This is a genomic window from Streptomyces sp. NPDC048664 (assembly GCF_040650555.1).
Taxonomy (GTDB): Bacteria; Actinomycetota; Actinomycetes; order Streptomycetales; family Streptomycetaceae; genus Streptomyces.
Genome location: NZ_JBEZHK010000018.1, coordinates 1 through 57,671, shown reverse-complemented (window position 1 = coordinate 57,671; position 57,671 = coordinate 1). Strand labels below are relative to the sequence as shown.

The 57,671-nt window shown below is 69.2% G+C and carries 42 protein-coding genes (1 of these 42 running past the window's edge); 17 read left to right on the top strand and 25 right to left on the bottom strand.

Annotated features, from left to right (window positions below):
* From AB0C59_RS20375 to AB0C59_RS20340, 8 genes are all read right to left on the bottom strand, one after another.
* On the bottom strand, positions 1 to 663 hold the 5' portion of the coding sequence (locus AB0C59_RS20375; RefSeq protein ID WP_363006458.1) for a hypothetical protein. The gene continues 33 nt to the left of window position 1, outside the view; the window shows 663 of its 696 coding nt (coding positions 1–663); it begins with the start codon at positions 661 to 663; its stop codon lies beyond the left edge, outside the window.
* A gap of 32 nt (positions 664 to 695) precedes the next feature.
* Complete coding sequence (locus AB0C59_RS20370; protein ID WP_363006456.1) at positions 696 to 2,201, bottom strand: ATP-binding protein; 1,506 nt, start codon at positions 2,199 to 2,201, stop codon at positions 696 to 698.
* 26 nt (positions 2,202 to 2,227) lie between these two features.
* Complete coding sequence (locus AB0C59_RS20365) at positions 2,228 to 2,680, bottom strand: DUF6238 family protein (protein ID WP_030804523.1); 453 nt, start codon at positions 2,678 to 2,680, stop codon at positions 2,228 to 2,230.
* A 25-nt stretch (positions 2,681 to 2,705) separates the two neighbouring features.
* Positions 2,706 to 4,172 carry an SCO6880 family protein gene (locus tag AB0C59_RS20360; RefSeq protein WP_363006454.1) on the bottom strand — a complete coding sequence of 489 codons (1,467 nt, stop codon included), beginning with the start codon at positions 4,170 to 4,172 and terminating at the stop codon, positions 2,706 to 2,708.
* Between the two features lie 131 nt (positions 4,173 to 4,303).
* Positions 4,304 to 5,713: an ATP-binding protein gene (locus AB0C59_RS20355; protein ID WP_363006452.1), complete on the bottom strand. Its 1,410-nt coding sequence runs from the start codon at positions 5,711 to 5,713 to the stop codon at positions 4,304 to 4,306.
* A gap of 28 nt (positions 5,714 to 5,741) precedes the next feature.
* On the bottom strand, positions 5,742 to 6,422 hold the full coding sequence (locus AB0C59_RS20350; RefSeq protein WP_363006450.1) for a hypothetical protein: 681 nt from the start codon (positions 6,420 to 6,422) through the stop codon (positions 5,742 to 5,744).
* Entirely contained in the window at positions 6,422 to 6,730 is a 309-nt protein-coding gene (locus AB0C59_RS20345) for a DUF6112 family protein (RefSeq protein ID WP_363006448.1), read from the bottom strand. The genes AB0C59_RS20350 and AB0C59_RS20345 overlap by 1 nt, the downstream gene beginning before the upstream one ends.
* An 89-nt stretch (positions 6,731 to 6,819) precedes the next feature.
* The gene (locus AB0C59_RS20340) at positions 6,820 to 7,965 is read right to left on the bottom strand and encodes a C40 family peptidase (RefSeq protein WP_363006446.1); all 1,146 of its coding nucleotides are present in this window, start codon (positions 7,963 to 7,965) and stop codon (positions 6,820 to 6,822) included.
* A gap of 580 nt (positions 7,966 to 8,545) precedes the next feature.
* On the opposite strand from AB0C59_RS20340, the gene AB0C59_RS20335 reads away from it, so the two are divergent.
* The gene (locus AB0C59_RS20335) at positions 8,546 to 9,292 is read left to right on the top strand and encodes a site-specific DNA-methyltransferase (RefSeq protein ID WP_104631201.1); all 747 of its coding nucleotides are present in this window, start codon (positions 8,546 to 8,548) and stop codon (positions 9,290 to 9,292) included.
* A 99-nt stretch (positions 9,293 to 9,391) separates the two neighbouring features.
* On the opposite strand, the gene AB0C59_RS20330 is transcribed toward AB0C59_RS20335, so the two are convergent.
* Positions 9,392 to 10,327, bottom strand: coding sequence for a DUF5655 domain-containing protein (locus tag AB0C59_RS20330; RefSeq protein WP_363006444.1), 936 nt, complete (start codon positions 10,325 to 10,327; stop codon positions 9,392 to 9,394).
* A gap of 390 nt (positions 10,328 to 10,717) precedes the next feature.
* Between AB0C59_RS20330 and dcm the strand changes: the two genes are divergently transcribed.
* A complete protein-coding gene (gene dcm, locus AB0C59_RS20325) occupies positions 10,718 to 12,700 on the top strand; it encodes a DNA (cytosine-5-)-methyltransferase (RefSeq protein WP_363006442.1) in 1,983 nt (660 codons plus the stop codon).
* Here the strand turns inward: dcm and AB0C59_RS20320 are convergent.
* On the bottom strand, positions 12,615 to 13,109 hold the full coding sequence (locus AB0C59_RS20320; protein ID WP_037876648.1) for a very short patch repair endonuclease: 495 nt from the start codon (positions 13,107 to 13,109) through the stop codon (positions 12,615 to 12,617). The genes dcm and AB0C59_RS20320 overlap by 86 nt on opposite strands.
* 55 nt (positions 13,110 to 13,164) lie before the next feature.
* Between AB0C59_RS20320 and AB0C59_RS20315 the strand changes: the two genes are divergently transcribed.
* The gene (locus AB0C59_RS20315; protein ID WP_363006440.1) at positions 13,165 to 13,353 is read left to right on the top strand and encodes an AbrB/MazE/SpoVT family DNA-binding domain-containing protein; all 189 of its coding nucleotides are present in this window, start codon (positions 13,165 to 13,167) and stop codon (positions 13,351 to 13,353) included.
* Positions 13,354 to 13,372: 19 nt separating this feature from the next.
* On the opposite strand, the gene AB0C59_RS20310 is transcribed toward AB0C59_RS20315, so the two are convergent.
* The 7 genes from AB0C59_RS20310 to AB0C59_RS20280 form a co-directional block, all read right to left on the bottom strand.
* A complete protein-coding gene (locus tag AB0C59_RS20310; RefSeq protein WP_363006438.1) occupies positions 13,373 to 15,382 on the bottom strand; it encodes an AIPR family protein in 2,010 nt (669 codons plus the stop codon).
* Complete coding sequence (locus AB0C59_RS20305; protein ID WP_161249682.1) at positions 15,375 to 16,385, bottom strand: PD-(D/E)XK motif protein; 1,011 nt, start codon at positions 16,383 to 16,385, stop codon at positions 15,375 to 15,377. Before AB0C59_RS20305 ends, AB0C59_RS20310 begins: the two co-directional genes overlap by 8 nt.
* Entirely contained in the window at positions 16,382 to 19,165 is a 2,784-nt protein-coding gene (locus AB0C59_RS20300; protein ID WP_363006435.1) for a Z1 domain-containing protein, read from the bottom strand. Before AB0C59_RS20300 ends, AB0C59_RS20305 begins: the two co-directional genes overlap by 4 nt.
* Before the next feature lie 62 nt (positions 19,166 to 19,227).
* Positions 19,228 to 20,703 carry an ATP-binding protein gene (locus tag AB0C59_RS20295; protein ID WP_363006433.1) on the bottom strand — a complete coding sequence of 492 codons (1,476 nt, stop codon included), beginning with the start codon at positions 20,701 to 20,703 and terminating at the stop codon, positions 19,228 to 19,230.
* Between the two features lie 176 nt (positions 20,704 to 20,879).
* Complete coding sequence (locus AB0C59_RS20290) at positions 20,880 to 22,424, bottom strand: hypothetical protein (RefSeq protein WP_363006431.1); 1,545 nt, start codon at positions 22,422 to 22,424, stop codon at positions 20,880 to 20,882.
* 93 nt (positions 22,425 to 22,517) lie between these two features.
* On the bottom strand, positions 22,518 to 24,416 hold the full coding sequence (locus tag AB0C59_RS20285) for a hypothetical protein (RefSeq protein ID WP_363006429.1): 1,899 nt from the start codon (positions 24,414 to 24,416) through the stop codon (positions 22,518 to 22,520).
* Complete coding sequence (locus AB0C59_RS20280; RefSeq protein WP_363006428.1) at positions 24,416 to 27,868, bottom strand: helicase-related protein; 3,453 nt, start codon at positions 27,866 to 27,868, stop codon at positions 24,416 to 24,418. Before AB0C59_RS20280 ends, AB0C59_RS20285 begins: the two co-directional genes overlap by 1 nt.
* Positions 27,869 to 28,524: 656 nt before the next feature.
* Here AB0C59_RS20280 and AB0C59_RS20275 point away from each other — a divergent pair.
* Positions 28,525 to 28,833: a hypothetical protein gene (locus AB0C59_RS20275; RefSeq protein WP_363006426.1), complete on the top strand. Its 309-nt coding sequence runs from the start codon at positions 28,525 to 28,527 to the stop codon at positions 28,831 to 28,833.
* Between the two features lie 8 nt (positions 28,834 to 28,841).
* Positions 28,842 to 29,486 (top strand): hypothetical protein, encoded by a 645-nt coding sequence (locus tag AB0C59_RS20270; protein ID WP_363006424.1) that lies wholly within the window; start codon positions 28,842 to 28,844, stop codon positions 29,484 to 29,486.
* A gap of 190 nt (positions 29,487 to 29,676) precedes the next feature.
* On the opposite strand, the gene AB0C59_RS20265 is transcribed toward AB0C59_RS20270, so the two are convergent.
* Both AB0C59_RS20265 and AB0C59_RS20260 read right to left on the bottom strand, forming a co-directional pair.
* On the bottom strand, positions 29,677 to 29,835 hold the full coding sequence (locus AB0C59_RS20265; RefSeq protein WP_363006632.1) for a hypothetical protein: 159 nt from the start codon (positions 29,833 to 29,835) through the stop codon (positions 29,677 to 29,679).
* A 453-nt stretch (positions 29,836 to 30,288) separates the two neighbouring features.
* Positions 30,289 to 31,818, bottom strand: coding sequence for a UDP-N-acetylglucosamine 1-carboxyvinyltransferase (locus AB0C59_RS20260; protein ID WP_363006422.1), 1,530 nt, complete (start codon positions 31,816 to 31,818; stop codon positions 30,289 to 30,291).
* A gap of 719 nt (positions 31,819 to 32,537) precedes the next feature.
* On the opposite strand from AB0C59_RS20260, the gene AB0C59_RS20255 reads away from it, so the two are divergent.
* Complete coding sequence (locus tag AB0C59_RS20255) at positions 32,538 to 33,311, top strand: hypothetical protein (protein ID WP_363006420.1); 774 nt, start codon at positions 32,538 to 32,540, stop codon at positions 33,309 to 33,311.
* A 225-nt stretch (positions 33,312 to 33,536) separates the two neighbouring features.
* Entirely contained in the window at positions 33,537 to 36,251 is a 2,715-nt protein-coding gene (gene acnA, locus AB0C59_RS20250) for an aconitate hydratase AcnA (protein WP_363006418.1), read from the top strand.
* Positions 36,252 to 36,318: 67 nt separating this feature from the next.
* Here the strand turns inward: acnA and AB0C59_RS20245 are convergent, their stop codons facing one another.
* Positions 36,319 to 36,576 (bottom strand): hypothetical protein, encoded by a 258-nt coding sequence (locus AB0C59_RS20245; protein ID WP_363006416.1) that lies wholly within the window; start codon positions 36,574 to 36,576, stop codon positions 36,319 to 36,321.
* Between the two features lie 466 nt (positions 36,577 to 37,042).
* On the opposite strand from AB0C59_RS20245, the gene ngcE reads away from it, so the two are divergent.
* The 9 genes from ngcE (at position 37,043) to AB0C59_RS20200 (ending at position 49,213) form a co-directional block, all read left to right on the top strand.
* Positions 37,043 to 38,494, top strand: a complete 1,452-nt coding sequence (gene ngcE, locus AB0C59_RS20240) for an N-acetylglucosamine/diacetylchitobiose ABC transporter substrate-binding protein (protein ID WP_363006414.1) — start codon at positions 37,043 to 37,045, stop codon at positions 38,492 to 38,494.
* Positions 38,495 to 38,586: 92 nt separating this feature from the next.
* Positions 38,587 to 39,513, top strand: a complete 927-nt coding sequence (locus tag AB0C59_RS20235) for a sugar ABC transporter permease (RefSeq protein ID WP_363006412.1) — start codon at positions 38,587 to 38,589, stop codon at positions 39,511 to 39,513.
* A gap of 70 nt (positions 39,514 to 39,583) precedes the next feature.
* Complete coding sequence (locus AB0C59_RS20230; RefSeq protein ID WP_363006410.1) at positions 39,584 to 40,513, top strand: carbohydrate ABC transporter permease; 930 nt, start codon at positions 39,584 to 39,586, stop codon at positions 40,511 to 40,513.
* 234 nt (positions 40,514 to 40,747) lie between these two features.
* A complete protein-coding gene (locus AB0C59_RS20225) occupies positions 40,748 to 41,947 on the top strand; it encodes an ROK family transcriptional regulator (RefSeq protein WP_363006408.1) in 1,200 nt (399 codons plus the stop codon).
* 133 nt (positions 41,948 to 42,080) lie between these two features.
* Positions 42,081 to 43,181, top strand: a complete 1,101-nt coding sequence (locus tag AB0C59_RS20220) for a substrate-binding domain-containing protein (protein WP_363006621.1) — start codon at positions 42,081 to 42,083, stop codon at positions 43,179 to 43,181.
* Positions 43,182 to 43,359: 178 nt separating this feature from the next.
* The gene (locus tag AB0C59_RS20215) at positions 43,360 to 44,151 is read left to right on the top strand and encodes an ATP-binding cassette domain-containing protein (RefSeq protein WP_363006406.1); all 792 of its coding nucleotides are present in this window, start codon (positions 43,360 to 43,362) and stop codon (positions 44,149 to 44,151) included.
* The gene (locus AB0C59_RS20210; RefSeq protein ID WP_363006404.1) at positions 44,148 to 45,443 is read left to right on the top strand and encodes a sugar ABC transporter permease; all 1,296 of its coding nucleotides are present in this window, start codon (positions 44,148 to 44,150) and stop codon (positions 45,441 to 45,443) included. Before AB0C59_RS20215 ends, AB0C59_RS20210 begins: the two co-directional genes overlap by 4 nt.
* A gap of 209 nt (positions 45,444 to 45,652) precedes the next feature.
* Positions 45,653 to 47,587 carry a 1-deoxy-D-xylulose-5-phosphate synthase gene (gene dxs / locus AB0C59_RS20205; protein ID WP_363006402.1) on the top strand — a complete coding sequence of 645 codons (1,935 nt, stop codon included), beginning with the start codon at positions 45,653 to 45,655 and terminating at the stop codon, positions 47,585 to 47,587.
* A 144-nt stretch (positions 47,588 to 47,731) separates the two neighbouring features.
* Complete coding sequence (locus tag AB0C59_RS20200) at positions 47,732 to 49,213, top strand: amino acid permease (RefSeq protein WP_363006400.1); 1,482 nt, start codon at positions 47,732 to 47,734, stop codon at positions 49,211 to 49,213.
* A 240-nt stretch (positions 49,214 to 49,453) separates the two neighbouring features.
* Here AB0C59_RS20200 and AB0C59_RS20195 read toward each other — a convergent pair whose 3' ends face one another.
* The gene (locus AB0C59_RS20195) at positions 49,454 to 49,837 is read right to left on the bottom strand and encodes an NTP pyrophosphohydrolase (RefSeq protein WP_363006398.1); all 384 of its coding nucleotides are present in this window, start codon (positions 49,835 to 49,837) and stop codon (positions 49,454 to 49,456) included.
* 39 nt (positions 49,838 to 49,876) lie between these two features.
* On the opposite strand from AB0C59_RS20195, the gene AB0C59_RS20190 reads away from it, so the two are divergent.
* Positions 49,877 to 50,890 carry a hypothetical protein gene (locus AB0C59_RS20190; RefSeq protein WP_363006396.1) on the top strand — a complete coding sequence of 338 codons (1,014 nt, stop codon included), beginning with the start codon at positions 49,877 to 49,879 and terminating at the stop codon, positions 50,888 to 50,890.
* 85 nt (positions 50,891 to 50,975) lie between these two features.
* Here AB0C59_RS20190 and AB0C59_RS20185 read toward each other — a convergent pair whose 3' ends face one another.
* The 4 genes from AB0C59_RS20185 to AB0C59_RS20170 all read right to left on the bottom strand — a co-directional run bounded on the left by AB0C59_RS20185 (position 50,976) and on the right by AB0C59_RS20170 (position 57,287).
* The gene (locus tag AB0C59_RS20185) at positions 50,976 to 53,105 is read right to left on the bottom strand and encodes a 3-hydroxyacyl-CoA dehydrogenase NAD-binding domain-containing protein (RefSeq protein WP_363006394.1); all 2,130 of its coding nucleotides are present in this window, start codon (positions 53,103 to 53,105) and stop codon (positions 50,976 to 50,978) included.
* On the bottom strand, positions 53,102 to 54,319 hold the full coding sequence (locus tag AB0C59_RS20180; RefSeq protein WP_363006392.1) for an acetyl-CoA C-acyltransferase: 1,218 nt from the start codon (positions 54,317 to 54,319) through the stop codon (positions 53,102 to 53,104). The genes AB0C59_RS20185 and AB0C59_RS20180 overlap by 4 nt, the downstream gene beginning before the upstream one ends.
* 801 nt (positions 54,320 to 55,120) lie before the next feature.
* On the bottom strand, positions 55,121 to 56,395 hold the full coding sequence (locus tag AB0C59_RS20175) for a ribonuclease D (RefSeq protein WP_363006390.1): 1,275 nt from the start codon (positions 56,393 to 56,395) through the stop codon (positions 55,121 to 55,123).
* Positions 56,396 to 56,624: 229 nt separating this feature from the next.
* A complete protein-coding gene (locus tag AB0C59_RS20170; protein WP_067229335.1) occupies positions 56,625 to 57,287 on the bottom strand; it encodes a response regulator transcription factor in 663 nt (220 codons plus the stop codon).
* Positions 57,288 to 57,671 lie beyond the last annotated feature (384 nt).

Here is a 57,671-nt window from a genome sequence, read left to right as displayed (position 1 = left end):
TGCCGGCGGGACCTGGGGCGAAGCAGGTGATACGGCAGGGGCGTTGTGCGTCGAGCGGGTCAGGGCGACGCGAGCCCGCTCGGTCTGCGCCGGCCGTTCGGTGTCCGCCCGATGAGCTAGATACTCGCCGACACGCACCAACGCCGGTCCCTTGGAACCTAGTTCGTGTGAGTAGTGCCAGCCCTCGGTGTTGCGGTGCTCCTCGGCACGCTCCTTGTAGAGGTGGAGCACGCTCGGCTGCGAACCGTCCATAAGCGCCATGACGCCGTCCCATTCGTGCCGCAGTTCCTCCGCCCGGAACAGGATGGTGTCGATCCCGCGTATCCGACGGAGGTCGTCACTGATCGGCCCCTCGACGTAGTCGGGGTCGTCGGCGGCGGCGCGGACCCCGGCCAGCACCTCGGGTCCGTGGTCGAGGAACACTTCGGCGTGCTTCCACGCTTCGGCGTCCCGCTGGACCTTCCCGTCCCCGTAGACCTTGTCGTCCAGCGGCCAGCCGTCCGCGTCGCAGAGGGAGTCCGAAACCGCGTCCCAGGCGTCGCACGCCTCGTTGATCCCGGCGGCGGCCGAGGCCAGTGCCGGGAGGTGCCGTCGCCACGCCAAAGGGTCGGTGGCCTGCGACGGCTGGTTGTCACCGGAGGAAGGAGTGGAAGAAGCAGACATGATCGATTCCCTTTGCTGTGCTGGTCGTTGGGCTAGGCGGCCATGCGGGCGTCTGTGTCGAACAGCTCCCGCTCGGCCGGGTGGAGGATGTGCTGGGTGATGAACGAGCGGCCGGCGACCTTCCACAGACCTCGGCCCTTGGTCAGGGCGGACACGGCCTGGGTCTCGACGCCGGTCAGGCCGAGCAGAGAGGCAGCGGCGGCGAGCTGGTCAGGTTCCTGGCGGTAGATGATGCGCGTGCTGCAGTCCGCGAGGAGCCCCTCGGCCAGGACTCGGCCGCGTGAACCGGCGTCGCCCGCCGAGAGCAAGTCGCTGAGGCGGTGGATCACCATGAGGTTCGCGATGCCCAGCCCTCGGGAGAGCTTCCACTGGCTCTGCATCCGCTCCAGCAGCCCGACGTGCCGCATCAGCCGCCACGCCTCGTCGTAGATCACCCAGCGCCGACCGCCATCGGGATCACTGAGGGCTGACTCCATCCACGCGCTCGCGCACGTCATCGCGAGCACCAGTGCCGTGTCGTCACCGGAGCCGCCGAGACGGGAGAGGTCGATGGACAGCATCGGTGTGGTCGGGTCGAACGACACGGTGCTCGGCGCGTCGAACATGCCGCTCAAGTCGCCGTGCACGAGACGTCGCAGGGCGTGGGCGAGGTCCTGGGCGGCTGAACCGAGGTGTCCCGCCTGGTGGCCGAGGGCGTGGTCGAGGCGTTCGGGGGAGCCGAGTGCGTGCGCGATCTCGCCGAGCAGCGGCACCGTGCCCCGGGCGGCGGCGTCGGCGACAACCAGATCCAGGGCCAGGTCGAGGGCGGTGTGCTCCATCGGCAGCAGGTCGCGCTTCAGCACGGTGCGGGCGAGGCTGGCCAGCAGCAGCAGACGGCGCTTGCGAACCTCCGTGAACCAGTCCTCCTCGCTCACGGAGGCAGGGCGAGCCGGGGCGTCCAGCGGGTTCAACCGGCCGGGGAGCCCCGGGCCCAGGGCGATGGTGTATCCGCCGAGGGCCTGCGAGACACCGGTCCACTCCCCCTTGGGATCGCAGGGGATGTAGATCCGGTAGCCGTGGGCGATCGACCGGGTGGCGATCGACTTCGCCAGCGCCGACTTGCCCATGCCGATGATCCCGGCCAGGACCGCGTTGGGGTTGGTGAAGCCCTCCACCCTGCCGCTGTTGTAGAGCGAGAAGGGGTCGAAGCAGAAGGCCGCCTCCGCGTGCACATCGCGGCCGATGAACACTCCTTCGGCGCCCAGGCCGCCCTCGGCGACGAACGGGTACGCGCCGCTGGCTGTGGCGGTGGTCATCCGGTGGGCGGGCAGGGCGAGCTTGCCGCCGCGGGCGGAGGCCGGACCGGGGCGACCGGCGGGCGGGTAGGTAGGCCGCAGACTCGGATCGAGGGTCTGCTCGGCGCGGTGCTTGGGCCGATTTCCGGCGAGGCGCGCCTGGCGGCGGGCTTCGGTGAAACCGGCTCGGGCGGCCCGCTGCTCGGCGCGCGTCGTCTTGCGGGGCACGAACAGAGGGGAGGCGCTGGCGCGGGTACGGGGCATGAGCGTTTCTCCAGATGAGGGGTGGGTCAGCGGCGGACGAGGCCGGTGAACGGGGCGTGCAGGTCGGCCGGGGTGGTGCGCCGCCGGACGAGATGAGCGGTGCGCTGGTGGCGCTGGCAGATGGTCAGTTCCGGTGCTCCCTCCGGAAGGCCGGCCTGGCACGCCTCCGGTGCGGGGATCTCGCCGGAGTCCGGCCGGGGCGCCGCGTGGTAGGCGGCGTGGAGGTGCTCGGCGGCCTGCCAGATGCGGGTGCGGGCGGTACGGAGCTGGTCGCCCTCGACCGCGACGAGCTGCCCGGTGCGACCGGTGTGGGCGTCGAGCAGCCCGTACAGCGAAACGAGGTGCGCGTGCAGGGCGTCCAGCTCGGCCCGGGTGGTGACCAGCGGGCCGCCCGGGATGTTGAGCGCCCGGTGGAAGTCGAGCGCGGCGGTGGCGAAGGGCACGAAGTCCTGCGCGGTCGGGCTGGCGGTGCGGGACATGAGGGTGCTCTTTCGAAGGGAAGGGTCAGGCAGCGAGCGCGAGCGGCAGGGCGGCGGCGGTGAACGCCTCGGCCTGCTGCCAGGTCAGCGGCCGGAGATCGAGCTGGGCGCCGACAGCGGCGGTCTCCACGACGGCGCAGGCGGTGCGCAGCTCGTCCTCGGTGTCGGCCGAGACGGTCAGCAGACCGGTCAGGGCGACGTCGGCGTGCCCGGCGATGAGCTGGCGTTCGCGGGACTTGATGTCCTGGTACTCGATCGAGTCCGCCTCGGAGTCGACCTGGCCGCGCCGGGCCCGTTCGGCGGCGTCGGCGATCACGCTGGACTTCTTGCGCTGCACGTCGCGCAGGGCGGCGTCGAGGTTCTTCGGCTCGTAGGAGAGCGACAGCGTGCGCCGCACCCCGCCGGTGAACAGGAGCTGGTGCAGGAAGCCGGCGCTGGTCTCGGTGCGCGGCCAGTTCTCCACCCAGTAGGTGGCGTGCACGGCGGAGTCGGTGGCGATGTGGTCCGCCTTCTCGACGACCACGACGGGTCCGGCGGCGGCGGGCTCGGCCTCGGGGCGACCGGCCGTGGACCAGCGGTCGAGTGTCGCCAGCGCCTTCGGGTCATAGGAAGTGCGCACCACGGCGGCGATCTCGCGGGCGGTGAGCCAGCCCGTCGGGGTGAGACCGGCGGTCCGCGCCGCCTGGTCGAACGTGGAGGTGAGCTGGGCGAGGACGCTGAACGCGCCGGTGAGACCGCCGCAAGCTTGGTTGATCAGCCGACGGGCCGCCTTGGTGTCCAGGGACACCGCGACGTACGCCTCGTGCGGGGCGGCTGCGGGACCGGCGCTCTGGATCAGCTCGTTGTAGATCGCGCCGGCCATCGGGGTGTCGGGGCGGCCGTGCTCTTCCCAGTATCGGCGCAGCGCGTCGCCGGAGTCGGGGATGGTGCGCTCGATCACCTGGATGCGGGCGATCTGCCCGGTACGGGCGAGAGCTGCCAGCGCGCGTCCCCAGCCGCCGACGTTGGCCTGCTGGGTGCCGGGGTCGAGCAGGGCGTAGGCGCGGGAGGAGACCTTGACCACCGCGGTCAGCGTCCCGGTGTGCGGGTTGTGGACGGCGCCGTACTTGCCGTCGGGAGCAGTGGTCACGCGCAGGCTGGCAGCGGTGCCGGGAAGGTGGAGCAGTCCCTCGCGGGTCGGCCGGCGAGAGGGCCGGGTGAGCCAGACGAGCTGGCCTCGCATCCGGCGCAGCGCGTACCGGACGACGATCGGGGCCCAGTCCGCCAGAGCACGGCCTCGGTGGCGGACGAAGACGAGCAGGGCGATCACGGCCCACAGCGGGATGAGCTGGAGGGCGCCGACCACACCGCGGGCGAGGATCACGGCGAGAAGGAGAAGGCCGGTGAGCCCAGCGACGACCAACTGCGGGACGGACAGGCCGAGCAGGACGCCGCGCCTGCTGCGGTGCGGGAACTTCACGGTGGGCGTGGAGGACTGGTGCTTGCCGGACATGGTGGTTCCAGACGGTGGGAGCGGGCTGAGGACGGGGCGCGCGGCGATCTTCTGGACGTCATGGCGAAACCTTCCTGCTGGTGGGGGGCGGGGGCGGGCCGTGGAGTGCGGCCCGCCCCCGGGGATGTGGGTCAGGAACCCGACGGCGGCTGGGTGGGATACACCCAGTTCGTCGGCGTCGCGGAGCCGGTGGCCGACGGACCGGACCCGGACGCCGGAGTGCCCGAGGCCGAAGGTCCGGGGTCGGCCGGCGGCATGGAGGTCATGTCGCCGCCCGGAGCCGATGCGGCTGCGAGGTGACCGGAGCCGCCCGCAACGCCTTGGGCAGTCGATTCGGACCCTTCCGGTTCGTCCTCGCCAGGACGTGTGATCAGCGGCGGGATCCCGGGGCGCTGGATCAGAGCCCGGCCCTTGTCGCCGCTCGCGTCCGGGTCTTCGCCGTACCGGAAGCGGGTCTGCTGCTTGGGCGGCCCGGCGTCGATGCCCTCCTGGCTGAGGTTGCCGCCGGAGGGGTTGATGCCGGAGGCGACGCCATCGGTGCCCGCGCCGGGGACCTGGTTCGGACCCTGCGGGGCGGGGGCGCCGGTACCGGCCCGCAGCGCGAGGCTGCCTGCGGTCTTCGCGGCGCCTGCGGCGACCGCCATGCCGGCGACACCGGTGCGGTGCATGTCGTCGTGGCCGCCGCCGTCGCTGGCCCAGTGGACGAACTTGTACGTCGCGTAGGGGCAGAGCAACACCAGGACCATCACGACGATGCCGGCCATCGCGTCGGACAGGGCCGCCATTCCGTCGCTGGCGTCGGTCTTGCCCATGGCGGAGACGCCGATCAGGAAGACGACGGTCATCAACAGCTTGGAGACGATCAGGGTGCCGGTGGCCTCGATCCAGCCGCGCCGCCACCGTTTGGCGACTTCCCAGCCGCCGCCCGCCCCGGCGAACACCGCGAGCGCGACCATGATCAGGACGCCGACCTTGCGGGCCACCATCACGCCCCAGTAGAGGAAGGCACCGATCGCGCACCCGAACGCCACCAGCGCGGGCACACCCCAGCCGAGGCCGTACATGGCCCCCATCTGATCAACCTTGATCACACGACGGATCGCGTCGTCGATCGAGGTGTTGGCGGCTTTGAAGAGGCCGTCGGACAGTGCGTCCACCACGGTGATGGCGACGGTCGTGAAGGCGATGGCGGAGAAGCTGAACAGGACTCCGGTCATGGTGCCGAACGCCGCCTTGGCGAGGGCACGTTCGTCACGGCGCCAGGCCGCGGTCATGAGCTGGATGCAGAAGATGCCGACGGTCAGGGCGAGGCCGATGGGCAGCAGCAGCTCGTAGTTGTCGCGGAACCACCCGGCGTTGAGGTCGATGGCCGTCGTCTTGTTGACGGCCTTGGCGGCAAGGTCGGCCGCGCTGGACGCCAGCTCGCCCGCCGACTTCGCGATCCACGCGCCGAGACCGTCGGTGACGGTGCCGGCGGGGTTGGTGGCGAAGTCGACAGCGCCGCACACCTTGTCCATCAGCGGGAAGTCGCAGACTCCCATGGGTCTTACCTCCGTTCTGGGGCGAGGGTCAGGGCGCGACGGACGGCATGACGCCGACCAAGGCGCAGGAGTGGTTGGGCCGGCACTGGACCGCGAGGGTGGTGGACCGGCTCTCCGCGCCGCCGGCGGCCGAGCCCTTCCAGCGAATCGACTGCTTGCCGGAGACCGTGACGGCGTAGACGTACGCCTGGGTGATCGCCCCGGGGTCGTCATGGAGGGCCTGCGTAAAGGCATGCGGGAAGTGCCCCTCGTTGATCTTGGCGGTGGCGACCTGCTTGTTGGCCGCCATCTCCTTCCACAGCACGGCCGAGGGGACCGCCTGGTCGACGGAGGCCGGGTCGGCGTACTTCGACTCCGTGGTCAGCCAGCCGCGCAGCGCCTTGCGCAGCTCGGGCTGCGAGTACGCGCGGGTGTCGTACGACCACAGCGCTGCGGCGGCGGCCTTCCCGTACGTGATCGGGTCGTGGGTCTTCGGCGGAACGGGCAGAGCGCGGGGCCGGGTGTGCGGCCCGGACGGTGCCGCGGGCGACGAGGACGCCGTGGGCGAACTCGGCGGTGGGGAAGCAGGATCGGAGGGGCTTCGGCCCTCGCGGGTGAGGTAGGCGGCCAGGCCGGCGACGGCGACGAGCACCGCCAGGACGGCAGTGCCGAGCAGCGCCCGGCGGCGCACGCGAGATGCGCCGCCGGGGTGGGTGGAGTGCTGAGCCATCAGTGGACCTGCGTCCCGAGCGTCGAGAAGAACGCCACCACACCGTTGGCCGCACCGAGAAGAAGGGCCGCGCTCGCGCTTACCAGCACGCCCTTCTTCCCGTTCGCCTCGGCCTGGTGACCACCGGAGTGGTGACCCCAGGCCCACACGCCCGCACTGACGGCGAGGGCTCCGACCACGGCAATGAGTCCGAACAAGTTGATCGAGCCCATCACCTGCTTGAGGACGTTGAGGCCAGGGAGCCCGCCCTCGTTGGGCTTGATTCCCGGGTCGTAGGCGAGCTGTATGACCTGTTCAGCGAGATACACGGGAACTCCAGTTCGAATGAGCGCACGCCAAAGCCCGGTGGGGCGAACCAGCGGTGCGAGGGGAGGTGAGGAGGGGGGAGGAGCGCCGGTCAGACGACTCGGCGGGCCGCGAGAATCCGCGATTTCCAGGACGCGACGGTGGTGATCCGTACGACGTCACCGGTGTGCGGGGCGTGGACGATCAGGCCCTGCCCGATCGCCATCCCGACGTGTTCCGGTACGGCGGCCGTCCCCTCGGTGAAGAGGAGGTCGCCCGGCTTGAGGGCATCGACCGAGACGGCCTTGCCGTCCTTGACCTGCGTGTACGTGGTCCGCGTCAGGGTCACCCCGGCGGCCTTGTACGCGCCCTGTATCAGGGAGGAGCAGTCGCAGCGGCCCATCGGGTTCTTGCCGTGGGAGTCGGTGCACGTGCCGCCCCACTGATACGGGGTGCCGAGCTGGCCGAGCGCCCACCGGATCGCCGTCTGTACCTTCGGCGGCGCGGAGGCGGGAATCTTGTACTCCTCCGGCAGTGCGCCCGCCGGGATGGTGCCGAAGTCCGTCCCGTCGCCGTCCGCCGAACAACCCCCCGCGGAAATGGGAGAGGGGCTGCCGGTGTCGGCAGAGCCGGACGGCGACGGGCTCGGCGATGCGCCGCCGGCCTTCTGCAGCAGGGGCTCGATGGCCTTCTGCAGGGCGGTGGCCAGCGGCTCCCATTTGGCGTACGCCTCCGGGAAGCCCGACTTCTGTACCGCCTGGGCGGCCTGGGTGACAGAGAGGGACTGCCAGCCGGAGACCTTCTTGAGCCCCTCGTAGAACTTCGTCGAGGCGTGCACCGGGTCAAGGATCTGGCTGGCCGTACCCCAGCCCATCGACGGCCGCTGCTGGAAGAGACCCAGCGAATCGCGGTCGCCGTAGGTCAGGTTCCGCAGGCCGCTCTCCTGCAGCGCGGTCGCCAGGGCGACGACCTGCCCTCGGGCGGGGATGTTCATCGCGACGCCCGTGGCCTGGATCGTCTTGGCGTTGGGCACCTGGTCGGCAGGCGCGTCCAGGCCCGGCACGGAGACCGAGCCCTTGTCGCCGCCGTCCAGGATGGCCTTCACCTGCTTGGCGACGGCGGAGGCGTCCACACCCTGTGCACCGTCGGTCGAACACGAAGCCGAGGCGGTCCCGGCCCCGATGCCAAGGATCGGCAGTGCCAGCAGGAGTGGTCCGGTGGCGCACAGACCGACGAGGGCTCCCGTCGTCTTCTTCACGGCCGCCGCCGTTGAGCGCGACGGCGGTGCGGACGGGGCGAGGGAGGTGGGTCGGGGCGCGGGTGTGTCAGGGCATGCTGCATCGCAGCGGCTCCTCGGTGTTCGCAGGAGACGCGGTGCCGACTTCTCGTGCAAAGCCGTCGGCACCGCGCCGATGTGCATCCGCCTCTCGGCGGGCCCGGGTCAGAGGAGTTGGTAGCTCCAGGACGCCGGTTTCAGGTCATACGCGGCAGCCAGCCGCGCTCGTAATCTCAGGCAGTGCACAGGGGCCTCCTCACGGCGCTCGCGGGCAGATGGGCAACGTGCCTACGACGCTGCTCGATTGGACGAGACGGCACGGATAAGCACAGCTCAACGGGGGTGAAGCCAGGCTCCTTCCCGGTGGCACGGCGAGACAGTAGACCGGGATTCCGGCCGCGCCAAACGACTGCCGTCCAGGGGTCCGAAGCAGGGAGCCACCTCGTTAGGCGCGGCCGGAATTCGCCGTTAACCTCCGCTGCAACCTCGCACCGGATGCACGACGTTGAGCGCTGTCCGGAGCAGGTCCAGACTCCGCCGTGCCCGAAAAGAGGCCCTTCCCATGAGCTACACGCTGCACCGAGGCGACGCCCTGACCGTCCTGAAGTCCCTCCCGGACGAGAGCGTCCAGGCGGTGATCACCGATCCGCCGTACAACTCCGGGGGCCGCACCAGCTCCGACCGGACCGGCCGTACCGCACGTGCCAAGTACGTCACGAGCAACTCGGCGCACGACCTCGCCAACTTCCCCGGCGAGAACCGCGACCAGCGCTCCTACCGCTCCTGGCTCACCGAACTGCTCACCGAGGCGTACCGGGCCTCGACCGAGCACGCGGTCGCGATGGTCTTCACCGACTGGCGACAGGAGCCGACCACCTCCGACGCCCTGCAGATGGCGGGATGGACCTGGAGCGGCACGATTCCGTGGATCAAGCCGTCCAGCCGGCCCCGCAAGGGCGGGCCGAAGCAGGACTCGGAGTTCATCGTCTGGGGCGTCAAGGGCTCCCTCGACAACACCCGCGATCTCTACCTGCCGGGGCACTACATCGCCTCCCAGCCCCGCAAGGGCCGGGTTCACATCACCCAGAAGCCCGTCGAGGTCATGCAGCAGCTCGTCCAGGTCTGCCCCGAGGGCGGCACCGTCCTCGACCCGTTCACCGGCAGCGGCTCCACCGGGGTCGCGGCCCTGCGCGAGGGACGCCGCTTCGTGGGCGTCGAGCTGTCCGCGCACTACGCCGACGTCGCCGAGGAGCGGCTGCGGGCCGAACTGACGAAGGATGACTTCGAGCTTGCCGGACCGGAGGCATGAACGTGAGAGCGAAGAGAGGCCAGGGCCGGCGGCCCACAGACGCAAAAGGGGCGGCTGGAGCATCGACTAACCGATGCACCAGCCGCCCGTCCTGTTACGTCAGGCCGGCTCGAACGCCCGCCGGATCAGCGGCGCCGCCTTCTCCAAGTCGGCTGCCGAGACGACACGGACCTCCAGGTCGCCGGTCCCGAGGTGTCCGATGCCGCGCATGTCCCGGGTGAAGCCCTCCTCCAACTCGACCGTTCCCGGGTCGAGTCTGAGATACACCAGGATCGCCTCGTGCTTCGGACGGAAGATCACCGACGCCACGTTCACCAACCGCCGGTAGGCGATGTAGTGCCGCAGGGACGCCACCTCCACCTCGCCCCATGCCGTGAGCGCCTCGTCCAGTTCCGCGTACAGGTCCTGCAGGCACTCGGGCACCGCTCCTCCACCCGCAGGCGGAGAGACCGCCGAAGCCGTCGGCACGCTGTCCGCCACGGGTGCCCGCTCCAGACCCCGGCGAGACGAGGCAGCGCTCGGGAAGCCGGTCGCGGAGTCCACGAGCAGCAGCCCCAGCAGGCCCCCTTCAAAGATCCGGTAGCGCACCAGGTCGATCCGCTCGGGCAACCTCTGCACCGCCACCCGGTCGTGGTGCGAGAAGCCCGCCGCGATGCAGATCATCCGCGGACGACGCCAGTCGACGGACTGGGCGGCCTCCGCCCCCAGCACCTTCCGCACAAGCGCCTCGAACTCGTGGTGCGCCGACTCCAGCCAGGACAGGTAGGAGACCGCCTGGGACATCACCCTGCTGTCCGAGCCCTTCTTGAACTCGATCACCACCGGACTGCCGTTCTCATCGAGTCCCAGGGTGTCGATCCGCCCCCGGTGCCAAGGCCCGGTCGGATACTCCGAGGCCAGGAAACGGACGCCCAGCATCTGCTCCAAGCCGGCCTCGACCCGCCGCTGCAGCTCCACCTCCAGCGCCACCGTAGAGCTTGACAGCTCGACATCCCGTCCGTCCGCGTCCCGTCGGAACATCATCAGCTCGGCCACCAGCGCCCCTCCCGCGATCTCTACAGAGGGCAATCAAGGGGACGCCGCGGGTATTCCGCATCGGGTAGCGGGAAGGGCAGGCAGCTCGACCATGGGATTGGCCGAATGCAGGACACCGACATTGCTTCGGGGCGGGAGCCGAGCCCGCAGGGTAGCTCGAATGGCGAGAGCTCCGATGGTCTTGTCAGTGTTTGTCCGTATGGTTGACCCTCTCCAGTGTTACTGGGGGGTTGCTTTCCGATACAGGGGTGGGTGCCGCGTAATATTCTCGGGGCGCCTGTGGCGTCCTAATCGATCCAGCCATCCGAGGTGGACGCCGGATTCTTGATCTTGCCAGAGGTTGTGTGATCTCCTGGTGCTCGTTCTTCTCGTCCGATGGAGGTTGGCGCAGTGCGCAGGCAGCACTATGGGGTGCCTCTGGAGCGGAGCGACTGTCTGGAGCTCAGGCGTCACAGGAACAGTTGCAAGCCCGAGAACTTCGGCAAGTGGCTCGGTGGCTTCGGTGCTGGCAAGCGTCTGGCCGTCGACCTCTTCTCCGGAGCGGGTGGACTGAGCCTCGGACTGGAGCGAGCCGGGTGGACGGTCGCAGCCGCGGTCGACTTCGACGAGCGCGCGCTCCAGACGCACGCTGCGAACTTCCCCGGCATGAGTCTCCACATGGATCTGGGTAATCCTGACGAGCGTGACAGGCTCGTCGAGATGCTGGCGCCCGCCAAGATCGATCTGGTGGCCGGAGGCCCGCCATGCCAGCCGTTCAGCAGGGCTGGCCGGAGCAAGATCCGCAGCCTCGTGGAGCATCACGGTCGTGATCCCCATGATCGCCGCAAGGAGCTGTGGAGCGCCTACCTCGACGTCGTGAAGCGCCTCCGGCCGCGTGCGGTCCTCATGGAGAACGTGCCGGACATGGGTCTCGGCGACGACTTCTTCGTGGTACGCACCATCGAGGAGCAGCTGGAGGACCTCGGATACGCGACGCAGGTCCGTCTCGTCGATGCGTGGAAGTACGGCGTTCCGCAGCACAGGAAGCGACTGATCCTGCTCGCGAGGAACGACGTGGAGCGCTTCTCGTGGCGGCAGGAGCTGGAGCACGATCAGCGGACCACGCTGCGTGACGCCATCGGTGACCTGCCGGTGCTGCCTGTCGTGCCCACCGAGCGTGTCGGGCAGCGCGAACTCCCGTACGAGGAACCGTCCGAGCTTTCCAAGTTCGCTCAGGACATGCGTAAGTGGGCGCGCAAGGACCGGGTGTGGGACCACATGACCCGACGGGTCCGGAAGGACGACGCGGAGATCTTCTCCAGCATGGACTCCAAGACCCTGTACTCGCAGATCACCCCGGAACTGCAGCGCTACAAGGCCGACCACTTCACGGACAAGTACAAGAAGCTCGACTGGGCGGACCTCAGCAGGTCGATCACCGCACACATCGCCAAGGACGGCTACTGGTACATCCACCCGGACCAGGACCAGCCGCGCACCCTCACCGTGCGGGAGGCCGCGCGAGTGCAGACGTTCCCGGACAGGTTCCGCTTCGCCGGGACGCGCAGTGACGCCTTCCGCCAGATCGGTAACGCTGTGCCGCCCCTTCTTGGCGAGGCTGCCGCGGAGGCCCTGCTGCCCGTAGTTGACGAGCAGCCGACCGAGGGGGGACTCCAGCCGCACTGGCGCACGGTGCGAAGGGATCTGACCGCCTGGGCCGAAGCACGGCGTGAGTCGGAGGACTGGTACCAGCTTCCGGGCAAGCAGATGTCCGGCTTGCAGGCCGCCGTCGTAGCCATACTGTCCGGGACCCGGATCCAGCCCGCGCAGCTGGCGGAGATGGTTGAGGCCGTGCGGGGACAGACGTCCCTTGGCAAGGCCGCACTCGAGACGCTTACTGCGGCGGCGCCCTCCGAGGCTGCGAAGGCCCGGGTCGCCCGGCTCACCGCGGTGATCGATCAGTCGAGCGTCTGGGCCGACGAGGAGAAGGTCCGCGAGCGGTTGAAGCTGAAGCCGGCTGAGGCGACGGTGTACCGGCTGCTGGTCGGCGAGGACCTCCTGTGGGTCGGGCAGGGGGCGCTGCGCGTCGCCGCCCGTCTGCACGGCAGTGATTCGGATCGCACGAACAGGCTGAGCGACGGTCGAGTGGATCTGGTTAAGCTCGTCGGAGCCGGCGAGGACGCGCCTCTGCGTATGGCGGCGCTCCGGCTCATCGGAAGCAGCTTCTGCCGGGCCAAGGAGCCGCTCTGCGAGGTGTGCCCCCTGAGTAAGTACTGCGTCGCCAGGGAGAGGGTCTCGGGCGACCTGTTCACGGACGCGTTGACCGGTACCCACGGACGGGAGACGGTGCCGACCCAGGCTCGGAAGCCTGTTCGCACAACTGGGCGACGCTGAGCGCGGCGCGCTCGACGTCCGCCCGGATCTCGCACTCCCAGACACGGACTACAGTCCACCCAGCGGCCTCGGCTGCCGCGGTGTTCCGGCGGTCGCGCTCCTTGTTGGTCTCGATCTTCGCCTCCCACAAGGCGGCGTTCGGGCCGCGGAAGGTCTTCGGCCCGTGCACAGGACATCCGTGCCAGAAGCACCCGTCGACGAACACCGCCACGTCGTACCTGGGCAGGACGAAGTCCGCCGTGCAACGGGCAGCCACCTTGCGCTGTAGACGGAACCGGAGGCCGAGCCGGTGCACGGCACGCCGGAGGGCCACCTCCGGCTTCGTGTCGCGGGCGCGCCGACCGCGCAGATGGCCGCTCAGTTCCGTGCTGACCCACTGCGTGCTCGTGGTGTCCTCACGTGCTGCCATACCTCAGCCCCAGCCCGTCGTCGGCCTACGAGTGTGAGGGTGCCACACTCGTCCCATGCTTCGTGAACCTGCGGAACTTCGTGTCGACGATCAGGGGCGCGTCGAGCTCCCCATTGGCCTGCTCGCGGAGGCTGGCATCGCACCCGGGGCAGACCTCCTGGCCTTCAGCGACGGAGACGGACGGATCGTGCTCAGCCGCGCCGAGGACGCCATGAGGGACCTGCTCGAGCGCGGGGAGCTCTGAGGGCCGGGACGCGTCGGACCTACGGGCCAGGCACGAACCCGAGCGAAAACGCCTCGTTGCGCGCGTGCAGCGCCTGCACCGCCTGCGGCTCGGGAACCTCCTGCCCGAGCTCGAGTCGCCGACCGACGTACTGCGCGAGCTGCCGCTGTGAGGGATCCAGGTTGTGCGTTTCCTTCGCCCATCGCTCGATGGCGTACCACTCGTCCGCCGGGACCGACGTCACCTCGTCGCTCGCCCCGCGGTCGCCTTCCGCTCCGCCCGCGAGGGCCTCGTCGTCCAGCGGATGATCACGGAGCTCGGCCTTCAGAGCGTCAGGCACGGACCAGGGCACGCGGGAGACGGCGTCCCAGCAGGCGGGCTTCTTGGCCCACTCGCCCACGTGGTTGCCCTCACGTGGCTTGGTGACGACCCGCATGACTCGGGGGCACAGATCGTCGATCGCGGCTTCGAGGGCTGACGAGACCCTCTGTTCACGCCAGATCCTGTCGAGATCGATGCGCTGTTCCGTGGCGAGCGCCAGACGGGCCATGGTGTAGGTCGTGATCACGCTCTTGTAGCTGCCCGCCTCGTGGTTCGCCGCGACGCGGTCGACTGCCTTGAAGAGGACCGCCATCGCGATCACGCGCTGGCAGTAGCGGACGTCGACCCGTGGGGGCGCCTCGCCGATCCGGTCCATGAACGCGACGAAGTTCTTCTGCGCGCCGCGGCTGACGCTGAACGGGAGGAGGCTCCAGGAGTTGACGTACTTCGCGAGGTCCGCCTTCGTGAACTTCCGACTGGTCGGGTTGAGCTTCTTGAAGGTGCGCTGCTTCGCCGGTGTCCGGGCCTTGGCCACCTCGTCGGTGTACTGGCCGCGCGCCCTCTCGTAGAACCAGTGGGTCTCCTGGCCACTGCCGTCCGTCGCCGGCGCCCACAGAGATCGGGTGATCCGCTGGACGGCCACGTGGTACGCGTGGTTCGAGCTGAAGTCGACAAGCGTGACGCGATTCTGGGTGTTGGAGTACTCGGAGATCATCGGGACGATCTCCGAGAGCCGCTCGGGAGAGACCTCCGTCAGCTTCATCTGGACAGCCACGTGAGACAGGTCGGCCTTGTCCCGGCTCGAGGAGTAGTGCAACGAGGCCGTGGTCTGACCACCGTTCACCACTTGGAGCCCGTGCACCCGGGCGATGCCCGTGGGGGTGCCGTCCGGGCCGTGCACGAAGTCGACCTGGGAAGCGGTCGCCGTGATGCCGTTGTTGTACGCCAGGAACCTGCCCGGTGAGTTCAGCAGGGTCTCCCTGATTCCCCGGTTGACCGATCCTCGGGCCTGCAGGAAGGACCGGACGTTCAACTCGAGAAGTCTGGTCCCGTACTCCCCGTACAGTTCGGCCAGTCTCTGGCCAGGGATCACGGCCATGGTCACCGAGTGGTCCGGCTCGCTGCTGGGTGCCGAGACACAGGGCAGCGGAGGGTCGAACGAGACCACGATGGGCTCGCTGATGCTGCCGGACGTCTCGTGGCGGTGCAGCCGCGCCAGGTCCCATACCTCGTGGGTCACGGGAAGGCCGTCGAACTCGGTGGGCGGGAAGGAGGTACTCGTGCCGACGCGGTTGCTGAGCAGGAAGAGCCGGATCCTCTGTACCTCGGTGAGCGCCTTCTCCACTGCCGCGCACATGTCGTACACGTCGAAGGACTCGTCGATGTGCTGACGCAGGCCCTCCCGACACCGGCGGACGAACGTCAGCAGGCGCCTGAAGGCGGTCTCAGCCTGTCCCTTCGTGAGTTTGGACTCCAGCGGGTCGAGGTCGAAGTCGGTCACGAAGAGGTCTAGGCACTCCCCGGAGTCCCCGATGCCGTATCCGTGCACGAGATGACCGTGGGCCGAGTGGTAGGCGGTGAACGTGTTGGACACGATGCCGGCCCGTTCCAGGTCCTCGAACACGCGCCGCGTGAACGCCTCCGGGGTGGTGGTCCCCTCAGCGTCGGCAGTGGCCTGGATGTCCGCGACGACGTCGTGGGCGTACTGGGACAGGTCGAGTTCAGGCATGGGGTCCCCCGATCAGTGCGGCCACTTCGTCGGTCGTGGCGCGGTGGTGGTCAAGCCCCGAGGTGCTCACGTGGTACGAGCACTCACCGACCCCCTCGGGAAGATCTGCCTCGACGAGTCTCGGGAAATTCTCTCCCACGTGCCAGAAGCGCAGGTCGCGAACGGTGTAGCGAGGCTCCTCGTACACGTCTCGCTGGCCGGGGAGATAGCCGGCCTGCACGAGACGACCGTCGAAGGCGGCTCGGACGCCAGGACTCGTGAGTTGCTCGCGTATGCGGTCCACCAGGCGGTTCAGACTCTCTCCTGATCCACCCCGCCGTTCGTCGAGCATCGCCAGCGCCAACAGAAGCGCAGGCGTCCCGGTGTCGTCGAGCTGGCGCTCGCTGGCGATTCGGATGCTGCGGGGTCGCTTGGCGGCGCTGGCCTTCACCTCGACGGCGACTCCGGGCAGATGGAAGTCCTGGTTGGCTCCGCTCGGCCCCGTCCATGCGTCGACGGCCTCGGCCGGCCCGACGACGGGCAGGATGTGGTCGCGCAGCACCAGGAGCTCGCCGACGAGTCCACGACGGGCCTCAGGGCCAAGACCGTCTCTGCCGACGGCGCGAAGGAGGTCCTGCCACCGCTCGAACCTCTCCACCGCTGCAGTCAGGGCTGCTGCGGCCCCAGGGGCCTCTCGGACCGTGTCAGCCACGTCCGTGACGAGCGGGTTGAACACCTCTCGCAGCTCGTCTGCGGTGAGGACCACTTGGAGCTCGTACTCGAGACGCGAGACGGCGCTCACGTTCATCTCCAGCCCGGCAGCGCGAGGCAACTGGCGTACGGAGCGCACGATGTGGTCGGCGGAGCGGGCGTCGGCCCTGAGCACGAGCATGCGCTGCTGCGCCGGGTGGGAGACGGAGAGAAAGACGTCCAAGGGGGCGTCCGGGTGCAGGCGGATCCGGGAACGACCCGGGGCCCCCTGCGGTGCTTCCAGGTCACGCCACTCGGACTCGGTGACGGTCACTCGTCGTCCTCCTCGTCGTCGAGGGCGTCGAGGCCCTCCTTCTGCCAGATGGCGTTGACCACGTACTCGGTGTCGGACTGGTGCTCGGAGCGTGGGAAGCTCGCCTTGAAGCCCACCAGAGGCAGCCGTGCCTCACCGTCCTCTGTCGCCGGCCGCTCGACCAGGTAGACGAGCAGCAGCGCTTGGTCGGCTCGGCGCTGCCAGCGGACGTGGTCCCCCGAAGGCGACTGGGGCACCTTCTCCCGCTTCTTGATGGCTGCGGCCTTCTGCGTCGCTTCCAGGGCGGCTTTCACCTGGTCGGGATGGAGGTCGAAAAGGTACTCGTCCGGAGGGCTGAGCAGGCGACGGATCGTGTACCGACCGTCGCTTTCGACGTCGTTGAGTGGCGACCGCTTCACGGGCCCCAGGCTGTAACCGGCGATGTCCTGCGGGTCTTCGGCTGCCTGCTTGCCGACCAGGACCACAGTCCACTTCGGGAGCTCACCTACGGCCATGCACTGTTCGATGTACTTCGCGATGAAGCGGGGGCGAACCCTCTGGGCCATGCGGTCGGTCTCGTAGCGGGTGAGGAAGTCCACGACGGCTTCGGAGGGCACCTGCTTCCACGTCACGTTGGCACCCGCCGTCTTCTGGTCGGCGGTGGCCAGGCCGTCGAGCCTGCGTACGAAGTCCCCGAGCACCTTGAGGTTGTGTTCCGGGACCCCGTCGGTGAGGTCGAAGATCACCGTCTCCGGTCCCTCCCCGGAATAACTGAGCATGACTTTCGTGCCCTGGCGCATCTTGTTGGCAGCCGTGACGGCGAGGCCCAGAGAGGAGGCGCGGACCTTGAGACCGAAGTACCTCGGACTGAGGTTCAACGCCGCCATCTCCTCGACCTCACGACGCAGTTCGTCGGTCGCGGCGGTGACCTCGATGTACTTCGCCTGCAGATCGGGAGTGGTGTACAGGCGGCAGAGGTCCTCGTGCCCCGGCCGGTATCCGAACCAGCGTCCCATCTGGAGCAGGGTGTCGTACGTGCTGGACGTGCGCAGGTAGTAGCTGACCGTAAGACCCTCCAGGGTGAGGCCCCGGGAGAGCTTCTGGCCTCCGATCGCGATCACCGAGAGACCGGTCCTGCGGTGCTCGTAGTAGTCGAGTGCGTCGCGGGAGGCGCCGTTGACAGTCTTGACCACGATCTTGCGCAGCGCGGGCATGAGCTGGCTCGACACGTCCTCCCAGGTGATGCGTCGGGCCTCGTCCGCCGGGAAATGGTCCGTGGTGGGGACGAAGTCCCGCTCCCACAGGGCCCGGAACTCGGCCATGCGCTGCGGTGCCTGCCCGTACCGGTCGCGGAGCGAGTCCACGAGGAGCCGCAGGTAGTCGTCCACCTGGTCGCGGACGATCCCCTGGACCGCCGTAAAGCGCGTGACGTGCACAAGCATGGAGTTGTGCACCTTCGTCTGTCCACGCACCCGCCGCGCAGCGCTGGCGAGGACGAACGAGGAGATCGCCTCCCGGAGGGACCGCGGAAGGTCGTCGGAGGGCACGAAGGAGGACTTGTGCTTGCTCGGGATCCAGCTCTCGGCGTCGTCCACGGGGCGTACGAGCGGAAGCGGGGGCACGTCCTCCTCGTCGTCGTTGTCGACCTGGAGACCGAACACCCTCTCCGGGCCCAGGTAGTTGGTCGGCGAGGGCAGGGTGCGGATGAAGCTGTCGGGAAAGAGGTCGGCGCCGAGTTCGGCGTGGTCAACGTCGGGATCGATGTAGATGTTGGCGAACGGGGTGGCGGTGTACCCGACGTACGCCGACTTCTCGAAGCTCTTCATGAGCTCGCGGATCGCGCCGTTGGTCTTGGTCGGATCCGCGTCGGGATCGCGCTCGGTGTTGATGGAGGCGTTGTCCGCCTCGTCGTCGATGACGAACAGCGGGATGTCGCGTACGACCTTGTTCCCGCTCTCGTCCTCCGTGCCCTGAACCTCGGTCACCCACGTCCGCAGGTATTCGAGGATCTTCCAGTGCTTCTTGACGACGAGGACGACCGGAAAACGGCCGAGCGGGAAGTTGACGGCGTTGGCCGCCTGCCGACCGAAGTCGCCCTTCTCGGAGCTGTTGGTGGGGGACGCGATGTCGAGCTTCCTGGCACCCGGCATCCTGCCGGCACCCATGAGACGGGACTTACCGTTCTGGTTGGACCGTTGCTGGTGCTGGGTGTCGAAACCCAGGAGTCCCTCGTCGACACGCAACTGGGTCTGGCTCCGGAGGTCGTTGTGGATGCCAGCGAGGATCACCACGAACTGGTACCCCGCGTCCACGGCCTTCGCGGCGAGCCCGATGTACTGGCCGGTCTTGCCCGACTGGACCTGTCCGATCACCAGGCCCGTCCGGCGCCACGAGCCGACACGGCGCGGGTCCTCGAGCTGGCTCAGGACCTCGTCCGTGCTCTGGTCCAGCCGGCGCACGACGACCGGAGGGAGGTTCCGGACGTCCTCCAGGTAACGGCGGTAGCGTTCCCAGAAGTCCCAGGCTCGGTCGTTCTTGGCTTCGGGCAGCCAGGGCTCGTGTCCGCTGTCGCTCTCCAGCCCGGAGGAGCCCTCCTGGAAGACCGCCGTCAGGACCTCGATCTCCTTGGCCAGCTGGTCACGGTCGAGGACCTCTCCCTGGCCGGCCAGCATCCCGAAGATGACGGTGACCGCGTTCTGCACCTCGTCCGGCGTCGGCTGACGGTCCTGCGACAGTAGTGCGAGAACCAGGCGACGGGCCTTGGCAAGGGACTCGAGAGAGTCCTCGGGGGTGGAACTCACAGCAGACCTCCGGCTGGGCGGGAACGGCATGGGGCAGGCTAGGGGCGGCGCTGACAACGGGTTCACCCGTTCCAGAAGCCCTGCATCTGGTCGAAGGGGGGCATCGTCCGGAGGCGTTCGCGAGCGGCCGCAGGCGAGCGACCGTCTGAGACCAGTGCCTCGTAGATGCGCTGTGCGACCTCCGTGGCCTCGGCGTCGGCAGGCCCGGGGCCCCCGAAGGGCTCGGGGTCGTCGCTGGTGTCCGTCTCGTGCATCACACGGAGGGCAGTGACCGGCACCGTCTCCTCGAGCAGACGGATCAGGGCACGTACGTCATCCGAACCGGCACCACCAGAGCGCAGAGCTGCCTTCACCAGGGGGTGGCCCCGGTTGATCCGGCAGGTGACCTGGTCGTCGACACGGCGGACGTTCCACGCGTACACGAGCGGATCCCCGTGTGTGCGCGCAGCGATCTGCCCGCGGTGCCGAAGCACGTCGGCGGCCCTTCTCCTGGCCTGCAGGGCGATGCGCCGTAGATGAGAACGCAGTGCGACGGGCGGGACGACACTGGACTTCCGGACGTCGACCCCCCATTCGACATCCGTCTCGGCGGGGATGTCCACGGCGATCCGTGCCAGGTTGTACTTCTCCTCGCGGCGCAACCCGCGCTGTCCCAGCCAGTCACCGGCAAGGATCAGACGGTCCCGGCGGTACACGTAGAACCCCTGTTGGTCGAGCCACCCACGCGGGCCGCCGGCCTTCTCGAACTCGTCCGGGGCGAGCCTCTGGGCACTGGGAAGGACGAACGCCTCCACCCGTACGGAACCCGCCCCCAACCGCAGACGCTCGACCGGAAGCGGTTGTACGGACGGGTGACGGGACAGGAACGGATCCCAGGGCTCGACGGGGCTGCCCGACACACGCATGTTGCGACGTCGGCTTCCGGTGAGGAACCTGCCGAAGACCATGCCCAGGTGGGACTCCGTGCGGGCTGCCTCCGCGTAGAACTGCTTCTGTGTCCGCTCGTCCTCCACCGTCACCGCGTCGACGTGGTAGCCGTTGAGGCGCCGCCACAACACGACGGTGCCGTGGTCCGCCCCACCCCGGATCCGGTCGAGCAACTCGCTGGTCGTCTCGTCCGCGCCGCGTAGCAGTCGCCACTCGCCCGACCTCTCGACGACGTCGAGGTCCCATGTGCGTACGTGCCATTCGCCGGTGGTGGCGGTGGCGACGGTGAGCTGCCGGGCCTGGGAGAACGAGGCCGACTTGAGGCCGACGCCGAAGCGGCCCAGGTCCGTTGCACTTCGGGGCGTCGCAGGGCCTCGCGCGGCTACGGTCATGGCGGTCACGAGCTCGCCGGCGGTCATCCCGGCACCGTCGTCGGCGACGGCGATCCAGGAGTCCTGCCCGGCCCAGGTGAACTCGACGTCGACCGTGGACGCACCTGCGGAGATGCTGTTGTCCACGAGATCCGCGATGGCGGCAGGCAGGGAGTACCCGAGCGAACTGAGAGAGGCGACCATGCCCGCCGGCTCCGGAGCTGCTATGTCGTACATCATGCCGAGTTTCCAGCCTGCTTCCGGTTTCTGACACTGGTTGGGATTATCCACCCACGCCGTTCGGCCAAGGGCCGGGCTGTCCTGCCGACGCGAGGCGATGGTGGCCATCCAATACGCCTCGTCGCCCCCCTGGTCCGGGTCTGCCCCTCGTGAGGAGCAGACCGATAGTGCTCTGGCTATCCCAGGCGTGGGTGCCAATCGGTGGTGCGTACCTGGATTGCATCCAGATGTATTTGGTGTCGCCCCACAGGAAACGATCTTCTCCGTACGTTGAAATGCACCCCGTCAACGGGGAGGTCTGGATTGGTCAGGGCTGTCACCAAGGCTTCGAGGTCGGGTGGGGCACCCAGCGCCTGTACGTACCGTAGTGACGTGGCGTGCATGTCCGGCACGGGAAGGGGGCGCGTACTGAGTTGCTGAGGGGTGCCGACACACCAGGTCCAGTCGACGGAATCGAACGCAGGCCACTCGGACGGCATCTGGGCGGTGGCGGTGCCTGTCCGGAGTTCTTCCCACAGGCGGTCGAGCTGCTGGGCCGCGGACGTGATCCAGTTCTCGACCTTCATGACCTCGTGGAGAGAAAGTGCTTCGATCGGCCACTTGATCTCGAGGCACAGGCCCAGGCGCCTGACCGGATCCACGATGATCACGTCCAGATCGCCAGCAGGGTTGCCGTCGGTTCTGGCCGCCGGAACTCGTTCTGCGACCAGGGTGCCTGGGATGGTACGCATCCAGGTGGCCCAAGCCTTCGCGCGCTCACCCTGCTCCCTTCCTACCGGGCCGAACCGCCTGTAGTCACGAGCAGCCGAACGCAGCATGATCGGATCCACGGCTCTCGGGGTCACGAGGGGCGGACAGATGATCACGACGTCGCCATGCTGGATCAACGGCGAGGTCCTGCAAGAGCGACCGGGACGGTAGGTGAGTCTTTCCACCACCAAGGCGTGGTGCGCCTCCGAGATATTCAGGCAAATCGTCGCGATAGCGGCCATCAACCCGGAGGTCGGCATGTGGACGAGGGTGGCCTCCAACCGGGACAGTCTGTGCGCTGTGTGCTCACTCAGGGAGGCAATTCCCATGATCACGGCCAGAACGCTGATCATGTCGCCGGCGGTCAATCCGTCGCCCAAGGGGAAGTCGTCCGGTATCTGCCCCTCGGGCACCGACCGGCGGTACGCATCGATCGTCTCGGTGGCACGTTCTACGGACGCACGAAGAACCTCCGATGGTGGGCCGCTCCGGGAACCGACGGGCCGGGTTGCGATCCACTGACGTTCCACCGCCGACAACTCCGGTACGCGTGTGGGGCGCGCGTCGTGCTCGAGGAGCATGTCGGCCGCTTCCGCCGACACGTCCCAGCTGTGACGCACTCGGAAGCCGCCCCCGGTCTTGCGGACTCGGTAGGCGCCACTCCGCACGCCTGTCTCCAGAAGGTCCAACCGATGGGCCGCCGCGGCGGCAAGGACGATCTCGGCTGCGTCCTCTTCCCGGCACGTACCCGTGCCGACGGGATAGTCGTGGTGCCAGACGACGAGTTGGGCGAGGACGCTTTCCCAGGGTAGTTCGCTCGTCATTCCTGAGCTGATCTCCATCGCGCGCACTTTCGTCGCGGTCCGGAGCAGATCGTAGATCCGATCCGGACCTGAGCTCCAGCCCGGCAGCGTACGGACCTTGTCGCGAGCGCTAGCGATGGTGTCCAGCAGGTCCAGTTCGGGTTCCACGCATGCTCCAGTCGTGCACGGTCAGCGGGCCCTATGGCAGAGGGCAGAAGGGTGGTGGGGAAGGACTGAGAAAAGGCCCTCCCCACCGGGCGCTCACAGAGACGGGTCCCAGTACCCGACTCTCGAACCATCCGGAGAACCGAACAGGTGCCAGCGGGAGAGGTTCCTGTTCCAGGACTGGCAGGCCGTCTCGGGTAGCTGCAGGCAGCCGTGGTCGGCACCCTCGTTCGTGATCATGCAGTTGGGGTCGTACAGGCACGAGTCGTTGTCGACGGCGCGACTCACGACCGCGTCGAGGTTCTGCTCCAGGACGGTCCGCATCGCACCCAGGCTGAAGTCGCTCCCTCCGTTGGGGTAGACGGCGAAGGCCAGGTCGTACGGGAACAGATACTCGGACAGGCTCGTCTCGCTGTACCCGCTGTCGACCGCCAGCGCCCGCAGGATCTGGTGCGACAGGGAGTGCAGCAGGCCGAACAGCTCGTGGACCGGGAGGTCGGGGTGCCCCGGAGCGGGTCGTACCTCGTGGGAGAGAGCCTGGCCGTTACTCGGACCGAGCTGGTGAACAAGCCACTGGGCGACACCGCCGGCGTCGTCGAGGGCGCCTTGGCTGACGAGCTCGTTCCGGACCATCCACCGGCTCACCCGGTCCCGGTCCACCGGGAAAAGCAGCGCCTCCGCCTGGGTGGGGTGCGCGTAGAGCAGTGTCTTCTCGGGAGCACCCCGTGAGACGCGCCCCCGGTAGGGGACCAGGTCCGCCTCCTCGGGGCTGAAGCCGGTCCGGCTGTAGCCGATCGCGAGGTAGGTGATCGGGAGGTCACTCACCAGGCAGGTGTCACGGCTGAGACCGGCGGCTGCCAGGACCTCGGGGTAGCGTTCGTAGAGGGCGCGCCGCTCCGGGTTGCGCGCTTCCCGCTGCAGTCGTGGGACCCCGAGGCGTTCCAGGTTGAGGACGCGACGGTAGGTGTGCAGCTCGGCCGCGAGCCCGCGGGCGTCGTCACTCCCCGCGTCGAGCCCGAGAGCCTTGCCCACCCGGTCCCGCAGATGGTCGACTTCGACCGGCATGAAGCGTGCCCGCAGGGCCCGCGCCTGGTCGTGCAGACCGGCCTCCTCCATCACCCGGATGCTCTCGACTACCTCGTCGGGCACGTCGACCGTGTGTCCGTCCGTGAGCCGACGGAACTCGTCCTCGGTGATCTCCCCGAGCCACCAGCCGAGCACGGCCGCGGTGTACAGGGGATTGCTCTGCCGGGTCGCCTCCTCCGTCGTCGTCACGTTCACGAGGGTCAGCCCGTGGCCGACGTGCGCGGTTCCCGCAGAGTGAAGCAGGGGGTTCATGAACTTGTCCGGGTAGCTGCACGAGGAGTTGCTGCAACTCCACTGCACACCCAGAGGGAAGCCACAGGTCATACACTCCCACCGGAAGTCGCGGAACCGGCTGGCGCGGTCGTCGAGCCTGAACCGGGTGTGGCCCCTCGGACACTTGCTCGGCGGGTACATCGGTGACGTCTCGCCGCACTTGTGCGCGAAGACGAACTGGAGCTGCCGGTTGCCGACGACGCCGCCGCAGGCCGGGCACGCTGGCGGCCAGTCGTCGGTCCCCGGCCGAGGGTCGCCGGCCGTCCAGACGTGCCCGCACCCTGCCCTGGAACAGCGCACCACCCTGGGCCAGACGCGACAGAAGACCTTGCCCGGGACCACGACCTCGTAGTGGCGATCGCCGAGTCGGTCCTGGTCGCCGGGGAACTCGGGTGCCCGGTCGGACCCGGCGACGAAGGCGCGTCCGGCGGCCCGCCATCTGCGAACGAACCGCATCGCCTCCTGGACGAGGTGGTCACGATCCAGGGAGGGGCCGTCGAACTCCTCGTCACGCCCGAGCTGGATCACCTGTGTGGTGTAGCCGCCACGGTGGTCGAAGGTCTGGCCGGGCCTGAACCGGAAGAGGACCTGGCCGCGGTCGCGGGACATCTCGTCGTTCCTGGGGTTGAACGCCATCACGACCTCCGGTTGTCGGACACGACGTGGAAGGGGATGCCCTCGGAGACGTCGCGGAGACTCGTCATCGGTCGGCACTCGAGTCCCAGGTAGTCGCCCGTCGCGCGGTACCCCCGGTTGTTCCCGCCAGCGAGGGTGGCGGAGGCACCCGCGGAGCGCAGGCTGGCGACCGCGTGCTCCACCATGTCCTCCAAGTCGCTCCGGAGCTCCTGTCCCTCAGGTCGGTGGGACTGGAAGACCGCGTGGAGTGCCTCGAGCAGCTCGGTCAGCTGGACTCCCTCCAGGCCGCCCAGGGAGGGATCACGGAGAGCAGCCTGCATCTTGGAGAGGTCGTGCAGATGCCCCGGGGCGTTGCCCGCCTGCCACCAGTCGCGGTTGGCGATCTGGAGCAGGTGACCCATGAGGATTCCGGGAAGGGTCCTGCGCACCGCGAACCGGCTCCAGCGGTTGATCGCCACCGGTTCGACCATGCGGTCCAGGTACTCGTGGAACTTGCCGTGGTACCGGTAGTGCGAGCGGTCCCGCTCCCGTACCGGGTTGAAGAGCATGAACACGAGTCCGTGGTACGCGCGGCCGACGCGTGAGGACGCCTGGATGTACTCTGCCATCGACCTGGGCATGCCGTTGAACAGCATGAAGTTCAGCCGGTCCACGTCGACCCCGTGGCTCACCATGCTCGTGGCCACGACCATGCCCGTCTCGCCGTCGGTGCTGCTCAGGTCGTCCAGGACGCCACGCACCTCGTCCAGGCGCGTCTCGCTCTTCAGCTCGGCCACGCGGAGGTCCGGATAACCTTCCCTGCGCAGCGCTTCGTTGACCTGCGTGTCCAGCGAGCGGCGGATACGGCCGAAGTCGACGAGCGTGGTGGCGTACGTGAGGCTCGTGCGGTACAGGTCGACGACCGCCCGAAGCTCCTCCTCCGGCCACGCCTCGAAAGCCGGCGGAAGTTCGCGGCGCTGCTCGAGCTTCCACAGGGCTCGGTGTGCGGAGGTCAGGATCCTGACCAGCGTCATCTCCGCGGTCCCTCGGGTCGGCATGACCCCGACGAAACGGCGGAGGGGGAGCCCTCGGTCTAGGCGCCAGTAGAAGCTCTCGTCGAGGTTGGGCCCCGGGAGTGGCACCACGACGGACCTGAGGCCGAAGAGGTGCTCGCTCTGGCGGTCCTCGCCCCGGATGGTCGCGGTCGTCGCCACCACCTTCATGCGGACCCCTCGTCCGTCGGCCCGGTGCCTTGAGGTCAGGGTGCGCTGCACCTCCGCCAAGAGCCCCTCGTAGTGCCCCGAGAAGGCCCCGAGCTCCTCGTTGACCATGTGCAGTTCGTCGATGATCTCCAGGGAGGGGGAGGGGTCGTAGAGAGGTGCCTTCAGGGGCCCGGGAGCCGCCTTCGGATGACCGGGCGCGTGGCGCTCGTGGCACTTCCCGCCCCGACCGAACCCGTGCGGCGTGCACCAGCAGTCGACGTCCCCCAGGAGCGCACCGAACTTGTCCGACAGCCCGGCGTTGGCCAGCTTGTCCAAGGTGCCGACCACGACCGTGGGGAGGTAGCGGTAGATCTCGGTGTCCACCACGACGATGGGCAGGACCTTCCCGCACTGCTCGTTGCCGCAGACGTGCTTGAGCCTGAGCTCCTGAGGATCGGGGGGCGGGATGTGTACCGACCGTTCACCGCAGTAGGGGCAGTCGTGCACGAGTCGGTACGCATGCCGCTCTGCCTCGCTCGATCGAAGGCGGTCGAGCGTGCGATCGGACGTGAGCGAGTTTGGGGTGTTGCCTCCGCCGGCGTAGAAGCCGATGAAGAAGGGCCACCCGGGATTGCCGCCGACCTCCTTGATGCGGTCGGCGTTGCGGCCTCGGACGATGTCAGCGGCAGCAATGACGTCGAGTTGCCGTTGTGTCTGCTGGAGGGTGAGGAGCCGGAGGGGGAAGCGGCACCAGGCCGAGACCCCGACCTCCTTTCCTCTGGTCCGGTCGTAGAACATGCACACGAGGACCAGGCCGAGATAGGCCTCCGTCTTGCCGCCTCCAGTCGGGTACCAGACGACGGTCGCCGCTTCGGTGGGATCCACGTCTTGGTCGTCACCCCAGAGTCCCGGAGTGAAGAGCTCCTGGGGGTGCTCCCGCCAGGCCAGGGCGCCGAGCTGGCTCACGATGGCCACGAGCTGGAAGAGGCGCCACCCTCGGTTCGGTTGTTTCCTCCGCGTGTTGAGCTCCGTCATGGACTCGTTCGCCAGCTGGAACGCGGTCAGCAGACGGTCGTCCCGCCGCAGCCACGCGATGCCGTCGCGGAAGCGGGCGACCTCCAACGCGGCGGCCTGGCGGTCGGACTCCTTCCGGCGGGCCAGGTCCGGCCTGTCCTGGAGGTCCTCCGTGCTCCAAGCGGGGGCGTCGAGATACGCCTCCATCTCGTCGGCAAGGTCCTCCAGAACCGGCAGCGGGTCCGCAGCGAGCGCCGAGTAGCCCCAGCGTTCGTCCGCGCGGGCCACCGCGCGATGGGTGTCGTGCTGCGGCACGGGCACGCTGCGGACGGAGACGAGCCGGCCGTCGTGCCACCGCGGCTCGACACCGCAGTTGTTCGCGTACGCCCCCAGGTCTCCCGAGTAGCGGTAGGCGTCGGCGCCGAGATCCATCACGATGGGCAGGAGACGGTCACCGTCGATCTCCAGCCCCGCGCGGAACAGGGCGTTGTCCCTCGCCTCGTCGCGGCGGCTGCGGCCCGCGTTCCTGCCCTTTCCCTGGACGGTCACGACCGGGTCCGCAGCGAGGTTCTGCAGGGTCGCGGTCACCCGGAGCCGTCCCGGGGCCACCGGCCTCGACGTGATGACGACGTGTGCGGCGGGGGTCGGCACCACAGGATCCCCGGCCACCTCCCGGGCCAGCCACTGCTCGAATGACCTGTCGTCCTCCATCGCTGCGGGAGGCACCAGACGCTCCCGCCGGTCGTTGCCCACGCGACGATCGATCCGCGGATCACGGAGCGCCAGCTCGACGGCTCCCGCGAAGGCGTGCCGGAACTCACCCTCCAGAGTCTGACGGAGGCCAGCCTGATCGAGGACGATCTCCACCGGGCCGACCGTCACGTCAAGTCGCCTGAACAACGGCGCCAGCCGGTACGGCTCCTCGCGGTCGCCGGCCCACTCCAGCTGCTCCGCTCGGGTCGGCAGGGCCGAGTAGTAGAAGGACGCCTTCGCCCTGACCATGACGGAGCTGGCGTTCTCGGCCTCGAACTCGAACCCGAGGCTGTCCGGAGTCATCCGACCGTATCTGGGGGCGGCACCACCTGGCTCGACGGCGTGGGGGCCGAGGCTCTCCATGAAGTAGCGCGCGCTGGGGGGTTCGCCGAGGCAGACGTTGCCCTGTGCCTCGCCTGTCGCGTCGGTGACCACCGCGCTCACGAGGTGCTCGACGAGGGCCGTTTGCTGGGTGACGCTCGGCTTGAACGGGGGTGTGGTCACGGCGTCTCCCCTCCAGCCTCGGCGTAGGTCGCCGGCAGGAAGGAGGCGCTGCAGGAGGGCCTGAGCAGCAAACAGGCGCCGCCGCTCACGGGCGAGCGACGGGGGAGCCGAAGCGGCTCCGAGGTACGTGCCGGTGGCGACGAGCATGCACAACCGGCCCGCAGGACGGGGGTGTCCACGGGGTTCTCCAGGGTTCGCGAGTCAGAAGCCGCCGTGGCACGACGCCACGGCCGGACATCTTCTGCTTCTCCGAACCCGATCAGGATGAGCTCAGGCGGAAGCAAGTTACAAGCCGATAAACCAAGTTGATCAAATCTGACCGGAACGAACCGATCCCTTGACTGAATCGATCGGCTACCGAAGGAGTGCGGGGTGGCGCCCCGTCTCCTCTCCGCGCGCTACCAGGCGGCGGTTGCGAACATCCGGACTGAGAGATCGCAGTCGAGAGGTGGACGGAGAGGGCGGCAGAATCCTTCGGCCCGCGTCGGAGGCACGCGATGGCTGCCGTTGTGCGTGTCAACGGATGCAAGGACAGACGCCGTCCGTGCATCTGCGGGCGGAAGGCTTAGAACGATCGGGTCGACCTACATGACTTCGGCGTAGCCGAACGCCGAGACGCGGCTCGGCGATCTCAATTAGGCTCCTGCAAAAAGCACATGGGGGGCAACGTGATAATCGACGTAGTCGACGCCGTAGGGCTCGTCCGCAAGAACCGGAAGACGCGCAAGCGTTTGCAAAAGGCGGCTCAGGAGTTCGATCGGCAGGCCACGGAGGACTCCGTCGCCCTGAGTAAGGCACGGCAGATGCTCTACGACGTGGCCGTTCTTCCCTCCCGTGATGTTTACGGGCGTATGAAGAACGTAGATCACTTCGAACTGGCGATGATCGAGAGCCCACCGCGAGCAATGAGAGGGGCGAGCCACGGCGAACGGGTGGTGTCGCTGTGTTGCCGGCCGCCCGCATAGTGGGCGGCGTGGTTCTGGTCGTCGCGCTCCCACTCGTCGTCGGTCCCGCTGTCAAATCGGGGTCCTATCGCGCGGTGCAGAGCCTCGGATCCGCCTCCACGGGCAGGGCGATCAAGACGCTGCGTGGGGTCGCAGCCCGTAACGCCGCAGAAGCATGGTTTGGTCGTGGGGCTGTTGCGGTCGGCGGCGGCGGGCGAGCGGCCGGTAGGAAGATGCTGGACCAGATCGAGGCCAAGTCGGGCAAGGTCACGTACGAACTGGCAGCGACATGGCGGATCCAAGCGCTCGAAGCCAGCAAGCAGGAGGAGGCGCAAGTACTGGAGCGGCGCGAGGCCGGCGTAAAGCAGAGGCAGGACGATGCGCTCGCGCTGCACGAGTGCGTCGAGGGCATGCAGCGCGTCATTCAGGATCTCCGGTCCGGGCTGATGACGAGGTTGCCGTCACTTATCGCTCTGGTCGATAAGTGTGACGATTTCGCCCGATACGACTCCCGTCGGCGCGCAGAGGTCACGACGATGGTCGATCTCGACGGTCTCGCGGTGAAGGTCATGAAGTGCCCGCTGGTTGACCCAGCGGGACGCCCGACCGAGGAATCGAAGCTCGTCGTTGCCGAAGTCGAGGCGCGGCTCCAGGCGATGCAACCGCACGCGTGAGCTCCACAACTGGAGTGCTGATCTGCATGGACTCGGCGCGCGCTGGTGTTCGACCGGGTCTCGGAGCCGGGACATCCCAGGGACTTTCACGTCTGTCCCAGGGAGGTTCCAGGGACTTTCTGCCGCGTAATGAGGGAAGGCCCTGACAGCGCCGAAAGACACGAACGCGCTGCTCAGGGCCCCCATCCCCTCAGCACTCGATGATGTTCACCGCGAGCCCGCCCCGCGCGGTCTCCTTGTACTTCACGGACATGTCCGCGCTGGTGTCCTTCATGGACTGCCAGCCTTGCCGTAGGCGTCCGCCCTCCCGTCCCGCCGGCGGGCTCGACGACGGCAGCGCGCATTTCACTGCTCGTTTCGACGTGCTCCCGGGCAGGATCGTCGCGGATGCAGTCGGCGGGCGCCTCGGTCAGCAGGTCGCCGACCCGGATGTAGGAGTCAGCCGGATGATCGAAGGAGCGCCGGTGCGCGTGGAGGTCCGGGCTGGAACTGGCCGTAGCGGTGTAGTGCGCTTGATGCGCGTGCACGGAGAGGACTGAACTCCGAATCTCAGGAACGCCAGTGGCACCGTCGGTGCGGACATGCGAGGCCCCTGTGGCGAGCACTCTCCGTGAAGGCTGACGGCCAGTCAGATATGTATGACCCCTCGTCACCAATTTAAGATCATCTTGCACGCACGTTGCACAAGGTGATGAAAAACAGCGTTGATCAATGGAGGGTCCCGCAAGTGTGTAACAGCAGGTCAGCAGGCATTTAGGAGTGTCGTGCCCCTCATCTCCTAGGGGCACGACACTCCTACCGATCAGATGTTGCGGAACGTCTCGATCTGCGCGCCCACCGAGTTCAGGCGCTCAGCCAGATCCTCGTAACCGCGGTTGATGACGTACACGTTCCGCAGCACGGAGGTGCCCTCGGCCGCCATCATCGCCAGCAGCACGACCACCGCGGGCCGCAGCGCGGGCGGGCACATCATCTCGGCGGCGCGCCAGCGGGTCGGGCCCTCGACCAGGACGCGGTGGGGGTCCAGCAACTGAAGGCGCCCACCGAGGCGGTTGAGGTCCGTCAGGTAGATGGCCCGGTTGTCGTACACCCAGTCGTGGATCAGCGTCTTGCCCTGCGCGGCGGCGGCGATGGCCGCGAAGAACGGGACGTTGTCGATGTTCAGGCCGGGGAACGGCATGGGGTGGATCTTGTCGATCGGCGCCTCCAGCTTGGAGGGCCGCACCGTGAGGTCCACCAGCCGGGTGCGGCAGTTGTCGGCCACGTACTCGGGGCTGCGGTCGTGGTCGAGGCCCATCTCCTCCAGTACCGCCAGCTCGATCTCCAGGAACTCGATCGGCACCCGGCGCACCGTCAGCTCCGACTCGGTGACGACCGCGGCGGCCAGCAGGCTCATCGCCTCGACCGGGTCCTCGGAGGGGGAGTAGTCCACGTCGACGTCGATGTCCGGCACGCCGTGCACGGTCAGCGTGGTGCTCCCGATGCCGTCGACCTGGACGCCGACCGCCTCCAGGAAGAAGCACAGGTCCTGCACCATGTAGTTGGAGGAGGCGTTGCGGATGACGGTGACCCCGTCGTGGCGGGCGGCGGCGAGCAGCGCGTTCTCGGTCACGGTGTCGCCGCGCTCGGTCAGCACGATCGCCCGGTTCGGAGTGACGGACCGGTCCACCACCGCGTGGTACTGCCCCTCGGTGGCCGTGACGTCCAGGCCGAACCGGCGCAGCGCGATCATGTGCGGCTCGATGGTGCGCGTGCCGAGGTCGCAGCCGCCCGCGTAGGGCAGCATGAAGCGGTCCATGCGGTGCAGCAGCGGGCCGAGGAACATGATGATGGAGCGCGTACGGCGGGCCGCCGTGGCGTCGATGGCGCCCATCTCCAGATCGACGGGCGGCATGATCTCCAGATCCACGCCGTCGTTGATCCAACGGGTCCGCACCCCGATCGAGTTGAGCACCTCCAGGATGCGGTAGACCTCCTCGATACGGGCGACCCGGCGCAGCACCGTGCGCCCCTTGTTCAGCAGTGAGGCGCACAGCAGTGCCACGCAGGCGTTCTTGCTCGTCTTCACGTCGATCGAGCCGGACAGCCGACGTCCGCCGACCACACGCAAGTGCATGGGACCCGCGTAGCCCAGCGACACGATTTCGCTGTCGAGAGCTTCACCGATTCGGGCGATCATCTCAAGGCTGAGGTTCTGGTTGCCGCGCTCGATGCGGTTGACGGCGCTCTGGCTGGTGCCGAGCGCCTCCGCGAGTTGGGCCTGCGTCCAGCCGCGGTGCTGGCGGGCGTCACGGATGAGCTTGCCGATGCGTACGAGGTAGTCGTCTGACATGAGGCCGAGGTTATCTCAGATATGAGATGGCGCCTCTTGGGGGGTCTGTTCGGGTGAGTGGCGCTGGGTGACGGTCGGCGAGGGGGAGTTGAGGCACAAGCTCCCGAATAGCATAAAATGCGTAATTCTTTACGTTTAGCATTTTCAATCCGATTGAGTGTCATTTGTGTGACCCAGATCGGCGCTGCTCGCGCGAAGCTCTCCATGGATCGATATTGGTAATTCGTGGCGAAATGGCCGTAGATGACATCATCTGCGGTTTTTGTGCTGGGCATTTGTCCAGATGACGATATGGGGAATTCCACGAAATGAAGGCTTCGCTTCGGAGAGCTCGTCTCAAGGCCGTCGGTCGTCTCCTGGTCGTAGGTACGCTCGCGGCTCTGCCGAGCGTGGCCCCCCTGACGGCGGCCGTGGCCGACTCGATCGAGAGAGCCACCGCCGGTCCCGGTCCGAAGGGCGCCTTGAGCGCGGATTTCGAGCCCGCGTCTGCGCTTGCCGCCACTGACGAACGCCACGGTCGGCTGGGACCGGGTCCAGGCGGGCCGGACGACCACGGGAAACACCGACCGAGGAAGCCCAGACCTCCGCGCGGTCCGCAGGGGCCACAGGGAACTCAGGGCGCTCAAGGGAGCCAGGGGACCCAGGGAACGCAGGGGACCCAGGGAACGCAGGGGGCCACGGGGACTCAGGGCGCCACTGGTGCGCAGGGGCAGCAGGGTGTGACCGGTTCGGGGGCGCAGGGGGCTCAAGGGGTCCAGGGTTCGGCGGGTGCGCAGGGCAACAATGGTGCGCAGGGCGCCAGCGGCACGCAGGGAGCGGCGGGCGCCCAGGGCAACAACGGCGCCCAGGGCGCGCAGGGCTTCCAGGGGTCGGCGGGCGGACAGGGCGGGAACGGCGCGCAAGGCTCGCCCGGAGCACAGGAGTTCCAGGGTTCCAGTGGTTCTCAGGGAGTCGCCGGCCCCCAGGGCATCACCGGCGTACAGGGCACCCAGGGCTTCCAAGGCGCGGACGGCGCGCAGGGCGGCACGGGCTCGCAGGGCTTCCAGGGGACGCCGGGCCTCACCGGCCCCCAGGGCTCGACCGGAGCGCAAGGCGTCACCGGCTCGCAGGCGGGGACCGGCACCCAGGGCCCCATCGGCACCCAGGGCTCCTCGGGCGCGCAGGGGTTCCAGGGGTTCCAGGGGTTCCAGGGCGCCACCGGCGCTCAGGGATCCCAGGGATCCAGCGGCACCACCGGGTCGCAGAGCGTCCTGGTCTCCCGCTCCCTCGCCGGGCCCCAGGGGGCGGGCACCTTCAACTCGATCACCTGCCCGTCGGGCACGTTCGTCACGGGCGGCGGTGCGTACGACCAGAGCGCCACCAGCGGAAGCATCAGCGCCTTCCCGGGAGGGTCCCGCCCCTTCGGCTCACCCCCCACCGGCTTCCAGTCGCAGCTGACCAGCGCGACCGGAACCAACGACACCATCGTGGTGTACGCGATCTGCAGGGGCTAGGGCCTGTCTGACCACACCCCGCTGCGGCCCTGCGGACGGGGCCGGACATGACCGGTCCGGCCCCCATGTACTAGAGTTATCTCGACATCGAGATATCTGCCGAGGAGCACCGCAGCCGCCACCCCGGTAAGGGTTACCTAACTTAGCCTTACCTTAGCGGACAGGTCGAGATGCCGTGGCGGCAGGATCGTGGTGAGTACGCGTACATCAATGAAGGAGACTGTCGTGTCGGCGAACAGCTTCGACGCCCGCAGCACGCTGCAGGTGGGCGACGAGTCGTACGAGATCTTCCGGCTGGACAAGGTGGAGGGCTCGTCCCGCCTGCCGTACAGCCTCAAGGTCCTGCTGGAGAACCTGCTCCGCACGGAGGACGGCGCGAACATCACCGCCGACCACATCCGCGCCCTCGGCGACTGGGACTCCCAGGCCCAGCCGTCCCAGGAGATCCAGTTCACGCCGGCCCGCGTGATCATGCAGGACTTCACCGGCGTTCCCTGTGTCGTGGACCTCGCGACCATGCGCGAGGCCGTGAAGGAGCTCGGCGGCGACCCGGCCAAGATCAACCCGCTGGCCCCGGCCGAGCTGGTCATCGACCACTCCGTCATCGCCGACAAGTTCGGCACCAAGGACGCCTTCGGCCAGAACGTCGAGCTGGAGTACGGCCGCAACAAGGAGCGCTACCAGTTCCTGCGCTGGGGCCAGACCGCCTTCGACGAGTTCAAGGTGGTCCCGCCCGGCACCGGCATCGTCCACCAGGTGAACATCGAGCACCTGGCCCGCACGGTCATGGTCCGGGGCGGCCAGGCGTACCCCGACACCCTGGTCGGCACCGACTCGCACACCACCATGGTCAACGGCCTGGGCGTCCTCGGCTGGGGCGTCGGCGGCATCGAGGCCGAGGCCGCGATGCTCGGCCAGCCGGTGTCCATGCTCATCCCGCGCGTCGTCGGCTTCAAGCTCACCGGTGAGCTCAAGCCCGGCACCACCGCCACCGACCTCGTGCTCACCATCACCGAGATGCTCCGCAAGCACGGTGTGGTCGGCAAGTTCGTCGAGTTCTACGGTGAGGGCGTCGCCGCCACCTCGCTGGCCAACCGCGCCACCATCGGCAACATGTCGCCGGAGTTCGGCTCCACCGCCGCGATCTTCCCGATCGACGGCGAGACCCTCAACTACCTGCGCCTGACCGGCCGCTCCGAGCAGCAGGTCGCGCTCGTCGAGGCGTACGCCAAGGAGCAGGGCCTGTGGCTGGACCCGGCCGCCGAGCCTGACTTCTCCGAGAAGCTGGAGCTGGACCTCTCCACGGTCGTCCCCTCCATCGCCGGCCCGAAGCGCCCGCAGGACCGCATCGTCCTCGCGAACGCCGCCGAGCAGTTCAAGGTGGACGTACGCAACTACGTCGACACCGCGGACGAGGCGGGCAAGGAGTCCTTCCCGGCCTCCGACGCCCCGGCCGCCGCCAACGGCGTCCCGACCAACCCGGTCACCGTCACGGCCCCCGACGGTTCGACCTACGAGATCGACCACGGTGCGGTGACGGTCGCGGCCATCACCTCCTGCACCAACACCTCCAACCCGTACGTCATGGTCGCCGCCGCCCTGGTGGCCAAGAAGGCGGTCGAGAAGGGCCTGACCCGCAAGCCGTGGGTCAAGACCACCCTCGCCCCGGGCTCGAAGGTCGTCACCGACTACTTCGACAAGGCGGGCCTGACCCCGTACCTGGACAAGGTCGGCTTCAACCTCGTCGGCTACGGCTGCACCACCTGCATCGGCAACTCCGGCCCGCTGCCGGAGGAGGTCTCCAAGGCCGTCAACGACCACGATCTCGCGGTCACCTCGGTGCTGTCCGGCAACCGCAACTTCGAGGGCCGGATCAACCCCGACGTCAAGATGAACTACCTGGCGTCCCCGCCGCTGGTCGTCGCCTACGCCCTGGCGGGCTCCATGAAGGTGGACATCACCAAGGACGCGCTGGGCACCGACCAGGACGGCAAGCCGGTCTTCCTCGCGGACATCTGGCCCTCCGAGGCCGAGGTCAACGACGTCGTGGCCAACGCCATCGGCGAGGACATGTTCAACAAGTCCTACCAGGACGTCTTCGCGGGCGACGCCCAGTGGCAGTCCCTGCCGATCCCGACCGGCAACACCTTCGAGTGGGACGCCGAGTCGACCTACGTGCGCAAGCCCCCGTACTTCGAGGGCATGCAGATGGAGCCGTCCCCGGTCGGCGACATCGCCGGTGCCCGCGTGCTCGCCAAGCTGGGCGACTCGGTCACCACCGACCACATCTCCCCGGCCGGTGCCATCAAGGCCGACACCCCGGCCGGCACGTACCTCACCGAGCACGGTGTGGAGCGTCGTGACTTCAACTCCTACGGCTCGCGCCGAGGCAACCACGAGGTCATGATCCGCGGCACGTTCGCCAACATCCGCCTGCGCAACCAGATCGCGCCGGGCACCGAGGGCGGCTACACCCGCGACTTCACCCAGGCCGACGCGCCGGTGGCCTTCATCTACGACGCCTCGCGCAACTACATCGACCAGGGCATCCCGCTGGTCGTCCTGGCCGGCAAGGAGTACGGCTCCGGTTCGTCCCGCGACTGGGCCGCCAAGGGCACCGCGCTGCTCGGCGTCAAGGCCGTCATCGCCGAGTCGTACGAGCGCATCCACCGCTCGAACCTCATCGGCATGGGCGTTCTGCCGCTGCAGTTCCCGGAGGGCGCCTCGGCCGAGTCCCTCGGCCTGACCGGTGAGGAGACCTTCTCCTTCGCCGGCGTCACCGAGCTGAACAACGGCACCACGCCGCGCACGGTCAAGGTCACCACCGACACGGGCGTGGAGTTCGACGCGGTCGTCCGCATCGACACCCCCGGTGAGGCCGACTACTACCGCAACGGCGGCATCATGCAGTACGTGCTGCGCAACCTGATCCGCAAGTAGGCGATCCGGTAGCACACGTGAGGGCCGCACCCCTGGGGGTGCGGCCCTCACGCATGCCCGACCCGGGTCAGATCCACCCGGCGGCCGTGGCGATGGCGAACGGCGCCGGGACCAGGGTCGTCATCCCGAGCCACAGGTTCATCGGCCTGCCCTCCTGCCAGGGCACGAGGACGTCCACCACCAGGATCATGCCGAGGACGAAGGCACCGCCCAGCACCGCGCCCAGCGCCATGCCCACCGTGTGGTCCGCGGAGTCCCGCCCGCAGCCGAACCCCGCGGAGCAGGGGAGCAGCGCGTACCGCGTCAGCAGCCAGCGCACGCACACGCCGGGGAGTATGGCGCCCAGGCCGATGAAGAGGTTCGCCGTCGCGGCAGACCACCAGGATGCGGCGGTGGTCCTGCCACGGCCACCGTTCGCGCCGGATCCCTGCACAGCCTGCCCTCGCCCCCATCGTCGCCTTCGCACTGGTAGATGACCACCAGAGCACCCGGGTTGCCCCCGCGTGGGCGAGGAGGGCCAATACCGCCCCGACGAGTGAAGAAAAGTGGCATGGACTTGCCATGGACCGCCGGGAGCAGGTCTCAACTCGGAAAAGCGCGGCGCCAACCTTGCGCTCGATCTTGCCCCCCTGGCGCGAAGTGGACTATACCTGTCGCGACCGGAGCGGCTGCCCTCCGGTTTGCGGCAGTCACGGATGGGCACGACTGGCACGACCCGAGCTTCATCATCGTCGCGGTGCCGGGGGGATCCGGTTCACCGCCTGAGTCCTTAAGAAGGCGAGGACTTGAGCATGGGTTCTACTTCCGGAGAGCACGCACACCCCCAGGGCACGGGCCGCCGTGATCTGATCAAGCGGTCCGCCGCGCTCGGTCTGGTCTCCGTTCCCACGATGAGTTTTCTGTCCGCCTGCGCGAGCAGTTCGAGCGGCGGGAACGACAAGGCCAAGACCGGTAAGAAGACCAAGCAGAACCCCCTGGGCGTGGGCGAGAGCGCGCAGATGGAGTTCGTGCTCTTCGACGGCGGCTTCGGAAAGGAGTACGCCGAGGACGCGGTCAGGATCTACCAGAAGGACTTCCCCAAGGCGAAGGTCAAGTTCTCCGCCACGCAGAAGATCCAGTCCACCCTCCAGCCCCGCTTCAACCAGGGCAACCCGCCGGACCTCATCGACAACTCCGGCGCGGAGCAGATGGACATGGGCGTCCTGGTCGGCAAGAAGCAGCTCGCGGACCTCACTCCGCTGCTCGACGCCCCCTCGATCGACGACCCCACGAAGAAGGTCCGCGACACGCTGCGCCCGGGCATCGTGGAGATGGGGCAGTTCGACGGCGACCCCGTATGGATCATGTACTACGCCTACACGGTCTACGGCGTCTGGTACTCGCACAAGCTCCTCGCGTCGCTCGACGCGCAGTACCCCGAGACCTGGGACGAGATGCTCCAGGTGTGCGAGAAGGCCAAGAAGAAGGGCATCGCGGGCTGGACGTACGCGGGCAAGTACCCGTACTACCTCCCCTTCTCCCTGTACCCGATGATCGGCAAGGTCGGCGGCCGCGAGGTGCTCGACGCCATCGACAACCTGGAGCCGAACGCCTGGAAGCACCCGGCCGTCAAGGCCTGCTTCGAGGCGTACTACGAGCTCTACAAGAAGGGCTACATCCTCAGGGGCACCCCGGGCCTGGACCACATCCAGTCGCAGACCGCCTGGGCCAAGGGCAAGGCGCTGTTCATCCCGAACGGCTCCTGGGTGGAGAACGAGTCCGCGAACGTCATCCCCGCCGACTTCGACCTCGCCGTCTCCGCCCCCACGGGCATCGACTCCTCCGACAAGATGCCCTTCGGCACCCTCTGGGCCTCCGGCGGCGAACCCTTCGTCGTCCCGGCCAAGGCGGCGAACCCCGAGGGCGGCATGGAGCAGCTGCGCATCATGCTCGGCGAGGCGTCCTCGAAGAACTTCACCGCCAAGGTCAAGTCGCTGACGGCGTTCAACGGCGGCACCACGGGCATCAGCCTCACCCCCGGGCTCACCTCCGGCGTGGCGGCGCTGGAGAAGGCGGGCGCCAACGTCCTGAACCCGCGGCTTCAGGACTGGTACGTGCAGCTGCAGAAGGAGAAGATCGGCGTGGCCGGCCTCGGCGAGATGATGGCCGGACGCCTCACCCCGGCCGAGGCCATCGCCAAGATCCAGGGATTCGCCGACGAGGCCGCGAAGGACTCGTCGATCAAGCACTACAAGCACCAGTGAGGGTCCGTCACAGGCACCGGCCGCCGGCCCGCTCGGGGGCCCGCGGCCGCACCTCCTGAGCCGGCGGCAGTGGCGAGATCGGGGCGGTAGCAATGCACCATGGCAAGTACCGGTTCATCGCGGGGTTCCTTGTGGTGCCCCTGGCGCTGTACGCGCTGTTCGTCGTGTGGCCGTTCGTCCAGTCCATCTACTACTCCTTCACGGACTGGACCGGCCTGAGCCCCGACTTCAAGATGGTGGGCTTCGACAACTACACGAGGATGTTCCACGACGACATCTTCTGGACCTCGCTGAAGCACAGCCTGCTGTTCGCGCTGCTGCTGCCGCTGGTGACGATCAGCCTCGCGCTGTTCTTCTCGTTCATGATCAACGTGGGCGGCCGGCGCCGGAGGGGCGGGGCGGTCATCACCGGTGTGCGCGGCTCGTCCTTCTACAAGATCGTCTACTTCTTCCCGCAGGTGCTGTCGATCGCGATCGTCGCGTTGCTGTTCGCTTTCGCGTACAACCCGGACAGCGGCGCCATCAACTCGCTGCTGCGCGGCATCGGCCTCGACAGCGTCCAGCCGCTGTGGCTCGGGGACCCGAGCCTGGCGCTGTGGTGTGTGATGGCGGTCCTCGTCTGGTCGACGGTCGGCTTCTTCGTGGTTCTCTTCTCCGCCGGAATGGCCTCCATCCCGGCCGACCTCTACGAGGCGGCTCTGCTGGACGGGGCGGGCCGCGCCACGACGTTCTTCCGTATCACCCTGCCCCTGCTGTGGGACACCGTGCAGTCCGGCTGGGTGTACATGGGCATCCTGGCGCTCGGTGCCGAGTCGTTCGCGGTCGTACAGATCATGACGACGGGACCGGGCGGTCCCGACTACTCGACCACCGTCATGGTGCTCTACGTCTACCAGAAGGCGTTCCGCGACGGTCAGGCCGCGTACGCGACCACGATCGGGGTCGCCCTGCTCGTCGTGACGCTGCTGTTCGCGGCGGTCGTGATGCGGCTGGGCCGGCGCGAGCGACTGGAGTTCTGAGCGTGCGACGCGTGCGACGCGGATCCGATCACCCGGCGAAAGCTCTGACCGTGCGGCTGGAGATCCCCTCATGAAGACGACCGAAACCCCCGCTCCGGTCCCGGCCGAGTCCGGCGCCCCCGCGCCCGCCCCCGGGACCGGGGCCCCGGCCGGGCGGCCGCCCCGCAAGGAGCGGGAGGGCGCCGTCCTCAACGCCTTCTCGCACGGCATCCTCGTCCTGTGGGCGTTCATGGTCGTCCTGCCGCTGCTGTGGGCCGTGATGACGTCCTTCAAGGACGACAACGCGATCTTCAGCTCGCCCTGGGCGCTGCCGGACCGGCTCCACTTCGACAACTGGGCGCGGGCCTGGACCGACGCCAACATGAGCGGCTACTTCCTGAACACCGTCCTGGTGGTCGGCGGCTCGCTCGTCGGCACGCTGGTGCTGGGCTCGATGGCGGCCTACGTGCTGGCGCGCTTCGAGTTCCCCGGCAACCGGTTCATCTACTACCTGTTCGTCGGCGGCATGAGCTTCCCGATCATGCTGGCGCTGGTCCCGCTGTTCTACGTGGTGAACAACATGGGGCTGCTGAACACCATCCACGGTCTGATCCTGGTCTACATCGCCTACTCGCTGCCGTTCACGGTGTTCTTCCTGACGGCGTTCTTCCGCACGCTGCCGACCTCGGTGGCGGAGGCCGCCTTCATGGACGGGGCCTCGCACACCCGCACGTTCTTCCAGATCATGCTGCCGATGGCGAAGCCGGGGCTGATCAGCGTGGGGATCTTCAACTTCCTCGGCCAGTGGAACCAGTACATGCTGCCGACGGTCCTGAACACCGACCCCGACAAGCACGTCCTGACCCAGGGCCTGGTGCAGCTCGCCGCCAGCCAGGGCTACAAGGGCGACTGGTCCGGGCTCTTCGCGGGACTGGTGATGGCGATGCTCCCGGTGCTCGCGGCGTACGTCGTCTTCCAGCGGCAGGTGGTGTCGGGACTGACCGCGGGGGCACTGAAGTGACCAAAGTCTCGGTGTGATGCGAACCGGACCGCGAACCGGTTCGTCCTGAGCCGCCCGCGGCGGCGGAACCGGAAGCTACGGAACGGATGTGTCCGTCTCGTACAGATGTGCGCCTGGGGCCCTGGATGCGGCTCAACCTCTTGACGGGAGGCGACCCGAACGGCTCAGCTTAGAGTTCACTTGTTGGACATAGGCGGGGCCTCATCGAGGCGGTCCCGTGCTCAGGAGGTCGTCGTGGAGACTCCAGGGTCGCAGTCGTCGCTGCACCGAGCCAACCTGGAGCGGGTCGTACGCGCCGTGCGGCTGGCCGGATCCCTCACCCAGGCGGAGATCGCGAGGACGACGGGCCTGTCCGCGGCGACGGTCTCCAACATCGTTCGGGAGCTGAAGGACGGCGGAACCGTCGAGGTCACGCCCACGTCGGCGGGTGGCCGCAGGGCTCGCAGCGTCTCGCTGAGCGGCGACGCCGGGATCGTGATCGGCGTCGACTTCGGGCACACGCATCTGCGGGTAGCGGTCGGCAACCTCGCCCACCAGGTCCTCGCCGAGGAGGCCGAGCCGCTGGATGTGGACTCCTCCGCCGCGCAGGGCTTCGACCGGGCGGAACGCCTGGTCAGCAGGCTGATCGAGGCGACCGGCGTGGACCGTTCCAAGATCGCCGGGGTGGGCCTGGGCGTGCCCGGCCCGATCGACGTCGAGTCGGGCACGCTGGGGTCCACCGCGATCCTCCCGGGCTGGACCGGGGCCAAGCCCGCCGAGGAGCTGCGGGGGCGGCTCGGCGTGCCGGTCTCCGTGGACAACGACGCCAACCTCGGCGCCCTCGGCGAGCTGGTCTGGGGCAGCGGCAGGGGAGTGCGGGACCTCGCGTACATCAAGGTCGCGAGCGGTGTCGGCGCCGGTCTGGTGATAGAGGGCAAGATCTACCGGGGCCCGGGCGGGACGGCCGGGGAGATCGGGCACATCACCCTCGACGAGTCGGGCCCCGTGTGCCGCTGCGGCAACCGCGGCTGCCTGGAGACGTTCACGGCGGCGCGCTACGTCCTGCCGCTGCTCCAGCCCGGTCACGGAGCCGACCTGACGATGGAGGGCGTGGTCAAGCTGGCGCGGGACGGCGACCCGGGCTGCCGCCGGGTGATCGCCGACGTCGGCCGGCACATCGGCAGCGGCGTGGCCAACCTCTGCAATCTGCTCAACCCCAGCCGTGTCGTCCTCGGCGGCGACCTCGCCGAGGCCGGTGAGCTGGTCCTCGGGCCCATCAGGGAGTCCGTGGGCCGGTACGCCATCCCCAGCGCGGCCCGCCAGTTGTCGGTCCTCCCGGGGGCGCTCGGAGGCCGTGCGGAGGTGCTCGGGGCGCTGGCTCTCGCCCTCAGTGAGATGGGTGATTCGACCCTTTTGGAGGGAAGTCTCCCGTCCGCCACTCCTGCCTTCACTTAGAGAACGGATGGCACCGTTGCCATCTCGTTAAGGATTTACTTCTTGACGTCGCACGTGTGGCCGAGTTGACTTCCAGCCACCTCGGCCGCAACGACGCGGCCTCGTCAGGGAGGTTTCTGAAGTGAACACGCGTATGCGTCGTGCGGCCTTCGCCGTTGCTGCTGGTGCCATGGCCGTCTCGCTGGCCGCCTGTGGCAGCGCCAAGCAGTCGAACGGCAGCTCTTCCCCGTCCTCGGGTGCCAAGAAGGGCGACAACATCAAGGTGGGTCTGCTCCTTCCGGAGAACAAGACCGCCCGGTACGAGAAGTTCGACAAGCCCCTGATCGAGAAGAAGATCAAGGACCTGACCGGCGGCAAGGCCACGCTGGAGTACAACAACGCCCGGCAGGACGCGAACCTCCAGGCCCAGCAGGTCGACACCATGATCACGGACAAGGTCGACGTCCTGATCATCGACGCCGTCGACTCCAAGGCCATCGCCAACTCGGTGAAGAAGGCCAACGACCAGGGCATCCCGGTCGTGGCGTACGACCGCCTGGCCGAGGGTCCCATCAAGGCGTACACGTCGTTCGACAACACCACGGTCGGCAAGACGCAGGGCACCGCGCTCCTCCAGGCGCTCGGCTCCAAGGCCAAGTCCGGCAAGATCGTCATGATGAACGGCGCCGTGACCGACCCCAACGCCGCCCAGTTCAAGGCCGGTGCGCACTCCGTCCTCGACGGCAAGGTCAACGTCGGCAAGGAGTTCGACACCAAGGAGTGGTCGCCGGACAACGCCAACTCCAACATGGAGACGGCGATCACGGCGCTCGGCCGCAAGAACATCATCGGCGTCTACTCCGCCAACGACGGCATGGCCGGCGGCATCATCACCGCCCTCAAGGCCGCCGGCATCACCAACATCCCGGTGACCGGCCAGGACGCCGACCTCGCGGGTGTCCAGCGCATCGTCACGGGCGAGCAGTACATGAGCGTCTACAAGTCCTACCCGCAGGAGGCGGACATCGCGGCGCAGATGGCCGTCGCGCTGGCGCAGGGCAAGTCGCTCGACTCGATCGCGAAGACCAAGGTCGACAGCCCCACCGTCAAGCAGGTCCCCTCGGTCCTCGTCCCGGTCGTCTCCCTGACCAAGTCCAACATCAAGGACACGGTCGTCAAGGAGGGCATCTACACCCTCGACGAGATCTGCACCGGGCAGTACAAGGCCGCCTGCGCGAAGGCCGGCCTGAAGTAGCCCGACCGCGGCCCTTTCCCCGTACCGCGATTCGTCCTTGAATCCCCGTACGGGGCAGGCGCGCACAAGCTCCGCCGGCGCCCCGCGCTCATCAGCCCCGCAAGCTCGCTCGCGGGGTGCCGGACGGAACATCCCCCAACTTCTGCACAACCTCCCGCCGGGTCAGGCGGCGAAGGAGATGGTTCACGTGTCCGCTACGCCCGTGCTGGCGTTGCGCGGGGTCTCCAAGCGGTTCGGTGCCGTTCAGGCGCTCACCGACGTAGAGCTTGAGGTCCACGCCGGTGAGGTGGTCGCCCTGGTCGGCGACAACGGCGCCGGAAAGTCCACGCTGGTCAAGACGATCGCCGGCGTGCACCCCATCGATGAGGGCGCCATCGAATGGGAAGGCAGGCCCGTCCAGATCGCCAGGCCTCACGACGCCCAGAGCCTCGGCATCGCGACCGTCTACCAGGACCTCGCGCTGTGCGACAACATCGACGTCGTCGGGAACCTGTTCCTGGGCCGTGAGCTGACCAGGCGCGGCATCCTCGACGAGGTCGAGATGGAGCGGCGCGCCCGCGAGTTGCTGACCACGCTGTCGATCCGGATCCCCAGCGTCCGCATCCCGATCGCCTCGCTCTCCGGCGGTCAGCGCCAGACCGTGGCCATCGCCCGTTCGATGCTCGGCGAGCCCAAGCTGGTCATCCTGGACGAGCCCACCGCCGCACTCGGCGTCGAGCAGACCGCCCAGGTCCTCGACCTGGTCGAGCGGCTGCGCGAGCGCGGCCACGCCGTGATCCTCATCAGCCACAACATGGCCGACGTGAAGGCCGTGGCGGACAAGGTCGCGGTGCTCCGCCTCGGCCGCAACAACGGCGTCTTCGAGGTGAAGACCACCTCGCAGGAGGAGATCATCTCCGCCATCACCGGCGCCACCGACAACGCGGTGACCCGCCGTGCGGCGCGCACCAACGGGGAGGCTTCCCAGTGAGCATCGAAAAGACCTCCGAGGCGCCCAAGGACGTCCCCGCCGCCCGGAACCCCGAGGCCGCGGCCGCCGCGGTCACCGCGGTCGACCCCCGGCTCCTCGTGCGGGAGCAGGGCTTCGCCGGCTACCTGGGCGAGTTCAAGCGCAAGATGCGCGCCGGCGACCTCGGCTCCCTGCCGGTCGTGGTCGGCCTGGTCGCCATCTGCGTCATCTTCCAGAGCCTCAACTCGGCCTTCCTGTCCGCCCAGAACCTGAGCGACATCACCATCTCGATGGTCGGCACGGGCATGATCTCGGTCGGCATCGTCTTCGTCCTGCTGCTCGGCGAGATCGACCTGTCGGTCGGCTCGGTCAGCGGCGCGGCCAGCGCCCTCGCGGCCGTCTGCGCCGTCAACCAGGGCTGGCCCGAGTGGGCGGCGGTGCTCGTCGCCGTATTCGCGGGCGCGGCCATCGGCGCGCTGCACGGCTTCTTCTTCGCCGTCCTCGGCGCCCCCGCCTTCGCCGTGACCCTGGCGGGCCTGCTGTTCTGGCTGGGCTTCATGCTCCAGGTGCTGGGCTCCGACGGAACCATCAACCTGAACAGCGACGGCTTCATCGGCCAGCTGACCACGTACTTCTTCTCCGACGTGGCCGCCGCCTACGGTCTGGCCGCCGTCGTGGTCGTCGTGTTCTTCGTCACCTCCTTCCTCGGCAACCGCCGTCGTGAGGCCGTCGGCGTGCCGTCCCGGCCGCTGAGCGAGACGGTCCTGCGGACGGTCCTGCTCGCCGTGGTCTCCTTCGCCGCGGCCTACATGTACAACCAGTACAAGGGCCTGCCGCTGGCCACCGTGATCTTCCTGGCCTTCCTGGTCCTCACGGACTTCGTGCTCCGCCGCACGGCGTACGGCCGCAAGATCTTCGCGCTCGGCGGCAGCGTCGAGGCCTCGCGCCGTGCCGGTATCAACGTCACGGCCGTGCGGATCTCGGTCTTCGCGATCTCCGGGTTCTTCGCGGCGGTCGGCGGCCTGTTCCTGGCCTCCAAGATCGCCTCGGCCAACCAGAGCGCCGGCACCGGTGACCTGCTGATGAACGCCATCGCGGCGGCCGTCATCGGCGGCACCAGCCTCTTCGGCGGCCGGGGCCGCACGTGGAACGCGCTGCTGGGTGTGCTGGTGATCGTCTCGATCCAGTACGGGCTCCAGCTGGAGTCCATCGCCGAGCCGGTGAAGTACATGATCACCGCGGGTGTCCTGCTCACCACCGTGGTGATCGACTCGGTCACCCGCAAGACGCAGAAGACGGCGGGGCGGGCGTAACGCTCGCGCCGGGGCCGCGGGCCAAGCAGCCCGCGCCCCTGCCGGAGCGCCCGTCCGGGGTGCTCCGGCCCCTCGTCCCGACCCGCGCCCGGTGCCGCCCTGCGGTGCCGGGCGCGGTCATGTCGTGGGCCGCACAAGATCCGTAGCGACGGAACATTAGACTCGACTGGCCCGGCAAGCTCGACACAGCTCAACGCAAGGAGGCACGGGTGCCGCTGCTGACCCGCATCACGGGACCGCGCGATCTGGACCGGCTCAGCCTGGAGCAGCTGGACCAGCTGGCCGAGGAGATCCGGACCTTCCTCGTCGGGGCTGTTTCCAAGACCGGCGGCCACCTCGGGCCCAACCTCGGCGTGGTCGAGCTCACCATCGCCCTGCACCGCGTCTTCGACTCTCCCAAGGACAAGGTCCTCTTCGACACGGGCCACCAGTCCTACGTCCACAAGCTGCTCACCGGCCGTCAGGACTTCTCCGGGCTGCGCTCCAAGGGCGGCCTGTCCGGCTACCCCTCGCGCGCCGAGTCCGCGCACGACGTCATCGAGAACTCGCACGCCTCCACGGTCCTCGGCTGGGCCGACGGCCTCGCCAAGGCCAACGAGCTGCTGGAGAACGACAGCCACGTGGTCGCCGTCATCGGCGACGGCGCCCTCACCGGCGGCATGGCCTGGGAGGCGCTCAACAACATCGCCGACGCCAAGGACCGCCCGCTGGTCATCGTCGTCAACGACAACGAGCGCTCGTACTCTCCCACCATCGGCGGCCTCGCCAACCACCTGGCCACCCTGCGCACCACGGACGGCTACGAGAAGTTCCTGGCCCGCACCCGGGAGGTGCTGGAGCGCACGCCCGTCGTCGGCAGGCCGCTCTACGAGACCCTGCACGGCGCCAAGAAGGGCCTGAAGGACTTCATCGCCCCGCAGGGCATGTTCGAGGACCTGGGCCTGAAGTACGTCGGCCCGATCGACGGACACGACATCGAGGCCCTGGAGTCCGCCCTGGCCCGCGCCAAGCGGTTCGGCGGCCCGGTCATCGTGCACTGCCTCACCGAGAAGGGCCGCGGCTACAAGCCCGCCGAGCAGGACGAGGCCGACCGCTTCCACGGCATCGGCCCGATCCACCCCGACACCGGCCTGCCCATCAAGGCCGCCGCCGCGAGCTGGACCTCCGTCTTCGGCGACGAGATGGTCAAGCTCGGCCGGGAGCGCGAGGACATCGTCGCCATCACCGCGGCGATGCTGCACCCCGTGGGTCTGAAGAAGTTCGCGGACGCCTTCCCGAACCGGATCTACGACGTCGGCATCGCCGAGCAGCACGCCGCGGTCTCCGCCGCGGGCCTGGCGACCGGCGGCCTGCACCCCGTGTTCGCGGTGTACGCGACGTTCCTCAACCGCGCCTTCGACCAGGTCCTCATGGACGTCGCCCTGCACCGGTGCGGCGTGACCTTCGTGCTCGACCGGGCCGGCGTCACCGGCGACGACGGCGCCTCGCACAACGGCATGTGGGACATGTCGATGCTCCAGATCGTGCCGGGCCTCAGGATCGCCGCCCCGCGCGACGCCGAGCAGCTGCGCGCCCAGCTGCGCGAGGCCGTCGAGGTGGACGACGCCCCGACCGTGCTGCGCTACTCCAAGGGCGTCGTCGGACCCGCCGTGCCCGCGGTCGCCACGGTCGGCGGCATGGACGTCCTGCGCAGGGCGGACGCCCCGGTCCCGGACGTGCTGCTGGTCTCCGTCGGCGCGCTCGCGCCCATGTGCCTGGAGATCGCGGACCTGCTCGACAAGCAGGGCATCTCCACCACCGTCGTGGACCCCCGCTGGGTCAAGCCGGTGGACGAGGCGCTCGCCCCGCTCGCCGCCCGGCACCGGGTGGTCGTCACCGTGGAGGACAACTCCCGCGTCGGCGGTGTCGGCTCGGCTATCGCGCAGGCGCTGCGGGACGCGGGCGTCGACGTGCCGCTGCGGGACTTCGGCATCCCGCCGCGCTTCCTCGACCACGCCCAGCGCAAGGAGGTCATGGCCGAGATCGGCCTGACCGCGCCGGACATCGCCCGCCAGGTCACCGGGCTCGTCGCCAGGCTCGACGGGCGGTTCGACCGCGCGGACGCCGCGCAGACCGCGGACCCGGTGGACTCCGCACGCGACTGACGGGGCCGAATGGTCCCTCTTGGGCCGGTTTCTCCATCTTTACGGTGGGGGAACCGGCCCATTTGCGTGAATCCACACCCGGCGGGGAACACGTTGTGCACCCCCTCCCGATAATGTCGGGGCGACGGCCGTGGGAGGTACGCCGTGAGCAGGACTCTCTTCCGGACGAAGAACGTCGAGCAGTCGATCCGGGACACCGAGGAACCGGAGCACGCGCTCAAGAAGACCCTCTCGGCCCTCGACCTGACCGTGTTCGGTGTCGGTGTCATCATCGGCACCGGCATCTTCGTCCTGACCGGCAAGGTGGCCAAGGAGAACGCGGGCCCGGCCGTCTCCCTGTCGTTCGTGATCGCCGGCGTCGTGTGCGCGCTCGCCGCGCTCTGCTACGCGGAGTTCGCCTCGACGGTCCCGGTCGCCGGAAGCGCGTACACCTTCTCGTACGCCACCCTCGGCGAACTGCCCGCCTGGATCATCGGCTGGGACCTGGTCCTGGAGTTCGCGCTCGGCACGGCGGTGGTGGCCGTCGGCTGGTCGGGCTACATCCGCTCCCTGCTGGACAACGCGGGCTGGCACCTGCCGGACTACCTCGGCAGCCGGGACGGGGCGCACGGATTCGGCTTCGACATCCTCGCCGCGGCGCTGGTCCTCGTGCTCACCGCCGTCCTCGTCGTGGGCGTCAAACTCTCCGCCCGGGTCACCCAGGTCGTCGTCGCCGTCAAGGTGACCGTGGTGCTGATCGTGATCATCGGGGGTGCCTTCTTCGTCAGCGGTGCCAACTACTCGCCGTTCGTCCCCCCGTCGCAGCCGGTGGCCGCGGCGGGCTCGCTCAAGGCTCCGCTGATCCAGCTGATGTTCGGCTTCACCCCGTCGAGCTTCGGCGTGCTCGGCATCTTCACCGCGGCGTCCGTGGTCTTCTTCGCCTTCATCGGCTTCGACATCGTCGCGACGACGGCGGAGGAGACCAAGAACCCGCAGCGCGACATGCCGCGCGGCATCATCGGATCGCTGGTCGTCTGCACGGTGCTGTACGTGGCGGTGTCGATCGTGGTCACCGGGATGGAGCGCTACTCGAAGCTGTCCGTGGACGCGCCGCTCGCCGACGCCTTCAAGGCCCTCGGGCATCCCTGGTTCGCCGGGGTGATCAGCTTCGGCGCGGCGGTCGGGCTGACGACCGTGTGCATGATCCTGCTGCTCGGGCAGACCCGGATCTTCTTCGCGATGAGCCGGGACGGACTGCTGCCCCGCTTCTTCTCCCATGTCCACCCCCGGTTCAAGACCCCGCACCGGCCGACCGTGCTGCTGGGCGGGGTCATCGCCGTCATCGCGGGCTTCACGAGCCTGAGCGAGCTGGCCGAACTGGTGAACATCGGCACGCTGTTCGCCTTCGTGGTCGTCGCGATCGGTGTCGTGATCCTGCGGCGGACGCGGCCGGATCTGCCGCGGTCCTTCCGGACGCCGCTCGTGCCGGTGATTCCGGCGCTGTCGGTGTGCGCCTCGCTGTGGCTGATGCTCAACCTGCCGACGGAGACATGGCTGCGGTTCGTGGTGTGGCTCGCCCTGGGCGTCATCCTGTACTGCTGCTACGGCCGCCGCCACAGCCGCCTGGCGACCCGCAACAAGTCCTAGGCGCGGCGGAGCCCGTGAGGCGCCGCGACGGGCCCGTGGACGGCGTCGCACGCTCAGGGGCCGAGGGGCAGGGGCGCGCGGGAGCCGCGCGGAGTGCCGTGACGCGCGCTGCGGATGGCAGCGCGCGCCCAGGGGCCGGGTGCCAGGGGCGCGGGGAACCGCGCGACGGGCCCGTGGACGGTGTCGGAGTCTCGGGAGCCGTGTGCCGGAGCCGTCGGCGACAGGACGGTCAGGAGGGCGTCACCGCACGGTGCGAGGGCCCGTGACCTCCGCCCCCAGCGCCCGTACCCGCTCCCGCAGCTCGCGGTCCGCCGTCACCACCAGCACCCGCCGTCCCACCGCCTCCGCGACCAGCTCGACCACCCGGTCGTCCCCGCTCCCGCGTGCCGACTCCACCCGCACCCCCCGTACGGAGGACACCCCCCGCGCCGCGCCCTCCACCACGAGCACCGTCTCCACCGGCCCGGGACACCCCGGCACCCCGTCCTCGGCGCACCGCGCCAGCCGGTCCCGCAGCCGTTCCGCGGCGCCCCTGCGATCCCGCCACCAGCCGTCCGGCACCGATCCGACCACGTTCGCGGCGTCCACGACCAGCAACGTCGGCGCGTCCTCTTCCTGCGACATGCACCCAGCCTGGCACGGCCCCGCGCATACAGTGGACCGGTGAACGGCAACTGGTTCGTGCGCGGGCGCGACGGCCTCCTCAGCGTCTACATGCCGGCGGGCGACGCCCTCCTGTGCCGCGCGGAGAGCCGGCCCGGCGGTTCCTGGGAGCAGCCCCGGCGGATGGGCGGCGACCAGCGCCTGCACCCCGGCCCCGCGATCGGACAGGGCCCCGACGGCTACGCCCACCTGGCCGCCTGGCGGCCCACCGCGCCGGGTGAGTCCTGCCTGGTGCACTCCACCCACTTCCGGCCCCGCCTCTTCGCCCTGGACTGGCACCCCGTCGGCCACCCGGACGGGACGGGCGACCGCACCGGGCCTCCGGCGGTGGCCGTGGACGCCGATGGCCGCGCCCACATCTTCGTCCGCGCCCGGGGCGGCGGCGTCGGCATGGTCGCCCAGAAGGAGCGCGGCGGCTGGAGCGGCTGGCACGACCTCGGCGGCCGGGGCGCGCACGAGGAACTCGCCGCGGTGACCGGCGGTTCGGGCCGGGTCGAGCTGTACGCCACCACGGCCGAGGGCATCCTGCGCTGGCACCAGCCAAAACCGGGCGCGGCGCCGACCCTGTGCGAGGCGATCGAGGTGCGGGTGGCGCCGGGCACGCTGACGGTGCTGACCACGTCCAAGGAGCACACCACCCTGTTCTTCGCGGACCCCGAGGGCATGCTGCACGCCTGGCGTCCGGGCGGTGACCCGGTCCCGCTGCTGCGCGCCGCGGGGGCGGGACCGGTGGCGGCGTCGCGCTGCGCCGTCGACGGCCACGACTGCGTGCTCCTCGCCCAGCGTTCGGACTCCGGCCGGGTGGTCCTCGCCGCGTGCCCCACCGAACAGGAGTCGGCGGGCCTGTGGTGGAGCGAGTCGGGCCCTCACCTGCCCGGCGGAACGCGGGTCGCGCTGGCCGAGGACGCCGGGGGACGGGTGGTCGCCGCGAGCCTGACACCGGACGGCGACCTGCGGGTGGCCCGTCAGAACGACGAGCCGGGGCTGGCGCTGGCGCCCTGGCAGCCGGTGTGAGTCCGGCAGCGGCGTAGGGAGGACGGGGGAGGACACGCGAGAGGGCCCCGCCGAAGCGAGGCCCTCCGCGTGGTGTCCGGCTACGTCACGCGGGAACGGACGCCACGCCGTTCTCCAGGAACGTCTTGCCGTTGACGCGCTCCGAGACGCCCTCACGGTCCAGGTACGGCGTGACGCCGCCCAGGTGGAAGGGCCAGCCGGCGCCCGTGATCAGGCACAGGTCGATGTCCTGCGCCTCGGCGACGACGCCCTCGTCCAGCATCAGGCCGATCTCCTGCGCCACCGCGTCCAGGACGCGGGCACGGACCTGCTCCTCCGTCAGGACGGTGTCGCCCTGCTTCAGCAGCGCGGCGACCTCGGGGTCCAGCTCCGGCTTGCCGGAGTCGTAGGTGTAGAAGCCGCGCTTGCCCGCCTCCACGACCGCCTTGAGGTTCGGGGAGACCGTGAAGCGGTCCGGGAAGGCCCTGTTGAGGGTCTCCGAGACATGCAGACCGATCGCGGGGCCGACCAGCTCCAGCAGGACCAGCGGGGACATCGGCAGGCCGAGCGGCTCGACCGCCTTCTCCGCCACGGCGACCGGGGTGCCCTCGTCGATGACGTTCTGGATCTCGCCCATGAAGCGGACCAGGATGCGGTTCACGACGAACGCCGGGGCGTCCTTGACCAGAACCGCCGTCTTCTTCAGCTTCCTCGCGACACCGAACGCGGTGGCCAGCGAGGCGTCGTCGGTCTGCTCGCCCCGGACGATCTCCAGCAGCGGCAGGATGGCGACGGGGTTGAAGAAGTGGAAGCCGACGACCCGCTCGGGGTTCTTCAGCTTCGACGCCATCTCCGACACCGACAGGGAGGAGGTGTTCGTGGCGAGGATCGCGTGTGCCGGGGCGACGGCCTCGACCTCGGCGAACACCTTCTGCTTGACGGACATCTCCTCGAACACGGCCTCGATGATGAAGTCCGCGTCCGCGAAGCCCTCGGCCTTGTCCAGGACGCCGGACACCAGCGCCTTGAGGCGGTTGGCCTTGTCCTGGTTGACGCGGCCCTTGCCGAGCAGCTTGTCGATCTCGGCGTGGACGTAGCCCACACCCTTGTCGACACGCTCCTGGTCGATGTCCGTGAGGACGACCGGGACCTCCAGGCGGCGCAGGAACAGCAGCGCCAGCTGCGAGGCCATCAGACCGGCGCCGACGACGCCGACCTTGGTGACCGGGCGGGCCAGGCTCTTGTCCGGGGCGCCCGCCGGGCGCTTGCCGCGCTTCTGCACCAGGTTGAAGGCGTAGATGCCGGAGCGGAGCTCGCCACCCATGATCAGGTCCGCGAGGGCCTGGTCCTCGGCGTCGAAGCCCTGCTGCAGGTCGCCGTTCTTGGCCGCGGCGATGATGTCGAGCGCGCGGTAGGCGGCCGGGGCCGCGCCGTGCACCTTGCCGTCGGCGATGAAGCGGCCCCGCGCGACGGCCTGGTCCCAGCCCTCGCCGCGGTCGATCTCCGGGCGCTCGACCCGGATCTCGCCCTTGAGGACGGACGCCGTCCACAGCAGCGACTGCTCCAGGAAGTCGGCGCCCTCGAACAGGGCGTCCGCGATGCCCAGTTCGTGGACCTGCTTGCCCTTGAGCTGCTTGTTCTGGTTCAGGCTGTTCTCGATGATGACCGAGACGGCCTTGTCGGCGCCGATCAGGTTCGGCAGGAGCGCGCAGCCGCCCCAGCCGGGGACCAGACCGAGGAACACCTCGGGCAGGGAGAACGCCGGGATGGCCGCGGACACCGTGCGGTAGGTGCAGTGCAGGCCGACCTCGACGCCGCCGCCCATCGCCGCGCCGTTGTAGTACGCGAACGTCGGGACGGCCAGGTTCGCCAGACGCTTGAAGACCTCGTGGCCGCCCTTGCCGATGGCCAGCGCGTCCTTGTGCTCCTTGAGCAGCTCGACGCCCTTGAGGTCGGCGCCGACCGCGAAGATGAACGGCTTGCCGGTGATGCCGGCGCCGACGATGGAGCCCTCCGCGGCCTCCTTCTCCACCTGGTCGATCGCGGTGTTCAGGTTCGCGAGCGACTGGGGGCCGAAGGTGGTCGGCTTGGTGTGGTCCAGGCCGTTGTCGAGGGTGACCAGGGCGAAGCGCCCGGCGCCGCCCGGCAGGTCGAAGTGGCGTACGTGCGCCTGCGTGACGACCTCGCCGGGGAACAGCTCGGCCGCACCCTTCAGAAGCTCGGTGGTGGTGCTCACTTGTCCCCCTCGAAGTGCGGGTTCTCCCAGATGACCGTCGCGCCCATGCCGAGGCCGACGCACATGGTGGTGAGGCCGTAACGGACCTCGGGCTGCTCCTCGAACTGGCGGGCCAGCTGCGTCATCAGACGGACGCCGGAGGAGGCGAGCGGGTGGCCGTAGGCGATGGCGCCGCCGTACTGGTTGACGCGCGCGTCGTCGTCCGCGATGCCGTAGTGGTCCAGGAAGGCCAGGACCTGGATGGCGAACGCCTCGTTGATCTCGAAGAGACCGATGTCGGAGATGCTGAGCCCCGCCTGGGCGAGGGCCTTCTCCGTGGCCGGGATCGGGCCGTAGCCCATGACCTCGGGCTCGACGCCCGCGAAGGCGTAGGAGACCAGGCGCATCTTGACCGGCAGGTCGTGCTCGCGGGCGAAGTCCTCGGAGGCGATGATCGAGGCGGTGGCGCCGTCGTTCAGACCGGCCGCGTTGCCGGCGGTGACCCGGCCGTGGACGCGGAACGGCGTCTTGAGGTTCGCCAGGCTGTCCATCGTGGTGCCCGGGCGCATCGGCTCGTCGGCCGTGACCAGGCCCCAGCCCGTCTCGCCGCCCTCGGGGCTGGTGCGCCGCACGGAGATCGGCACCAGGTCCTGCTGGATCTTGCCGTTGGCGTACGCCTTGGCGGCCTTCTCCTGCGAGTTCACGGCGTACGCGTCGGTGCGCTGCTTGGTGATGTGCGGGTAGCGGTCGTGCAGGTTCTCCGCCGTCATGCCCATGAACATGGCGGACTGGTCGACCAGCTTCTCGCTCACGAAGCGCGGGTTCGGGTCCACGCCCTCGCCCATCGGGTGGCGGCCCATGTGCTCGACACCGCCGGCGATGACGGCGTCGTAGGCGCCGAAGGCGATCGAACCGGCGACGGACGTCACGGCGGTCAGGGCGCCGGCGCACATGCGGTCGATGGAGTAGCCCGGAACGGACTGCGGCAGGCCGGCCAGGATGCCGGCGGTACGGCCGAGGGTCAGGCCCTGGTCGCCGATCTGCGTGGTCGCGGCGATGGCGACCTCGTCGATCTTCTTCGGGTCGAGGGCCGGGTTGCGGCGCAGCAGCTCCCGGATCGCCTTCACGACGAGGTCGTCGGCCCGGGTCTCGTGGTAGATGCCCTTCGGGCCCGCCTTGCCGAACGGGGTGCGGACGCCGTCGACGAAGACGACGTCCCTGACGGTACGAGGCACGATGGCTCTCCTCCAGGGTGCGGGGTGGCACTGCTGCGGCGACGCGGCTGAGCGCGCGCTCAGGCCCCATGCTACTTACGGGTAACCAAGCTGCCCAGTCCCGAGGGGCCAAGCGGTGAAGGTCACACCACCGCGCCGGAGCGGAGCGCTCCCCGGCGCTCACCGCGAGGACGCGCGGACGGCGTGAGAAGGCCCGCGACTCCGCCGGGCGGCGCCCTGTGCCGGTGGTGTTCCGGAGGCGGGTACGGGAGGCTCCGGCACGGTCGGCGGCCGCGCCCTTCGGGTGGACGCGACGGCATCCCGACCTCGCGCCGAGCCCCGCGGCCGACGCTCAGGAGCCGGCCGCTACGCCCGAGGCGGCACCCGGAGCCGGCGGTCGCGCCTGAGCCAGGACGCCTCCGAGGGGGCGGCCCGCCCCCGCGTCCGGGGTCGGTGGTCCTGCCGAGTCCCCGGGCGTCGGGCCCGGGAGGGGAAGCTCGCCGGATCCCGCGAGCGCCGCGGCCGGCGCCCGGAGCCGATGGTCGTGCCGAGTCCTGGGTGTCTGGCCCGGGAGGGAGGCGCCGGATCCCGCGAGCCTCCCGGCCGGCGCTCAGGAGTCGGTGGTCGCGCCTGAGCTGGCGCCCGGGGTTGGTGGTCGTGCCGAGTCCCGGGCGTCGGGCCCGGAAGGGGGCTCGCCGGACCCCGCGAGTCCCGCGGCCGGCGCTCAGGAGCCGATCGCCGCGCCTGACCCGGCGCCCGGAGTCGGTGGTCGTGCCGAGTTCCGGGGTCGGGCCCGGGAGGGGCTCGTCGGGTTCTGGGGGCTCAGGTCTCGTCGGCCAGTGCCGTCACCAGGATCGGCGTGATCTGCTCGACCTGCCACGGCCGCGCCCCGTACCCGGCGAGTGCCGTGGCGACCGCGTCCGTGCCGCCGGGCTGCGGCGGCTCCCAGCACACCCGCCGCACCGTGTCCGGAGAGATCAGGTTCTCCTGCGGCATGTTCAGTTCCTCGGCCAGCGCCGACACCCCGGCCCGCGCGGCCGACAGTCGAGCCGCCGCGGCGGGGTCCTTGTCCGCCCAGGCACGCGGCGGCGGCGGACCGGTCACCGGCTGCCCGGGCTGCGGAAGCTCGGCCTCCGGCAGTCCCCGGGCCTGGTCGATCGCGGCCTGCCACTGCTCCAGCTGCCGGCGCCCCACCCGGTTCCCGAACCCGCCGAGCGCCGCGAGCGCGTGCACGTTCGGCGGCAGGGCCAGCGCCGCCTCGACGATCGCCGCGTCGGAGAGGACCTTGCCCGGCGACACGTCCCGGCGCTGGGCGATCCGGTCCCGGACCTGCCACAGCTCCCGCACGACGGCCATCTGGCGGCGCCGGCGCACCTTGTGCATCCCGGACGTGCGCCGCCAGGGGTCCTTGCGCGGCTCGGCCGGGGGTGCGGCGGCGATCGCGTCGAACTCCTGCCGGGCCCACTCCAGCTTGCCCTGCCGCTCCAGCTCCTTCTCCAGGGCGTCCCGCAGGTCGACCAGCAGTTCGACATCGAGGGCGGCGTAGCGCAGCCAGGGCTCGGGCAGGGGGCGCGTGGACCAGTCGACGGCGGAGTGCCCCTTCTCCAGGACGAAGCCGAGCACGTTCTCCACCATGGCGCCCAGCCCCACCCGGGGGAACCCGGCGAGGCGGCCGGCGAGCTCGGTGTCGAACAGGCTGGTGGGCACCATGCCTATCTCCCGCAGGCACGGCAGGTCCTGCGTGGCGGCGTGCAGCACCCACTCGACCCCGTCGAGCGCCTCGGACAGCTTCGACAGATCGGGACAGGCCACCGGGTCGATCAGCGCGCTGCCGGCACCCTCGCGGCGCAGCTGGATCAGATAGGCGCGCTGGCCGTACCGGTAGCCGGACGCGCGTTCGGCGTCCACGGCGACAGGGCCGGAGCCCGCGCCGAAGGCCGCGATCACCTCGGCGAGCGCGTCGGCGTCGGTGATCACGGGCGGAATGCCCTCTCGCGGTTCCAGCAGGGGGATCGGCGCCGGTTCGACGTCGTCCGGAGGGGCGCCTCCGGTGGTTCGCAGTGGGCTGTCTGCTGCGGTCTCTTGGGCGTCGGTCACCTGTCAAGGGTATCTGTGCAAGGAAGCCGCCCGCCGACGGAACGTTCCGTCGACGGGCGGTGAAGGGTCGCAAACCAGTCACGTGCCGTACATGCGGGGCGCACGCCGGGGGAGGGGCTTCGGGGGAACGGGCTTGAAAGGGATCTTCAACGGGCCGCGGTGGACGATCCGGACACGGTGGACGACCAGGTCGCGGGGGTGATCGGGATGCAGCGGTGGTGATCGGGAATCAGTGGATGATGCCGGTCCGCAGGGCCACCGCCACCATGCCGGCGCGGTCACCGGTGCCCAGTTTGCGGGCGATGCGGGCGAGGTGGCTCTTGACCGTCAGCGCCGACAGTCCCATCGAGACGCCGATCGCCTTGTTCGACTGGCCCTCGGCCACCAGGCGCAGCACCTCCACCTCGCGGCCGGACAGCTCGCGGTAGCCGCCCGGGTGGCTCGGGGCACCCGGGGGGCGGCGGTGCAGGCGCGCCGCGGCGGCGCCGATGGGGGCGGCACCGGGGCGGGTGGGGAGCCCGACGTTGGTGCGCGTACCGGTGACGACATAGCCCTTCACGCCGCCGGCCAGGGCGTTGCGGACCGCGCCGATGTCGTCGGCGGCGGACAGAGCCAGCCCGTTGGGCCAGCCGGCGGCGCGGGTCTCGGACAGGAGGGTGAGGCCGGAGCCGTCGGGGAGGTGGACGTCGGCGACGCAGATGTCGCGCGGGTTGCCGACGCGCGGCCGGGCCTCGGCGATGGACGACGCCTCGATGACGTCGCGCACCCCGAGCGCCCACAGGTGGCGGGTGACGGTGGAACGCACGCGAGGATCGGCCACGACGACCATCGCCGTCGGTTTGTTCGGACGGTAGGCGACCAGGCTTGCGGGCTGCTCGAGGAGAACGGACACCAGGCCTCCTGGGGGTGCGGGACGGGGCCGGCTCAGGGGATGAAGCCGGTACGAACCGTGCTTTCAAGGTCACAGTCGTCTTCGGCATCAGACTCGTGCTCCTTTAGGGAATGATCACGATTTGGTGAGTAACAATCCGTGCAATTCGGACGCACGAGCGATCACCCGAAGATCAAGTCGGTGCGGTCCCTTGTCGATATGAGGCCGAAAGTGGCCGTATCGACAAAGAGATGGCAAGGGGTGTCCGCCGACGGGTGCATGCGACTTGACGTGTGCCGCGGCGCCGCCGCGAGCGGCGCCGGACACGGCGAAGGGCGGTGCCGCACACCGTGTGCGGCGGCCCCCCAGGCCCGGGGGGTGGGGGGGTGAGGTGAGGGGGGGGGT

What these genes read in the sequence shown, in the direction of transcription:
- AB0C59_RS20370 (WP_363006456.1), bottom strand. Translation starts at nt 2,201, where the DNA reads ATGCCCCGTACCCGCGCCAGCGCCTCCCCTCTGTTCGTGCCCCGCAAG.
- AB0C59_RS20365 (WP_030804523.1), bottom strand. Translation starts at nt 2,680, where the DNA reads ATGTCCCGCACCGCCAGCCCGACCGCGCAGGACTTCGTGCCCTTCGCC.
- AB0C59_RS20360 (WP_363006454.1), bottom strand. Translation starts at nt 4,172, where the DNA reads ATGTCCGGCAAGCACCAGTCCTCCACGCCCACCGTGAAGTTCCCGCAC.
- AB0C59_RS20355 (WP_363006452.1), bottom strand. Translation starts at nt 5,713, where the DNA reads ATGGGAGTCTGCGACTTCCCGCTGATGGACAAGGTGTGCGGCGCTGTC.
- AB0C59_RS20350 (WP_363006450.1), bottom strand. Translation starts at nt 6,422, where the DNA reads ATGGCTCAGCACTCCACCCACCCCGGCGGCGCATCTCGCGTGCGCCGC.
- AB0C59_RS20335 (WP_104631201.1), top strand. Translation starts at nt 8,546, where the DNA reads ATGAGCTACACGCTGCACCGAGGCGACGCCCTGACCGTCCTGAAGTCC.
- AB0C59_RS20320 (WP_037876648.1), bottom strand. Translation starts at nt 13,109, where the DNA reads ATGGCAGCACGTGAGGACACCACGAGCACGCAGTGGGTCAGCACGGAA.
- AB0C59_RS20315 (WP_363006440.1), top strand. Translation starts at nt 13,165, where the DNA reads ATGCTTCGTGAACCTGCGGAACTTCGTGTCGACGATCAGGGGCGCGTC.
- AB0C59_RS20310 (WP_363006438.1), bottom strand. Translation starts at nt 15,382, where the DNA reads ATGCCTGAACTCGACCTGTCCCAGTACGCCCACGACGTCGTCGCGGAC.
- AB0C59_RS20295 (WP_363006433.1), bottom strand. Translation starts at nt 20,703, where the DNA reads ATGATGTACGACATAGCAGCTCCGGAGCCGGCGGGCATGGTCGCCTCT.
- AB0C59_RS20285 (WP_363006429.1), bottom strand. Translation starts at nt 24,416, where the DNA reads ATGGCGTTCAACCCCAGGAACGACGAGATGTCCCGCGACCGCGGCCAG.
- AB0C59_RS20275 (WP_363006426.1), top strand. Translation starts at nt 28,525, where the DNA reads ATGGGGGGCAACGTGATAATCGACGTAGTCGACGCCGTAGGGCTCGTC.
- AB0C59_RS20260 (WP_363006422.1), bottom strand. Translation starts at nt 31,818, where the DNA reads ATGTCAGACGACTACCTCGTACGCATCGGCAAGCTCATCCGTGACGCC.
- ngcE (WP_363006414.1), top strand. Translation starts at nt 37,043, where the DNA reads ATGGGTTCTACTTCCGGAGAGCACGCACACCCCCAGGGCACGGGCCGC.
- AB0C59_RS20235 (WP_363006412.1), top strand. Translation starts at nt 38,587, where the DNA reads ATGCACCATGGCAAGTACCGGTTCATCGCGGGGTTCCTTGTGGTGCCC.
- AB0C59_RS20230 (WP_363006410.1), top strand. Translation starts at nt 39,584, where the DNA reads ATGAAGACGACCGAAACCCCCGCTCCGGTCCCGGCCGAGTCCGGCGCC.
- AB0C59_RS20220 (WP_363006621.1), top strand. Translation starts at nt 42,081, where the DNA reads ATGCGTCGTGCGGCCTTCGCCGTTGCTGCTGGTGCCATGGCCGTCTCG.
- AB0C59_RS20215 (WP_363006406.1), top strand. Translation starts at nt 43,360, where the DNA reads ATGGTTCACGTGTCCGCTACGCCCGTGCTGGCGTTGCGCGGGGTCTCC.
- AB0C59_RS20195 (WP_363006398.1), bottom strand. Translation starts at nt 49,837, where the DNA reads ATGTCGCAGGAAGAGGACGCGCCGACGTTGCTGGTCGTGGACGCCGCG.